Below are 57,671 nucleotides of genomic sequence, written 5' to 3'. Positions count from 1 at the left end.
GAAAGCGTGAGCCGTGACATGGGCAATCCCAAGTTTCATCACCGGCATTCCACCTCGTCCGGCAGCCCATATGCGTACAGATGGGGGAGTCCGTGCGAGTAAGATGACCGTCAGTGAAATCTTTTAAAAATAGTCCAGTACTTTTGATAGCCTGCAATAAAAATGAACCAAATCCGGTTCGATCAGGAGCATAAAGTCGGGAAGCGCGGTTTTCTTTTCTAACAATTAAATCACTGATAATCCGTGCGCCCGCCATTGAGTTCGATAATCCCCATTTTCGATAGCCCGTACTCAAATAGACGTATGGCATGCTAGAGGAAATAACCCCCGCGTAGGGAATCAAATCGGGTGTCTGCGGATCTTGTGCGGACCAGCCATGTGTCAGAGTAGAAAGGTTATAGATCTCTTGCAAATCGGTGTAAAGTCGGTTGTAATGTATCTGCGTATCGCTTTCTGTCCCTGCCCGATGATTTTCACCGGACAGCAGAAAAAATGTTTTTCCATCAATTTGTGCTGTCCGGATTGACCGATTTGGTTCATCGACTGCAATATATTGTCCGCGGAGTGGCATATCACCATCTGCTGCGACGATATAGGATCGATCGACGGACAGTTTTGCGATTTGTAGCCCGCGCAGTGCTTCAATTGGATAGTGTGTACATAATACTAGTTCAGTGAATTGGACTTCGTGTCCAGATTTCATGGAAAGCAGACGCTTTTTCAAGTCCATTAAGATAACATCCGATTGTTCGTAAATCCGTGCGCCGGCTTCAACCGCAAGCCGCGCAAGATGTTGTCCGAATCGCACAGGATGAATCTGACTTTCGTTATTCAAAGTAAGCGTTGCATCAATCTGAATCGGTAATTCAGAATTCAGTCCAAGTTCACCGGGGATGCCAAGTTCCTTGTATGCGTTCATTTCATAACGGAGTAAATCAGTACCAAGTTTAGATTGGGAATAAAGAATGGAATCTGCTGATCTTAATTCATCTTTTATTGCAATAGATTTCCCAAATTGAACGGCTTCTTCATTCACATCAAAATACATTTTTGCATTGTCTCGTCCAAACTGTTTCAGTAATTTTGCGTATACAAAATCATGTTGGGCAGTCAGTTTCCCAGTTGAGTTGCCCGTCGCACCTGCTAGGATAGTATCTTTCTCAAGAAGGATAACGTCTTTCCCTTCCTTTGCTAAAAAATAGGCATTGGCAATTCCGCTTAGGCCTCCCCCGATGATGCAAACGTCGCATCGGACATCGCCATCAAGTTGAGGAAACGGATCACGTGGATATGCAGTACTAAGCCATAATGAATTGGACATACAATAACCTCCGTCAAGTCTGCTTGAAATAGTAGTAAGCATATTCATTGTTCCCTTCTTTGATTAAATTTAAAATAAAGATACGGAAGGTGGTTGGAAATAGTGAAAATTGAAATTTGGTCAGATTATGTTTGTCCGTTTTGTTATATTGGAAAGCGTAGATTAGAAGAGGCGTTAGAGCAGACTGGCCTCGGAGAAAAGGCCGAAGTTGTTTTTAAAGCATTTGAGCTTGATCCGAATTCGCCCGCAGTGTCCGATACGCTGATAAAAGACAGTCTTGCGAAGAAATATGGCATGAGTGTGGAAGAAGCGAAAAAGATGACCGATAACGTAGTGGACCAGGCAAAAACTGTTGGACTGAACTATAATTTTGACGTTATGACACCAGCAAATACATTTAATGCACATCGTCTAGCGAAACTTGCTGAACAGGAAGGTTTCGATAAGACTGTATCGGAAAGTTTACTGAAAGCTTATTTCATTGACGGTGAAAAGATTGGTACAGAAGACGTGTTGCTTCGCATTGCCGAAGAAGCAGGGATTTCTCGTGACCGTGCGAAAGCAGTTCTCGATTCTGATGAGTTTGCAGATGATGTAAGAATGGATATCGCAGAAGCCCAGCAAATCGGTGTAAAAGGTGTTCCGTTTTTTGTTATTAATCGCAAATATGCGATTTCAGGAGCACAGCCGGCGGAAGCATTTGCAAATGCACTCCGACAAGCTGCGGAAGAAGAAGCTTAATCAAAAGAAATAAAAAATCGGCCACGTGATCATAATGATCGCGTAGCCGATTTTGTTATTCACTTATTACTGTCTATACTACAGTCACCAACCCCTTGGTCATAAGTGAATTGGCTATCGGGGGCCAGCAGGATGTAGGCTGCGTTCATTTGTAAACGGCGCCTTCCGCTTTTCTTTATTGTGCTGGGTTTGCTTGTAAGTCGATTGTAATTTTAATATCGTCGCCTACAAGAACGCCGCCTGCTTCAAGTGCTTGGTTCCATGTAAGACCAAATTCTTTTCTTGAAATTTTCCCTTCGACTTCGAAACCAGCTACGTCTACTCCCCAAGGGTTTTTACCTGTACCTTCGTACTCAGCATTGAATGTGATTTTTTTAGTTACGTCTTTCACTGTCATATCGCCAGTAACGTCATATTTAGTGCCGCCTTTTTTAGCAATATCCGTTGAAACGAATGTGATTGTCGGGAATGTTTCCGTATCGAAGAAATCAGCAGAACGAAGGTGGTTGTCACGATCTTCGCTGTTTGTATCAATTGTTGAAGCATCGATTGTGAAGTTAATGTTAGCGCCCGTCAAATCTTCAGGATTCCCTTCGATTGTACCTTCTACGCCTGTAAAACGTCCTCTTACTTTAGAAATCATCATATGCTTAACTGAAAACCCAACGCCTGTATGAGATGCATCTACTGTCCATTTTGTCATTAAAAAAACTTCCTCTCTGAATAAGTTATGTTCTTACTATATTCCGTAAGTATCTCGAAGTCAAGGTATTTAATTATATTTTATTTGAATAAAGGCAATAGTAAGACCTCTGTTCTAATAAGAATACCTTGTCAAAATAAAAGTTTGCAAGCATACTATTAAGATGAAAAGCTTTATCTTGATTCAGCAGAAGTCCCAAACTACTATAAGTGGTGGGATGAATGCAAAAATACGTTTAAATCAGTTGGGGTGCAAACCCACTGCTGATTGGGGAGGAATGAAGTTCAATTCCTCCTTGTTAAGCCTCCGGCGAATGTCACAAATTTTGAAAGGTTGCATACCTGCGTCCTGCAGGCACAAGCGAAATTCAAAATTTGGACGCAATTACGCCGAGATGTAATTGATTGTGAAAGGATTGAATGTTGATGTCGAAACATCAATGGTTTGAAGAACTTCAGAAAAAAATAACACAAGGTACATTATTAATAGACGAACCACTTTGTAAATATACGATGACAAAACTCGGAGGAGCTGCAGACCTTCTTGCTATTCCTGGAACTATAGATGAAACAGAAGCGACGGTTCGTTACGCATTTGAAAATGAAATTCCGCTACTATTACTTGGCAATGGATCGAATATGGTCGTCAGGGATGGCGGTGTGAGAGGGATTGTCCTTCATTTGTCACGACTCAATGCAATTAGGATCGAAGGATCACTTGTGCATGCCGAAGCGGGGGCACTAATCATTGATGTTTCAAAACGTGCGGTAGCGACTACACTGTCAGGTATCGAATTTGCCTGTGGAATTCCGGGCTCCATCGGGGGCGCAATGGCAATGAATGCCGGTGCGTATGGCGGAGAGATACAAGATATAATTGTGCAGGCTACAGTATTGACGAAAGCAGGCGAACGGTTAGTTCTTTCGAAAGAAGAACTAGAGCTTGGTTACAGGAAGAGTATTATATCGCAAGAGGGCTACTATGTTCTCTCAGCAGATTTTCAACTTGTGCCAGGCGATCAGGATGTCATTAATGAAAAAGTGGCGGACTTAACCTTCCAGCGCGAATCAAAGCAACCGCTTGAGTATCCTTCAGCAGGAAGTGTATTCAAACGACCGCCGGGTTATTTTGCAGGCAAACTTATTCAAGATTGTGGCCTTCAAGGAAAAGGGCATGGCGGTGCAGAAGTATCATTGAAGCATGCCGGTTTCATCATCAATAAAAACAATGCAACAGCATCGGATTACATTGAGACAATTAACATGGTGAAAACTGAAGTGAAAAAAAGATTTGATGTCGACTTAGAACTTGAAGTGAAAATAGTAGGCGAAGAAATAACAGATTAACAAAAAGCGGATGACCCATTTAATGGGCCTCCGCTTTTTGCTGTCTAGGAGATTATAAAATCTCGAACTGTGGATAAGTTATAACGTAGTGATTTTGCGTCCAGGCTCCAGCGCCTAGCCCCCCGAGTCGCTTCAGTCTTGCTGATAAAGGCAAAGAGCGCCTTTATCTTCAAGCCTTCCAGCGCTTATCGGGGCTGAACAGGCACTTGCGCTTTTGTTTTTCATTTATAATTAAGTAGTTTTACAAGTGAGCAGGGAAGGGTCGGTCACCTGGTCATCTGTAATATGAACTTGGCACATTTTGTTGTTGTTCATGAATTTGAAGATTCCGTTGTTGAAGTCAGTCCCAACTTCTTTAAAGAAAATACCTTCAAAGCGAACTTCTTTTGACAGCGTGAAGTTGACGTGGAAACCGTTATTGTCCTCGACTAAGTAGGCACGTACGCCTTTTTCGAAAAAGCCGTCAATCTCGTCTCTGATAGCACGATCGACAGAAACGACATGGAAGTCAACGAATGTGATTTCTCGTAACAATACGTTCATGAACGAGCCTTTCGTAATCTCTTCCCATCTACTTTGAGCAGTTTGCCCAAGAACGATTTGGGTAATGTTATGTGTATGAGCTACTTCCTTAATAACTTTGGCGGAAGACCGTTTTTCATTATCTCGGATTATAAAATCTTCTACTTCAAGCTCTTCAGCGAGTTCTTTCCAGCGATCGACATATTCGGATTTTTCTGCGTCGAATTCATCATAAGGAAGCGGATCTACTGTTAAAATATACATTGGACAATCCATGATTGTTGCAATTTTATGTCCGCGTCTAATGAGACGTTCACCATTTGGACCGTAGTAGACACAAACGAGAATACTCTCGTCCATACGACCTTTTACTTTGCCCATGACGGTAGTCACCTCTTAACTATATTTTGTTTAGTCGAATTCATGATAGAAGTTTAATACTGTTTGAAAACCAAGCAATTATATATGAAAACGCAACATATGACAAGGTGCGAATGCTTCAAAGTGCTAAGAGTATGGTAATAGTGTATAATTTACTGTATAAACTCATTGAGTTTCCCCTACTTCTTTTATCTACAGCTCCCTATTATCCCGTCAGTCACGATGAAGGTCAAGTTTGCCCTATATAATAATGAAGTTTTACAAACCTAACATAATATGGATTGTGTATGTTTGTATATTTTTAGGCGGTTTAATACGACTACTTTAATTGATTAGTATTGGAGGTTTGCATTTGTTGGCGATAACGATAGCTATTTTTATCCCGTTTTTGGCTGCTCTACTTGTCCCGTTCATTTATAAAAGGGTTCAGAGTCGCAGTATCGGGTGGTTTGTCATGTCCGTTCCACTCGCCCTATTCATCTATCTTGCCAGTTTCATTCCCGCCGTTGCAGGAGGTAAAACATATATACATACGATTAAATGGATTGATTCTGCCGGGATCAATTTTACGACTTATCTAGATGGTCTCAGTATGATTTTTGGACTTCTAATTACCGGAGTCGGGAGCCTCGTAATTCTCTATTCCATATACTATTTGTCTGAACGCGAAGCATTAGGGCGTTTTTATGTTTATCTTTTGATGTTCATGGGCTCGATGCTTGGTGTTATCTTGTCAGACAACATAATGGTGCTATATGTTTTTTGGGAATTGACGAGTATTTCATCGTTTCTGTTAATCGCATTTTGGTACCACCGGAAAAAGTCCAGATACGGTGCGCAAAAATCAATGCTCATCACTGTCTCTGGCGGCGTCGGGATGCTTGCTGGTTTCATCATGCTATATACAATGACAGGCTCATACAGTGTGCGCGAAATTATCGAGACGATTGGTCAATATACAAATGAAAGTTTGTTTTTGCCGGCGATGCTACTCGTTTTGCTTGGAGCATTTACGAAGTCAGCCCAGTTTCCATTTCATATCTGGCTGCCGGATGCCATGGAAGCGCCGACCCCGGTCAGTGCGTATTTACATTCCGCTACAATGGTTAAGGCGGGGATTTACCTTGTCGCACGCTTCACACCTGTATTTGGCGGCGAGGCGGTGTGGTTTTATACAGTCACTGGCGTGGGGATATTTACGTTGTTCTGGGGATCCGTCAATGCAGTACGGCAAACGGATCTGAAGGCGTTGCTCGCTTACTCGACAATCAGCCAACTTGGTCTAATCATGAGCCTCTTCGGCCTTGGTTCAGCGGCGCTTAACGAGGGCTACAGCGCGGACTCAGTTATTTATACACAGGCGACATTCGCCGCTTTGTTCCATCTAATTAACCATTCTACTTTCAAAGGTGCTCTCTTTATGGTTGTTGGGATTGTCGATCATCAAGTCGGAACGCGGGATATTCGAAGGCTAGGCGGACTGATGACACTGATGCCTGTGACGTTTACAATCGCTGTTATCGGCAGTTTTTCGATGGCCGGATTACCGCCGTTTAATGGTTTTCTTAGTAAGGAAATGTTTTTCGAATCCGTACTGAATGTACGTAATCTCGACATTTTCGCAATGGGGCCGCTGATGGGAAGCTTATTGCCTGTCGTTGCTTGGGTTGCGAGCGTGTTGACATTCGTTTATAGCATGATTATTGTTTTTCAAACATTTCTTGGGAAACATCAACCGGACCGTCTTGATCGAAAAGCATTTGAAGCTCCAGTTGGAATGCTTATTGCTCCGTCGATCCTTGCCCTGTTCGTCGTAGGTATTTTCTTCTTCCCGAATGTGGTCGGCACTTATTTGTTGGGCCCAGCAATGACTGCTGTTTATCCTCCGTTTGAAGGTGCGGAAGGTCTTGTTCCACATATAGCGGCTTGGCACGGTTTTAATGCACCTATCATGATGACAATTGGTGTTATCGCAGTGGGCGCATTGTTATACATCTACCTCCGTTATTGGCGCGGGATTTACTCGCTTGCACCGATGCGCTGGAATCTCGATTCCATGTATAACGGCTTGTTAACGCAGACCGAAAAAACTTCATCTTTCTTGACGCGGACTTATATGACGGGATATCTCAGGGATTATCTTGTCTATATATTTGTGTTTTTCATCCTAACTGTTGGTGGCGGTCTGTTATGGACTGGCGGTTTTTCAATCGACTTATCTAATGATGCTCCCATGACGATTAGCGAGTACATCATCATTTTCGTAATGATGGGCGCGAGTATTGCTATCATCTTTGCGAAATCTCGTATGACGGCGATCCTGCTCAATGGTGTTCTCGGTTATTCGATTGCTATTCTTTTTGTTGTGTTCCGAGCACCGGATTTGGCATTGACGCAAATTATCGTAGAAACTGTGACGACTGCGTTATTCCTATTATGCTTTTATTTCTTACCAGAATGGAGCAAGGAGAAATCGACTCGATCATTAAAAGTCTTCAAAGGTATCATTGCAATTTCAGTCGGAACGGTTGTCACAGTACTTGCACTTGTCGTACAAGGCAATAAGATGTTTGAGTCGATTTCTGTCTACTTTGAAAATGCTTATGAGTTGGCAGGAGGAAAGAATATCGTCAATACGATATTGGGTGACTTCCGTGCATTCGATACGATGCTTGAAGTAGTTGTCCTTTTCATCGCTGGTATCGGAGTGTTTACATTGATCAAGCTGAAGGCTGGAAAGGGGGACGAGGACGTTGAAGATTAATGATGTCATTTTACAGACAGTAACGAAGATTGTTGTCTTCATCATTTTGACGTTCGGCGTGGAATTGTTCCTTTCTGGTCACTATAATCCGGGAGGTGGATTCATTGGGGGACTCGTCCTTTCTTCGGCTTTCGTACTTCTCTATTTGGTGTTCGATATCGAAACGGTCCATAAGGGCATCCCGTTCGATTTCAAGAAGGTTGCTGCGTTTGGCGTATTGCTTGCAGTCGGAACAGGTTTAGGATCAGTCCTATTTGGAGCATCATTTCTTACACAGACGGCCAGTTATTTCAACCTGCCAGTGTTTGGGGCAACAGAATTATCAACGGTTATGCTGTTTGAGGCGGGGGTTGCACTGACTGTTGTCGGTGTTGTTGTAACGATTATTTTAAGTATTAGTGAGGATGTGTAGCTGATGGAAACGTTAATAACGATACTCGTTGGAGTGCTTGTAACGGTCGCTGTCTACTTGCTGCTATCTAAAAGCTTGGTTCGGGTTATTTTAGGGACGGCTATCCTGTCGCATGCTGTGCATTTGCTATTGATGACGATGGGCAGACTGAAAAAAGGGGCAGTTCCACTACTAGGCGAAAATGCAGAAAGTTATACGGATGCTCTTCCACAGGCACTTATATTGACTGCAATAGTGATCAGTTTCGCAGTGACATCCTTTTTACTGGTGCTCGCATATCGAACATACAAAGAGACGGGATCGGACAATCTCGATGCATTGAGAGGGTTCAAAGATGAATAATATACTAGTTATGCCAATGATTATTCCTTTATTGACAGGGATTTTACTTGTATTTCTCCGGCCTTATGTGCTGGTTCAGCGGGTGTTCAGTCTTGTTTCAATCGCAGCAACCGTAGCGGTCAGTGTTACTATTTTGAACCTGATTCAGTCGGACGGTATTTTACGGCTCGATTTTGGGGGCTGGTTGCCACCCTACGGAATATCATTTGTGGCGGATTCATTCTCTATGCTACTTGTATTGACGACAGCGATTGTAACAGGAATCCTCTTGATCTATGCGTTCTCGTCAATTGGCCGAGCGCATGAGAATATGTTCTTTTATCCGTTCGTCTTTTTCCTTATTGCGGGTGTTAATGGTTCGTTTCTAACGGGTGACTTATTCAACTTATTCGTTTGTTTTGAAGTGATGTTGTTATCTTCTTATGTGCTCATTACGCTTGGGGGCAGGAAGGTTCAACTCGTCGAATCAATTAAATACATAGCTATAAATGTACTGTCATCGTGGTTTTTCCTTGTTGGAATCGCGTACTTGTACGGTACGGTAGGGACGCTTAATATGGCGCATCTATCGGTACGTATTGCTGAAGTCGGGCAAGGGTCACTATTGACGGTGATTAGCATAATCTTTCTTATTGTATTTAGTTTGAAATCCGGACTTCTTCTATACTTCTGGTTGCCAGGGTCATACAGTGCACCACCGACAGTAGTTGCGGCTTTGTTCGGTGCGTTGCTTACGAAAGTCGGTATCTATGCAATGTTCCGCGTGTTCACGCTCATCTTTTATCACGAGCCGGGTGTTACGCATTTGATGATTGGCATTATGGCGGCAATCACGATGATTGGTGGAAGTATTGGTGCAATCGCCTACAATGATATCCGGAAGATTGTGTCCTATAACGTCGTCATTGCCGTCGGGTTTATACTCGTTGGTCTTGCTGTTTCAACAGAAGTTGCGATTCAAGGGTCTATTTATTATCTGATCCATGACATGATCATTAAAGCTTTGTTATTCCTTATCGCGGGGACGATGATCTACTTGACTGGAACGGCGAGGATTCAAAATATGAGTGGGTTGATTCGCAACTATCCATTGCTTGGTTGGCTGTTTTTTATCACTATGCTGTCGCTCGCCGGAATTCCACCGCTTAGTGGGTTCATAGGGAAGGTGTACGTTGGACAAGGAGCGATTGAGGCGGGTGCGTTTGTCTTGCTCGCAATTGCGTTCCTATCAAGTATTTTCGTTTTGTATTCACTTCTGCGTATTTTCCTGAATTGCTTTTGGGGTGAAACGATTATCAATGAAGATGACGATGTGCCACTTAAAAAAGGGATGCTTATTCCAATGGTCCTGTTTGGGATATTGACAATTGCACTGGGAGTTGGAGCAGAGGGGCTTGCGCCATATGTAACCGATGCTGCCCATACGCTGATGAATCCTAAAATCTATATAGACGCAGTTTTGAATAGTGATAGTTGATTGAAGAGAAGGTCCTCGTTCATTGGCCGGAAAGAAGAGGTGAAGGTTAATGCCAGCCCAATTACTGTTAAATTTATTTATAGCTTTTCTTTGGATGCTTTTGATGGATGAAGATGAGTTGAGATTTACGACTTTCTTTGCCGGCTTCCTGGTCGGGACTGGAATCATATTTTTCATGCACCGGTTCTTCGGAACACAGTTTTACTTGCGCCGTTTATACGCGACAATCAAGTTGCTGTTCATTTTCATATCAGAGCTGACTAAATCGAGCATCGTCGTGTTGAAACAAATTCTTAGCCCGAAATTAAAAATTAAACCAGGCATATTTAAATATGAAACCGTTTTGGAAAGCGATTCAGAAGTGACAATGCTATCGCTGCTACTGACATTGACTCCTGGATCTGTCGTCATGGAAGTGTCGCCTGAAGGAAATGTTCTTTATATCCACGCGATGGACGTTGAAAAGTCCCGCGATGGACTTTTGATGCAACTGCATAACTTTGAAAGAGCAATCATGGAGGTGACCCGCTGATGATTCAAGCAATGCTGACGACTTCGCTCGTATTATTCTCGATAACGATTGCAATAGCTGTCATACGAATCATTCTCGGTCCTTCGATGCCGGATCGTGTTATTGGGCTCGATATGATTGGTGTAAACTTGATCGCTATGATAGCCGTCATTTCAGTGGTGATGAACACAAAAGCATTTTTAGAAGTCATTCTGATACTAGGGATTCTATCGTTTATAGGTACAATCGCCTTCTCAAAATTCATCGAGAGGGGTGTTATCGTTGAACGTAAGCACGATAGGTGAATTCGTAGGCGCATTTCTGATATTGACAGGCGGAGTTGCGAGCGTAATAAGTGTCTTTGGATTGCTTCGGCTGCCTGATGTTTACACAAGATCGCATGCAGCGACGAAAAGTTCGACGCTTGCCGTCTTGTTAACTTTGTCAGGCGCTTTTATTTACTTTTTGTTCAGTCAACATTTCGTAAGTGTACGCCTTCTTTTGGGAATTGTTTTCGTCTTTCTAACGGCACCTGTTGCCGGGCATTTGATTGTCCGAGCGGCTTATCGGTCGAATGTGAAGCTAGCGGATATTTCTACTGAGGATGAATTGTATGAGGTTTTGCATAAAGATAAAATAAAAGAGGATGGGACCGGCCAGTAGTGGCTGGTCCGTCCTTTTTTGTTGGAACAATTAGCTAATTAGTATACTTATTGCAGTGGTGCCAGACGACGCCTATAAGCTTCTACCGGCGAAAGGGGCAACTACCGACAAAATGTTGCGCGACGCTTAAGCGGGTGAACCGGGTGGCTTGGTGACAGGGAATTACCATGAAACTATTTTGGATGGGGACACTAAAGATGGATATGCGTTGAAATTAAAAGCGAAGCGCTAATGCGCCCCGCTTTTTACGTGTTGAAACTTTGAAAACACGGGTAAATTTCTGAAGTCTCTAGTAAACCCGAGCATTATTTTTACCACTGCAACAAGCTTCTTTACTTAACGATCAAAACCGGTGCTGTCACGCGCTTTGCGACTTTATGACTGACACTTCCGAGCACCATTTCCTGAAATGTATTTAGACCCCGGCTACCAAGAACGACTAGGTCGAATTCACCGCTATTGGCGAAATGAACGATGATGGGGCCAGGGTCACCGTGTTTGATGACTAGCTTATGGGGAACTTTGAACTGCTCGAAAGCCTCTTCAATAGGGATAAGTCGCTGCTTGCGATCGATATGGAGATCATCACTGCTGGCATTATCGACTACATCTGAACGTGTTCGGTCAAACTCAAGGATATAGAGAAGTTCAACGGCCACTTCTGGACATAACGAGGCAAGTTGAGCGGCGTGTTTGGCTGCGCGGTGCGAATTTACTGAGCCGTCGACCGCGACTAATATTCGTTTATACATCGGAATCCCTTCTTTCATGTGGCTGATTTATGTAAAGTTAAGTTGTTAGTAAGTATAAATGTTCTACATCTATCGGCTTAAACCCTTTATTTCAGCAATTAACAAAAAGGGGAAATACATATTCAAACCACTGTTTGATTAGCCTTGCAATTGCAAAAGGGATTGCATATACTAAAGTTAATCAAACGACCATTTGAATGAGGTGTGAATATGACGGTAAAAGAAGTTTGTGAAGTGACCACGGTTCATGAAGAAGTTGTAAGTCGTGTGCAAAAGGCGCTCCCTGATATGGGGGCGGCGGTCGCGATATTTAAGGCATTGGCAGATGAAACAAGATTAAAAATTGCTTTTTCGCTGACACTGGAGAAAGAGATGTGTGTATGCGATGTTGCGGCAGTGATTGGTTCTTCCGTCGCGACTGCTTCCCATCACTTACGTTATTTGCGCGAACAAGCACTTGCTAAATCAAGGAAAAAAGGAAAAATGGTCTACTATTCGCTCGCAGACGATCACGTCCATCAACTCGTGAAAGTCGCACATGAGCATACGATAGAGGGTGTTGGGCATGGCAACGGTTGAAAAGAAAGAATACAGGTTGGAGAATCTAACGTGTGCCAGTTGTGCGATGAAGTTTGAAAAAAACGTTAAAAGTCTGCCTTCTATTGAGGATGCACAAGTGAACTTCGGCGCATCAAAATTAGCGTTCAGCGGTAGCGCAACGATTGAAGATCTCGAAGCTGCAGGTGCATTTGATGGCATTAAAGTTGTCCCGCTTCAAAATAAGAAAATTGAGCCGAAAACGTCTTTCTTTAAACGGAAAGAAAATCTAGTCACGCTTTTTTCACTGCTGTTCTTACTAATAGGAATGGTTGTCTCGTTTCGCTATACAGAAACGCATCCGGCGGCTATAACTTTATTCGCAATCGCCATTGTAATTGGTGGAATGGGTATCTTTAAAACGGGACTGCGAAATCTGGTCCGTTTTGAATTCGATATGAAAACGCTGATGACGATTGCTATTATTGGCGCTGCGATCATTGGTGAATGGCGTGAAGGTGCGGTTGTCGTCTTCCTGTTTGCAGTTAGTGAAGCGTTGGAAGCCTATTCAATGAATAAAGCACGGCAGTCCATCCGTCAATTGATGGATATTGCACCGCCTTCCGCCCTCGTAAAACGTGGGAAAGCGTTTGTGGAGCTTCAGACAGAAGATATTATCGTCGGCGATATTCTAATCGTAAAACCAGGTCAGAAAATTGCTATGGATGGTGCTGTCCTAACGGGTTCATCTACGGTCAATCAAGCGGCGATTACAGGGGAATCCATCCCGGTCGTGAAAACATCCGGTGATAATGTATTCGCGGGTACGCTCAATGAAGAGGGTGCACTTGAAGTAACGGTTACGAAGCTCGTTGGTGATACGACAATCGCGAAGATCATCCATCTTGTTGAGGATGCGCAGGCAGAAAAAGCGCCATCGCAAAAGTTCGTTGATAAATTCGCGAAATACTACACACCTGCAATCATCGTGGTTGCCATTCTCGTAGCCATAATACCCCCATTGCTTGGTGGGGATTGGAATGCGTGGATCTATCAAGGTCTTGCAGTACTCGTTGTCGGTTGTCCGTGTGCACTAGTTGTTTCTACGCCGGTTGCGATTGTCACAGCGATAGGTAATGCGGCACGTCAAGGCGTGCTGATTAAAGGCGGTATCCATCTCGAAGAAACAGGAAGGCTTGACGTTATTGCGTTCGATAAAACCGGAACATTAACGAAAGGGTATCCTGAAGTAACAGATTTTATCGTAAGTGAAGAAGTTGCTCAAGAGCAATTGCTAAGCGCAATCGCAGCAGTCGAATCAATGTCACAGCATCCTCTTGCGAAAGCGGTCGTCGATTATGCGCATCAACATGGCGCACAGAAAGTCGATGTGTCCAATTTCCAATCGGTTACCGGAAAAGGCGCTTATGCTGAAATTGATGGCATGACGACCTATATTGGCAGCCTAAGCTGGGCACAGGAACTTTCTGCATTGCCAGAATCAATGTTAAAGCAAGCGGCAACTCTTCAACGTCAAGGAAAGTCTGTCATGGCGATTGTAACAGGTACTAAATTTAGCGGCCTGCTAGCCGTGGCGGATCCTATACGCGCGGAAAGTCGTGACGTCCTTAAACAACTGAAAAGTATAGGGATTCGTCATACAGTCATGCTGACAGGCGATCATCAGGTAACGGCTGAAGCGATTGCTACTGAGTTGGGCGTTACGGATGTACGCGCAGGGTTGATGCCAGAAGACAAGTTGAAAGCGATTAAGCAATTGAGTGACCAATATGGTCGTGTTGCCATGGTTGGAGACGGCATCAATGACGCACCTGCCTTAGCTGCAGCTTCCGTTGGGATAGCAATGGGGGGAGCGGGTACAGACGCTGCATTGGAAACAGCAGATATTGCCCTGATGGCAGATGATTTAGGGAAACTACCTTATACAATAAAATTAAGCCGAAAAACATTGCGCATCATCAAGGAAAACATTATGTTTGCATTAGGCTTAAAAATTATAGCATTGCTTCTTATCATTCCCGGCTGGCTGACATTATGGATTGCCATCTTCGCGGATATGGGTGCCACGCTACTCGTTGTGCTGAACTCGTTGCGATTGCTGCGCGTTCATAAGTAAGTAGGTTCTATACGGAGGCGAATTCTAATGTATTTACAAGAGTGGACAATGGAAGAGCAGGAGCAACTTATTCATTTCATGACAACTAATACGTGGCCTTACCACGGTAACTCTGATCCAGGACGTCATTTGATTGAAAAAACAATAGAAGAGGGCGGCTATGAGTCGGACGAAGTGAAAACGTTCTGGGTGGAAAATGACGCCGGAGAAAAAGTAGGAATCGTAAAAATTTACGACTTGCAAGATGATATTCCGTTGTTCGATTTACGTATTGCAGATATGTCGAGGGGATATGGCTACGGCCCGAAGGCTCTACGACTTGTCGCGGAATATGTATTCGGGTTGCAAGGTAAGAAAATACGTCTTGAAGGTCATACGAGACAAGATAATCTCGCGATGCGAAAAACGTTCGAACGTGCAGGTTTTGTCAAGGAAGCACATCTTCGGAAAGCTTGGTTTTCGCCTAAAGAGCATTCCTATTATGATGCAGTGACTTACGGTATTACGCGGGAAGATTTCATGGCGGGAACGACGACGCCTGTGATTTGGGAAGACGGAGAGAAATCACGAGATTATGCAGCTTCTCCTCGTATCCCGGATTTCACGGATTCATTTGAATCAGAGCGGCTTGTCATTCGGGCTCCTGAACTTGGTGATGCAACAGATGCTTGGAACGCGATTAGGAATTCGTTACCTGCGCTTCGCAAGTGGATGCCATGGGCGCAACCGGAACCTGAGCTGCATATGACAGAAGAAAGCTTGCGAAAGGCAGTTGCAAATTTCATCACAAGACAAGACCTGCGCTTCCATGTTTACCATAAAGAAACTGGGAAGTTTGTTGGTTCGTCGGGACTGCATCGAATCGATTGGTCGATTCCGAAATTCGAGATTGGCTACTGGCTCGCAACAGAATTTGAAGGTCAGGGCTATATGACAGAAGCTGTTAAACGTATTGAAAAATTCGCTTTCGAAAAACTTGGAGCGCGCAGAATAGAAATTCGTTGTGATGAAGAAAACATGAAAAGTCGAAGTGTCGCAGTACGTGCGGGGTTCAATCTCGAAGGGATTTTGAAACAAGATTCCTTATCACCCGATGGTAATGTTTTACGAAATACATGTATCTATGCGAAAATAGACTAATGAAATGCGGAAGGCGCCGTCCAGCCCCGACAAGCGCTGGAGGTCTTTAAGAAAAAGGCGCCCTTTGCCTTTATCTTAAAGACTGAAGCGACTCGAGGGGTTGGCGCCTGAAGCTAGACAAGATATGCGGAAGGCGCCGTCCAGCCCCGACAAGCGCTGGAGGTCTTTAAGGAAGGCAGTCTAAAGTCGCGACATCGTGTCGCAACGACTGCATGACCCACTTCGTGTGGGCCCAGCGTCTGGCGCCTGAAGCTAGACAGTGAAAGGAATGCAGTCTTAGTACGCCGCGTCCTGTGGCAACAGCTGCCTGACCTACATCGTGTAGGCCTAAAAAGGGATGCCGACTAATGTCGACATCCCTTTCGTTAGACGCTTCGTTTTCCGGTTATGAGGTTGAAGATAAATACAATAATCGCGATAACTAGAAGAATGTGAATGAGTCCTCCACCAATCTTGAATACAAGACCTAACACCCAAAACACGAATAATGCTACAATTAGTAACCATATAATTCGACCCATGTGAATCACCCCTTTTCTGATGTATTCAATATATACCCCTGCCAATTTAAAGTTAAACTTGGGGCGATTGAAAAGTAGTTATTGGGAAAGAGACTGGGTATACATACTGGAGGCGGTACAGTTGGCAACACCAGGTATGGAAGACTATCTTGAACAGATTTATTTGCATATCGAAGCAAAGGGCGTTGCGCGTGTATCGGACGTTGCTGAATCCTTGGCGGTTCTCCCTTCATCTGTTACAAAAATGGCCCAGCGTCTCGACAAGGAAGGCTATATTGTTTACGAGCGCTACAAAGGTCTTGAATTGACAGGGAAAGGGTTCTCATTCGGGAAAAAGCTTGTGCGTCGCCATGATCTTCTTGAACAGTTTCTTCGTATTATTGGAGTCGATGAAGAAAATATTTATGGAGACGTGGAAGGAATTGAACATCACCTGAGCTGGAATGCGATGGATCGAATAACCGATCTAGTTGAAGCGATGGGACAAGACGATGAATTTGTTAGGAAATTACGTGTAATGGATCAAAAGAAAGAGGTAGATAAATAATGGAACAACTTAAATCAGGCTATGCAGTGGAGTTAGAAGTATTAGAGCAGGACGGTTCAAGATGGATATTGCGTGGCGATGGCGAACAAGAACATATTATGTTGAACGCATCTGATGCAGACGAAAATATTCAAGAAGGGGATATTGTCAACGTTTTCCTTTACATGAACAGACGTGGAGAGCTTTCAGCGACGATGCAGATGCCACATATGACGGCTGAGACATTTGGCTGGGCGCGTGTAATACGTGTGGATGATCATGAAGGAGTCTTCGTAGATATCGGTTCTTCAATTGAAGTGCTTGTGAATAAAAATGACATGCCGAAAGTACGGGCTCTATGGCCGAAGGTAGACGATGCACTGTACATGACGCTTCGAATGGATTTGGGCGGTACTATTTTTGGCAGACTTGCTACAGAAGAACGCGTATTGGAACAAATTGCCGAAGCGCCAGCATCTGCATTTAACATGGACTTGAAGGCAAGAGCGTACCGCTTGTTGCCAGTTGGTTCGTTTATGCTCAGTATTCCAGAGAATTACCGTATCTTTATCCACAATACGGAGCAAGAACGGGAACCACGCTTAGGGCAGGAAATGACTGTGCGTATTATTGGCGTCCGTGAAGATGGGACAATGAACGGATCAATGTTGCCTCGTAAAGAGGAGCGTCAGGGAGACGATGCTGAAAAAGTTCTTCGTTATTTGAATGAAGTCAATGGACGCATGCCGTTCACGGATAAATCAACACCTGACGAAATAAAAGAAATGTTCAAAATGAGTAAAGCGTCGTTCAAACGCGCACTTGGTAAACTCATGAAAGAAGGCAGAATTGAACAGAGTGAAGGATGGACATTGTTGAAATAATACCGAAATTCGGGAACCTTTAGCAACCTCGAATCGTATTAATTCCTAGAAAGAAGGGGGAATCAACATGAAACGTCTACTTACAATGATAGTGGCAGCTGTACTGGCTATCGGAATCTTGGTTCCGACTGCTGTACATGCAGAAGATCCAGTCATCAATGAAAAGCTTGGTGTACCGATCGTCGTTTACGGCGCGGATTTATCGGATGCTGAGAAGGAAAGTGTGAAGATAAGTCTTGGTGTTGCAAAGGAAGCGGAGGTTGAAGAAATATCCGTTGACGGCAGTGACCTTGTGAAATATATTGAAAATGGCAATGGTAAAGCAAGAATGTATTCTTCTGCTAAAATCACAAGGCAAGAAAAAGGCAAAGGGCTTGTCATCACGATTGTTACGCCAGATAATATTACAGAAGTAACGTCAGAAATATATGCGACTGCTATGCTGACGGCTGGAATTGAAGACGCGGTTGTCGAAGTGGCAGCGCCGAAAAGAGTAACAGGTCATTCCGCACTCGTTGGTATATACAAAGCATATGAAGTGTCTGGTGAAAAACTTGATACGAAACGAACAGACGTCGCAAATGATGAATTGAATCTTGCAACAAAATTTGCAAAAGAATCCGGTGTAGAAAGTGAAAAAGTAGCCGAACTTTTGACGGAGATCAAAAAACAAATCTCAGAGAAAAACCCAGCGACAAAAGAAGAAGTAGCAAAAATTGTGACTGAGCAAATGACAAAGCTTAATATCAATTTAAGTGATGCCGATCGCCAACTGCTCATAGACTTAATGGATAGAATTCGGAATTTAGATATCGATTTCAATAAGTTATCCGAGCAATTATCGGATATGACATCGAAAATTAAAGAAACGCTCGGCGACATAGATCCTAGTTTTTGGGCGAGTGTTAAGGAGTTCTTTGCGAACCTATTCGAATCCGTTCAGTCTTGGTTTAAGTAAGTGGACAGCGAAGTACAGTGTTGTCTTGAAAAATAGAATTTATTGAAAAGGGGTAGTTTAGATGGAATTCGAATTTGTTGAATTGGGTGGGGACGCATTCGCGTTCCGTTATGAACAAGATGGAGCGATGCTTGCAGAAATTACATGGACGATTCTTGGGGATGTCATGGTGATGGATCATACATTCGTTTCACCGGACCTTCGAGGGCAAGGCGTTGCAAAAAAAATACTGGATCGTGCGGCTAGTTATGCGCGTGAACAGGAGTTAAAAATGGAGCCTGTCTGTTCGTATGTTGTAACAGCTTTTGAACGTTACAAAGAGTATGATGACGTAAAAGTGTGAAAAAAGAATAATAAAAGGCAATCCATTTAGTTATAAAACTAAGGATTGCCTTTTAAATTTCACAAGGTAAAGTTCGACTCATTCATATCCCTCACAGTAAAATAATGAAGTACACTATGCTGGTTAACACAGAAGCGCTGGCGACAGTATACATCATGTCGGCTTGACTGAAAATCAGTTTCTTCTCCATTTGTATCGTCCCCTTTCCTATTTCGGGCTATAATGCCTGCGTATATACAGAATACCCATTCACTTATTAATCAAACATTTTTGTACATCTGTTGATTAACCATTTATTTGCATAAAAAACTGGTGAGTAGGGCTTGATGACCTTCATTTTCACTGGACTATTTTCGGCCCGCTTACGGTTAACTATTTATGACAGGTTTACTGAGGTGTCCTAGTGTGGCTAGAAGTGCCTCCGTCACTTCTAGCCACACTCTTTTCAGTAATCCTGTTGCGAATAATTGCCTGTCGCATCCCTACATATCCAGACATCCCGGTAATCGTATAGAAGCCATTTAATCCAAAGCAATACAAAGTCATTTATATAAGTAGCACTCAGTGTGTGATCAAGCTATTTGCTGGTTACTTTTTGTTAATCAACAGACGTGACATTTTAGTCATGTATTTTTGGGGAAAGTGAAACCTATTCTACAGTTGAACGTATAATCATATATAGATTAAGAGAGAGGTGTATTTCATGAGTCGCACAGCAGAAAAGGTATTATCGATTATAAGCGTCGTATTGACGACAATAGGCGTATTTATCAGTTTCGCATTACTGGCTTTATTTAACTATTTGAAATCGGACCCGTTGATTCAGGATGAGTTCGAAGCGGAAATGCTGTTGATGGATCCAACATTAACACCTGAACATATAGAAGTAATGTATGGAGCGTTTGGAGTCATAGGTGGGTTTATGTGGTTAATCATTATCAGTTTAATCATTAGTTTGATCTTGACGATAATTGGAATCGTGAACATTTGGAAGAACAAAAATCCTAAGCTTGCCGGGACTATGTTCATTATTGCTGGATTGACTGCCGGAATTCTTTCGTTGACTTCAATTCTTCTTTATATCGTGGGTATCCTTTGTTTTACAAAGAAACCAGCGCTAACAGATGAATCGCAGCTCGTGGATGATAAATATGATGGAATGATGAGACCTTTATAATAATAAAAACACTTTCCTTCCAATTGGGGGAAAGTGTTTTTTAAAAAAGATAAGAAAGTATAAGTTTTTTTGACATAGAATAGCGTCTAGCTCCAGGTGCCTTTCGCTTTTGTTATTGTCTAGCTCCAGGCGCCAGCCGCTCTGAGGACCACAGGATGTGGGTCACGTAGCCATTGCCGCAGGACGCGGCGTACTTAGGCTAGGTTCCTTGAAAGCAATCCAGCTATGTGGAAAAAAGCGCCACGTCGCTGGCTCGACTTATGCCTGTCGCGTCTAAACGGCGCTTTCCGCTATTCTTATTGCAAGGCAAGTGCAGGGGAATGAATATAAAATACATATTGGGCCGTGACCACAGGATGGCCCTCGAAATATTCATCAAAGACATCAAGTAGTTCGAAGCCCTGTTTCTCATAAAAGGCTCGTCCAATTGCATTGCGTTCGTCCACATAAACAAATAATTGCTGTGCCTCCGAAAGTAGCGACAAAGCATACTTAACTAGCTTATTACCATAGCCCATTTTCTGGTGTGATGGTAAAATGTACATAGCAGTCAATTCAGAATCGCCATCTTCATCTTTTTTCGTGAAACTAGAAAAACCAATAGGAATACCTTCACATTCTGCTACTAACACATACGTTTTCTCCATACGTTTCAATAGCATCGCTTCTGAATAGGAGCGATTGATAAACTCTTTTTGGATTTCTGCTGGAATACTATCTTTATAGGTTTCGCTCCAAGTCTTAAAAACAATTTGTTGAACGTGCATACTATCCATGGCAGTCATTGGTCGGATCATTGCACTGTCACCTCTGCATTTCTTTTTGCTATCATAACAAATAACTAGGCTAAAAACTACCAATGTAATGTAAATGATATATATGGGAGAGAAGCTATATGAAGTGGACTTATCACGAGTTTAGGGAATTAAGTGGTCATGAAGTATATGAAATGTTGAAGTTGCGTGTTGATGTGTTCATCGTGGAGCAAAATTGTGCGTATCATGAAGTTGATGGTCATGATTACGATGCAATTCATATATTCTGTAGCGATGAGGAAGGACTGGCCGCCTATGCACGGCTTCTTCCGGCAAATGTTAAGTATATGGAGCCATCCATTGGCCGGGTCATCATCAGAGAGAATAGAAGGGGCACAGGGCTTGCGCACATTCTAATGGAGAAAAGTGTTGCCTTTACGAAGAACCATTGGAAACCTGAAAAGATTCGTCTGCAGGCCCAGCACCATCTAGTTGGGTTTTATGAAAAGCATGGATTTAATGCGATCTCGGAGCCATATGAAGATGGTGGAATTCCACACGTGGATATGATTTTATCAATCAAATAAAAATGAAAGTTTCTAAGCTGGCAGATGAGGGTATACTCTCTGTATAATGCATTTTCATTAAATCTGGGAGGAATGATTTTAATGGCTCGTAAACGAAATAATAATTTATTACTTGCAACGATGGCGGCGGGGGCTTATGCCTACTTCAGTAAAAAAGAAAATAGGGATAAGGCACAAGTGGCTTTTAACAACATGAAAACAAAAGTTGATTCATTTATTGGATCACAAAAATTGAATCGATGTCCTGAAACTAAAGTCGGTCATTCGGATCCATATGATCTTCAAGATAACAAGATGGTAAGTGAAGGTGCTCAAACGAGCGTCCATTATTATAACCAAGAAGTTGAAGATGATGTGAAGATGACCCCTGAAACAGATGGACTCTACCATAAAAAAGAAAAGAATGACCCGAGTTCGGAACAATCCAACAAATAAAGTTGAGGGATTGCACAAAACAAAAGGCGCTTCCAAACATGGAAGCGTTTTTTTATTCGATTCCACAGGAAGAAAAATAATTCTTGAATGGTCAATCGTTGTAATTAGAGAGCTAGGTAAGGTATAATTTTTAATAGTTTGAAATAGTGAAGGTGAATCTAATGAAGAAGAAAATTGGATTAGTCACGATGCTAATGACCACTGCTGTTTTTCTAAGCGGTTGTGCAGGCATCGAGAACAAAGAAGGCACATTTTATAATCTTTTTGTTAAGCCTATGGATTGGTTACTGCATTTCTTCAGTGATTTTTTCAATGGAAGTTACGGTCTGTCGATTATCCTCATCACGGTATTAATTCGGTTGATCCTTATGCCGCTAATGCTGAAGAATTATAAGTCGCAACAGAATATGAAAGTTAAAATGGATGGACTTCGCCCCGAGATGGAAGACATTCAAAAGCGTTTGAAAGAAGCGAAAGAAAAAGAACAAAAAGAGGAGCAAGCGAAGCTTCAGCAAGAAATGATGGGGCTCTATTCGAAGCATGGTGTCAATCCGCTTAATATGGGTTGTCTTCCGTTAGTCATCCAGATGCCAATCATCATGGGTCTGTACTTTGCAATCCTCAATTCTACAGAAGTACAAACACATGAGTTTCTTTGGTTCAATCTTGGAGAACCCGATATGATTATGATGGTACTTGCTGGTGCGGTCTACTTCGTACAAGCGCGTGTATCACTATGGACAATGCCGGAACAGCAGAAGAAACAGATGAAAGCATTTATTTACTTATCGCCGATTATGATCATGTTCATTTCATTCAAAGCGATGGCAGCATTACCTCTTTACTGGGCGGTTGGGGGACTACTCCTTATCTTCCAAACGTATTTGGGCCGCAAGTTCTATTACAAGCATCCTGAACCGGTTGTAGAAGGTGCTGAAGAAGTTATACCTGCAGATGAAAAGGAAAAAGTGACAGAAACAGTAATAGAAGAAGTGAAAAAAACAAACACTAAAGACAAAAAACGCAAGTAGGCTGAAGAGAAATCTTCGGCTTTTTTTCTAGCCGGATTAGAACAATCAGCTACTAGGCTCACTTGGTGTGGATTATACAGCCTTGGGAGGTTATCTATATGCAGACTAAATGGTTATTTGGAATCGGAATTGTGGCAGCCGCATTGGCATCAGTTTATTTCATCGTCAAACTCGACTTGAACAATGCTGTTTTGTCGATGGTGGCTTTGTTTTCATTGACGAATGGGGCTCGGGCAAAATCATTTCGTGAGCAGGGTATGTTACGTGAGTCGAAATGGATGTTATGGATGTCACTGTTTTTCGGATTCGCTTTTGTAGTGTTACTTATATTTAATGTAGTCAGGTAAGTTGAACACCTGAATAATTGTATAAACAGCGAAGCTGCTTTTCAGGGGGTAGCTGAAGCGGATTCAATGGAATTCTTTATTTCAACATATATTGGTAAAGAAAAGACGCTTACCGGGAACTGAAATTTCCGGTAAGCGTCTTTTATATTAATAAGCATATTTCTTTCTAGTCATTAGCACTATGATGATAGCTGGAACAGAACAAATAATCATGCCGAGAAATGCGAGCCGAGGGGAAATGTCATATAAGTAACCGCCCAAAAATGTCAGAATTGCAGTGCTAAGGCTCATCGCGAATGCCACATACATTCCTTGTGCTGTAGCAATTTGATCATGGGGTAGTTTTTCAGAAATGAATTTTATGAACGCGAAATGGGCTACGCCGAACGACAAGGCATGGAGTAGTTGAGTACCGATGAAAACAGATACATATGGAAATAAAGCAATAAGTATCCACCTCACCGTGGATCCGATTCCTGCAATCAGAAACATCGTAGAGACTTTCACATTTGCAAGCAATCGATCAGCGCGTGTGAAAAATAATATTTCAAATAACACTGCTATATTTAAGGTAATTCCGATATAAAGGCCATTAACACCAAGATTATCTAAGAAGATGAATCCAAAGTTGTAATAGGACGCATGCGCGCCTTGTAAAAGGATAGCGAGTATCATGACGATTGCGAACCCTTTGGAGGTGAAGAGTGATTTGAAATTGATGGCTCGTTTCGTAGTGTCGTCATTAACTGAATTTAATCGCAAAGCTTCTGGTGCTGGTCGCATGAAAAATAGCGTTGCGATGGCTAATCCAACAATCATTATGTATAGGATTGCTTGCTCAGTCCAGATAACCGTAGCCGCTCCGATTAACAACAAAGCGAGAGTGTAACCAATTGATCCGAACGAACGGCTCTTTCCGTAATGAATTCCTTCTGTCTGCATTAAAACAGATGCGCTGCTTTCGACGGCAGGCAATATCATCGGATAGACTGCACTAAATAAGATGGTAATAATAAGAAGTAGGATGAAAGGTGAATCTGGCAAGTAGAGGAGCGTTAAAATAAGTGCTGCAAGAGACATCCATTTCATCACACTTATCATGGACATTTTTCGTGTTAGGTATGGAAAGACCAGCAATGTCGACAATGATCGCGCAATCATTCCAGCGCCCATAATGAAACTTGCTGCTGTTACAGATAAACCTTTTTCAATTGTTAGCCAGCCGGTCCAATAGGGAAGAAATACGCCCCAAGTAAAGAAAAAAGCGAAAAAACTCATTGAAAGCCATCTTTGGTTATTCATCCTATCGCTCCCTTACAAACTCTTCAATAATCGTGAAATTAAATGATAGCATACGCAGACCACAAAGAAAAATGATGGTAGACTATAGATATATATTGAGAAGGTAGGCTTATTGATGAAACGGAAAAGCAACTATACTAATAAAAAAAATAAGAAAAAACAGGGCAAGACTTTAACGATTATTTTACTTATTTCTGGTGTTATCATGACAGGTCTGCTAATTGGGCTCGGAATGAATGATTGGGATGTAGAAAAAAGTATTAAAAAAGGGAAGGAAGCCATAGGTATGTCTGTTGCGAATGAGGATACAACCCCTGAAACGGAGCCAATCGAACTTCCAGGCCTTGTAGAACAACCGGATGAATCAGTAGTAGAACCGGACGCTGGGGTAACGACAGAAGAGGATGAACCCGGGAAAGTGCAGGAGGTCATGCCTGAACAGAAACCAACTGAGCAAAAAAATCCGCCATCCAAACCAACTAAAAACAACGGTGCAGGATCTAGCACCGAAGTGAAACCGACTCCAACGATTGATAACGGAGGATATATTGAAGGTCAGGTGCTTCCTAAAGAACCAAAGTTTGTAAACGGGATTTTACTTGCCAATAAAAAGTATCCTCTTCCGGCAACTTATGCACCTGGAGAAGACAAAAAAGCGCGTGAGGCATTTGAAAAAATGGCGGCAGAAGCGAAACTTGCAGATTTTAATCTCAATGCATTCAGCACCTATCGCGCGTTTGAATACCAGAAGACACTTTACGACAGATATGTTGCCCGTGATGGTAGAGAAGCGGCAGATACGTACAGTGCGCGCCCGGGCTATTCTGAACACCAAACAGGGCTCGCGTTCGACATAGGGGAAGTGAATTTCGAACAGCATTTTGCTTCATCATCATTTGGGGAAACAGAAGCGGGAAAATGGGTGGCAGCAAATGCTCACCGATTCGGTTTCGTTATGCGCTATCCAAAGGGAAAGGAACAGGTTACGGGGTATATGCATGAGTCTTGGCATTTTCGTTATGTTGGTATTGAAGTTGCAGATAAAATCTTCAAACGAAATCTAACGCTAGAAGAATATTTAGGGGTTCAATAAACGTATAGACGACTTGAATTTCCATAAACAAAAGGGACATACCGTATTAGCGGTGTGTCCCTTTTGTTTACATCAAGATTCCAGCGCCTAAAGGCTTGGAGGCCCGCGGGATGCGGCGTACTTTGGCTGTGGTCCTTAATTGGTCGGTCCGGCTGTGTGGCAAAGAACGCCACTCGGGCCTTCAGGATGCAGGTCAAGCAGTGGGGAGGGATTGAACTTCATCCCTCCTTGTTGCGACACGACGTCGCGAATTTAGACTGCATTCATTTGTAACAGGCGCTTGCGCTTTAGTTTTTCATAATATCGGCGAAAGCAATCGTGAAATCGATTCTTTTATTTTAATGGTTTGTGAACGTGCCAAGTACATTTCATAGGTTAATTCGGTCGATAATTGCATATCATGTTCGAACAGTTCCTTTAATTCGTGTGATTTTTCACGGTCATAAATGAAGGCATTGACTTCGAAATTTAATTTGAAGCTGCGCACATCGATATTGGCAGTTCCGACAGTTGACAGTTCATCATCGACAACAATTTGCTTTGTATGCAAGAAGCCGTTTTCATAAATATAAACCTTGGCACCTGCCTTTAACAATTTACCAACATTCGAGTACGTTGCCCAGTAAACAAACATGTGGTCAGGCTTGTTTGGAATCATTATTCGTACATCGACCCCTGAAAGGCAGGCGATGCGCAGAGCGTCCAGGAAACTAACGTCGGGGATAAAATAAGGCGTTTGAATATAAATATACTTTTTCGCAATGAAAATCATTTTCAAATAACCATCTTTAATCTGTTCCCATTCAGAGTCGGGTCCACTTGAAACGATTTGCATACCTACCGAACCTTTTCGTGGGATAGCTGGAAAATAGCGTTCTGCATATTCGATATCATTTTTTTCAGATGCCTGGTTCCAGTCCAATATAAACCTTGTCTGCAGTGGGTGCACTGCACTACCTTCAATCCGCAGATGTGTATCGCGCCAATAGCCAAACTTCTTGTTCAGTCCTAAATATTCATCGCCGACATTGAAACCGCCGACATAACCAATCCGACCGTCGATAACAACGATCTTCCGGTGATTCCGGAAATTCATACGGGGATTGATGAGTGGCATGGTAGCTGGAAAAAATGCTTCAACATCCCCTCCATTAGCGATTAGTTCTTTTAAATGCCTTTTGCGAAGTCCTCGTGAACCAATATCATCGAATAACAAACGTACTTTAACGCCTTGCTTCGCTTTTTGGATTAATACATTTAGTATCCTAGTTCCAAGGGTGTCCAATTTGAAAATGTAAGTCTGAAAATGTATATGATCTTTTGCTTGCTCAAGGTCATGAATAAGTGCGTCAAATTTAGCTGCGCCATCGTTGAAAACCTGAACATCATTGTCTTGCGTCAAGACAGCGTGGTTATTCCTGAGGTGAAGGTAAATCATGTCCTTGTAGTGGGCTGTATCATCTAGCCTGAATTCGAGGGTATCTTCTTCTATTGCTTCAATTTGATAATCAATCAATTGATCGATACCAATTTTACTGCGTCCTTCCCACCTGAAAAGATGTTTTTCTCTCAATTGTCTGCCGAGTAAAAGATAAATGAAGAAACCGAAAAATGGGATGAAAAATATGACGAGGAGCCATGCCCAAGTCGAGGTGGGATCTCTTCTTTCAAGAAAGATAAGGGCGATCGCAAGAAATATATTTAAGATAAAAACTGCCGTCACCGAAATACTGATTAGTTGAGTCATAAGCGGCCTCCTTTACATATAATGCTTATCTTACTAGTATAACGGAAGACTTAGAAAAAAGAAGGTAACAGTGGTAGTTAAGATAAAACCTACTTGACTGATAGACATTGATGGTTTAAAGTGTAATTAAAGCTATACACTTATCTAAAAACGTAGGAGGAAAAAAAGTGAATACATTATTACTTATTCTGAACATTGCCGGGTTGCTCTTGCTCGTCGGTATACTATATACTATGCATCGCAAAAAGGTTTCGTTTTCAAAACGTGTATTTACCGGGCTGGGGCTTGGGATTGCATACGGACTTATTTTACACTTTGCATATGGTACGGATTCGGCAGTGTTGAAGGAATCTATTCCGTGGTTTAACTTAATAGGAACAGGTTATGTAAAATTACTTCAAATGATAGTTATGCCACTCGTTTTCATTTCAATCCTTGGGGCATTCACGAAAATAACGATTGGCAAGAACTTTGGTAAGATGGCCGGATTGATATTAGGTCTCCTTATCGGAACAACAGCAATCGCTGCAGTTATCGGGATTTCTGTTACACTTCTCTTCGGTCTTGATGCATCTGAAATTGTGCAAGGCGAAGCTGAACTTGCACGTGGCGCTTCCATAGAAGAACGTTCGGCAGGAATTGCAGACCGTACGTTACCGGATCAGCTGATTGACTTGTTACCTGCGAACCCGTTCCTTGATTTCACCGGCGCACGTCCAACATCAACAATTGGTGTAGTTATCTTTGCTGCATTTCTTGGATTTGCCTATTTGACACTTACGAGAAAAGATGAAAAAAATGCAGCTACAGTGAAAAAAGGAATCGATGCGATTTATTCTTTAATCATGGGAGTTGTAAAGATTGTCTTGCGCTTGACTCCATACGGTATTTTAGCGATTATTGCTACCACCGTAGCGACGTCTGACTTTGCCGCTATCTATAGTTTAGGTAAGTTCGTACTTGCTTCCTATGTAGCTATCTTGGTCATGTTCGGTATTCATTTAATCATTATTACGCTGTCGGGATTAAACCCAATAACTTACGTGAAAAAAGCAGGGGAAGCTTTACTGTTCGCCTTCTCATCACGTTCAAGTGCAGGAACACTTCCGCTTAACATCGATACACAGACGAATCGTCTCGGTGTGCCTGATGGTATTGCCAACTTTGCAGGCTCATTCGGCTTATCAATCGGTCAAAATGGTTGCGCTGGAATCTACCCTGCGATGCTTGCAGTGATGATTGCACCTTCAGTAGGGCAGAACCCACTTGAGCCAACATTCCTTATTACATTGATTGCTATTGTGGCAATCAGCTCATTCGGAGTTGCTGGAGTTGGTGGAGGAGCAACATTCGCTGCCATCCTTGTTCTATCCGCACTTAACTTGCCGGTTGTATTAGCAGGACTTCTAATTTCAGTAGAACCGCTTATTGACATGGGTCGTACAGCATTGAATGTTAGCGGTTCGATGACGGCAGGCGTAACAACTGCACGTGTGACAGGTGAACTGGATAAAGATATGTACAATGCTCCTCTTGATAAACAGACGGCAGAAGTATAAGTCGTCGAGCGACCATAAAATGTGATGGAACGATTATATAGCTTGCTTGACCGATCATATTTCGCTACGACCAATCATATAATTAAAAAAATACCGTGGAAGACGTCTCAGTCTTCTGCGGTATTTTTATTTTGTAATCATTTTATATGTTTCCGTAATGAAATCTTTATAAGGGGTATGTGGCATAACAGAAATATTGGCTAATGCTTTTTCAGCATAACGTATAGCCTCTTCTTTATTCCCTAATTCTAAGTGGCAACGAGCGATATACGCATCAGCTTCATAGAAAATGGACAGATCAAGTGGGTGGTGAATATAGTTTGCAATCACTACTTTTTCAAGGGAGTCGAGAGCTTGATCGTATCGTTGTAATCCATGAAGGGCTTTGCCTTTTTCCAAACAAAGATATGGACTGTGACCCTTGGCCTTTTCATGCTCTTTGATATAAGGTTTTAGGAAACGCAAAGCTTCACCGTAAGCATGCTTGTAGGAATTCAGATGATGGACTTTCAGAAACTTTGTAAAGAAGAAAGCTTCTTCATCCTCAGCAAATTGGCCGTACAGCTCGAGTTTTTTTGAATAAAACCATGTCTTCTCTTCGTCAAATGACATCATCGCATGGATAGCGGCGAGTCGATATAGGCTATCGATATTATAAAAAACCCGCTGTACCTTGGAAAATTCGATAGCGCTTTCCATGACCCGTTTCGCCGATTCCGTATCCCCCACGGCATAATGAAGAATTGCTTCATGGTAGTCAAGGTCGATTCTTGTCATCGGATCAATGAATGCGTGATTCATTTCGATTTCAGAACGCTCCTGTAGCATAATTTTTAGCGAACCGGCATAATCATGTGCTGTAAATTTAACCATCGCTCGAAAAATCCCGATGTCGACGCGGCGTGGAATAATATTCATCTCTTCGTAGATACTGGCTGCCTTGTCAGAATTGGTTTGCCAACCTTCTTTTTTTACGCGAAATAGGCTACGACTGTACATTTCTAGTAAACGCGCCGCTTCATAGCCTTGCGACAGCTTGGGAACATACGGTTCAACTAAGGCAATGAGCTGTTCGTATTCATCCGTTACTTCGTCGAATTTGGTATGATACAGTTTTTCGGCCTGGTCCAACACTTCCCTTAATTCCTGTGTACTCACTTCTTCCAGTAACTCCACCACTTCCACACCAAGTCTTTCCGCTATATAAGATAGGCTTTCCATCGAAGGATTGGCCTTATTGTTCTCGATGAGGCTCAGCATGCCTTTCGTTAGCTCATTACCTGCTAACGTTTCTAACGTCAGTTTCTGTTGTTTTCGTAATTTACGTATTCGCTCACCTAACGTTTCGATGTGGCACACCTCCATGATTTTTAATAAAGTTTAATTATATTAAACTTTCGCTTGTAATGGAAGGGGGAAAGTGTTATTATTTGTTTAATGAAATTAAACATTACAGGACGGGGTGTTTGCGTGGAAGAGGTTTTAAAGCTTAAAAAAGCAACATATCACTTATGGACATTCACCATCAGCAAGCTTATTTCTTCATTCGGCTCACAAGTGTACGCTTTTGCAATTAGTTTTTACATTTTACAAGTGACTGGATCCGCGACAAGTTTTGCGATGAACCTCATATGTAGCCTGTTACCAAGGACGCTTATTGCGCCTTTCGCGGGCTATGCGGCAGATAAGTATTCAAGAAAGACAATCGTTATTACAGCACAAATCGCTTCTACTTTTGCGATAGGGGGGCTCTTGCTCGTCAGTCTGACTTCAGGTTTATCCCTAGTTGCAATCTATACGACAACAGTTGTTTTATCAATTACATCAACATTTTCGAGCGTGACGTTCAGTTCTTCTATTACGGGACTCGTTGATGACGGACGGATTCAAAAGGCGATGTCTTTGAATCAGATGTCTATTTCATTTGCGTCAATCGGAAGCCCCGCGGTAGGTGGTTTATTGTACGGAACAGTCTCGATGCCAGTGTTTCTCATAATGTATATGATTGCTTCAATTATTGGTGTCTTCCTTGAATCAACGATGAATTTCAAGTTATTTGCGAAACGTAAAGAAGTAATAGTCGGGGAACCGAAGGAATCGATGTTACAAAGTATGAAAGCCGGGTTAGCCTATTTAAAACTACAACCGATTCTCATTACGCTCATCTGGATTGCCTTGTTCATCAACTTCCTATTTGGTGCATTCCTAGTTGGTTATTCCTTCATACTTATTGAAAAAATGAAGATGGTTTCTACGCATTTTGGATTAACAGAAGGTGCATTCGCGGTGGGAATGCTGCTGTTATCCATCTATTTATCGATGCGAAAAGAAGTAAAGTATCCACTGCTCGTGTCAAAGCGAGGCATTCTTGGAATGGGTGTCATTATGGGAAGCGTTGCGCTGCCACTTTTAATACCTATGCAATATGGCTTTATGTTTGGCTTATACGTGTTCATCATGTTTAGCTTTGGAGCAACAATGATCATAGTTAATACACCAATGCAAGTAATGATGCAGAAAATGATTGATGATGATTATAAAGGTCGTGTTTTTGCGATACTCGAGACGATGGCAATGGCACTTATGCCGCTTGGAGTAGTTATCTACGGATTCTTATACGATATATTCCCAGCGGAGTGGATTCTTATCGGTTCAAGTCTATTGTTGATTGGCGCGGTTTTATACCTGGCAAGACCATCTGTCGTGCGAAAAGCGCATCCGGAATTAGGGGAATTAAAAGTGATGAAGTCAGAGGTTGTTTCAGAATAATTATTTGCATCGTTTCTTGAGGTGAAATAGTAAAGGCAACCTCTCATCAACTTTAGAGAGGTTGCCTTTTATGTTCTTGCTAGTTATTCAGCAGCAGCCTCCAAAGTTCGCAACGATTTAGCAGACTTCCTAAACGCAAAGATTAGCGCAATGGATAGAACTGCAAGAATCGCGGAAATGAAATACATATTGCCGGCTTCTTGCGTGAAAATCCAAGTGAATAATAGTGGACCGATAATGCGTCCCATATTGTCCATGGAATACGTCATTCCGGCAGCCGTACCGTATTTTCCACCAGATTCTTTTGTTGTTAATGAAACGAGTACTGTTCGTGAAAGTGCATTACCAGCAGTGAAGACGCTTAACGAAAAGCCAGCCCAGAAGAGACTTGATGAAAATGGAATAAGGAAAAGTCCGAGTGCTGTAACAATCTGTGCCCCGATAATCCATTTCGTTTCCGTTCCATTTTTCACACGACGGACGACACCGCCTTGAATCGCAGCATCGACAAAGCCACTAGCCATAAACAAGTAACCGAGCTGAAGTGGTGTGATCTCAATTTTTGAGATTTGGAACAGCTGGAACGTCGATTCAAGCCCAGCAAGAAGAAATGTCACCATGAACGAGAATAGAAATAGATAGCGAATACGATATTGCCAAAGCATAGCTCCGCCTTTTGGAAGGAGTGCACGTTTATTCGCCTCACCCCGTCGCTCCGGTTCTTTCAAAATAATTCCCGCATAAATCATAAGAAGTACTGTTAAAGTACCAGAAGCAATGAATGGTAATTGAAGACTGACATTACCAAGTACACCGCCGATTGCTGGTCCGAAAATAAAACCAAGTCCAATCGACATACCAAGCAGTCCCATATATTTATTGCGGTTTTCTTCATCCGTCATATCTGCAACGAATCCAGTAACGGCGGTATATAGTGCACCGGAGAATACTCCCCCCACAACGCGTGACGCATATAAGAGCGGTAAGTTCTCGATGAACAAAGCAAATAGGAAGAAACTAAGACTGAAACCAATAAGTCCTATTAAAATGAGTTTTTTTCTTCCGGTTCGGTCTGACAAAGCCCCCCACAGCGGCGCAGTAAAGAAGGATGCAAGTGCATAAACAGTCAACAATCCACCAACATGCACCTCGGATAATCCTTGCTGCAAGATAACTTCAGGAAGAATCGGAATTATGATACCGAATCCAAGATAAACGAAAAATTGTACGGACATAAGTAGAAGGATTGCTCTTTTCATATTCAAACCCACTTTCGACTAAATCAATATACTCATTCTACCCCCCCGCGTGCTAATCAGACAATGAAAAGGGGGGAGGTGGTAAGTTCACAACGTATCGCACAAAGTAAACGACGCTACTACGAGTTCACGACGTATTGCTCGAAGTAGACAACTACAAGCGGAAAGAAAACAACAATCTCCCTAAAGTAAACAACACCACCAAAAAAGATCGACATTCTTCCCAAAAACTCACCCCAAAATAGATTTTTTATCAAATTACCTCTACTGATGTATGAAACATTTACAAAAAGTTAACAACTGTAACAATAATGAAAGATTAAAAAGTGGACAGGAGTGGTATGATTGTAGTATGAGCAAAATAGAACAACATTTATCCCGCATTAACGGGCAGTAAGACCCCCACTTCAATTCTTTAAGGACACGAGAAGAAAAAGTGGGGGATCAACTGCCCGTAAAAGCCCGAATGGTTAAACTAACAATCAGTGGGGGATAAAGACTCCCCCTCTGATTGAAGATTAACTTTATCCGTGGAACGAAACTTTACTGATGCGTATTCGTCTAGAACTAATAGAAAGGTCGAGGTGGAAACGATGGCTAAAGAAGTTGATTTGAAAACGATCATCTCCAACTTGGCGAAGTTGGGTGTTTCGGCTACGATGACGAAATCCCGTCTGGAAATGCTGAAAGCCCTTGCGCCACTTGCACAAGCCCCACAAATTCAATCTCAATAAAGAAAGTAATAGTATGTAGACAAAAAAAGCTTCGACGGATTTTCCCGTCAAAGCTTTTTTGTCTTGTGTTGGTGTCGAAACTCCAAGCACCAGCCGTATTTCTTTATTTATCATCATCTGAACTAAACATATACGTCCTATGATGGTACTTCATACTGAATACCAATCCAATCGCGAGCATATTTCCCATCAGTGAACTACCGCCATAACTGATGAATGGCAGTGGGATGCCTGTAATCGGGAGTAGTTGAATCGTCATTCCAATGTTTTCAAAGACGTGGAACGTAATCATTGCAATAATACCTGCGCATATATACGTACTAAATGGATCTTTCAATTCAAGCGTGATTTTCGTTAAATGATAGATGAGGAAAAAGTACAAGCAAATAACCAAACTCGCGCCAATGAAACCCCAGTCTTCTGAAATTGTCGTAAAAATGAAATCGGTATGGCTTTCTGCGACGTACACTTCGCGACCTTTATATCCTTTCCCGAAAACTTCGCCCGAACCAATCGCATTGAGTGACGTAATAAGATGACGCCCTTCATTCGAAGAATAAGAATAAGGGTCAAGCCATGAATAGATACGTTCAAACATGTATGGTCTTAAACCGAGTTTGTTTTGAAGGAAGTCCTGCGCATAGAGTGTCATCCACAGTAAAGTCGCTCCAATCGTCGCAGTCCCGATAAATACTGGAAAAATTATTCGCCATGTAATTCCTGCTACAACGACGAACGCTGCGGTAATTGCTATGAAGACAAGTCCAGTACCAAGATCGGTCTGCATCATGATGAAAAGCAACGGCAAGAACAGAACAACAATTATTTTCCCGAGTAAAAAAAAGTCGGTCTTCAATGTTTTCTTAGCAAACTTTTCGTGATGTACCGTAATCATACGTGCCATACCGATGATGAAAAATGTCTTCATGAACTCAGCGGGCTGGATGCTTCCTACCCCAGGAAGGTGAAACCAACTTTTTGCACCATTTCTTTTTGACACAAGATCCATGCTATCCGGAAGAATGATTAGCAAGGCTAAAATAAATACACCGCCACCGTAGATAACCCACGCTGCTTTTTTATATTGATCTGGTTCTAAAAACATCGTGATGGCGATAATGACACATCCGATAAAGTACCATTGAATTTGCGAAGGTACGAAGTTTTTCGGGATAGAGTCTATCTTGTATTGGCCGGTCGTCTGGGCAGAAGCAATTGCAAATAGGCTGACGAGGAAAAATAGCAGCAGGATAAATGCGAGTGTCCAGTCAAAACGATCTGCGGGTTTATTAGGTATTTTCATAATATAGTCACCTTAATTCCACTAAAATAGGATTACTTTCTACACTTAATAGTATAACGGAGTAAGAGTTCCGATGTTTTCTTTTTTTATTATTATCCAATGAACTTAGCTAATCAATTTTCATCTAATCTAGCATTCTTAAGTATAGCTCATCCGAGTCAAGGATGCATTTCCTCATATTGGACGCATTGACTGCTGTGAAGTTGCCCCTAGAAAGATGAACGTGCTAAAATTATGGGCTATTAACATTGTTATGAGAGAGGATTTTCTTTGTGGCGTGGGTTTATTTACTGATCGCAGGCATGACTGAAATCATTTGGGCGATTGGATTAAAAGAAGCGCAGGGCTTCACGGTCCTTCTCCCTTCAATAGTAACGCTGGTTTTCATCATAGTTAGCTTTTTCCTGTTCGCGAAAGCAATGGAGACAATACCCATTGGCACTGCATATGCTATTTTTACGGGGATAGGTGCGGCTGGAACAGCAATTGTTGGTATTGTCCTATTCAATGAAGGAGTCAGTGTTGGCAAACTGTTTTTTCTAGTCCTTCTGCTAGTTGGTATCATTGGACTAAAACTTGCTGATGGACAGGGGGAGACTGAATAATGTCTTGGATAATCTTAATCATTGCGGGGCTTTTCGAAGTGGCATTTGTCATTATGATGAAATTATCGGAAGGATTTCGAAATAAAAAATATACTGCATTGACTGTTTTAACAGCAGCACTTAGTTTCTTTTTATTGTCAGTTGCTATGAAAGAATTACCCGTCGGAACAGGGTATGCCGTTTGGGCAGGAATCGGTGCGGCGGGCAGTGTCCTAATTGGCATGGTTTTTTTTCGTGAAAAGCGAAGTGCGCTAAAGTTCCTGTTTTTATCCTTCATCATTGCGGGAGTTACGGGACTTAAGTTGTTTGGTTGAATAACTTACATAAAATCATCATGAATGTGAGCTGTTCATGTTAAACTGAAGGAATGAAACTAATAGATAGCGAGGGGAAAATATGAAGAAAAAACTAGGATTGGTCTACGGCGGAAAGTCAGCGGAACATGAAGTATCGTTGTCGACTGCACGGGCAGTAACACAAGCGGTCGACTTTGATAAATACGAAGTAGTTCCAGTTTATATAACGTATGATGGTGAGTGGCGAAAAGGGGAATCACTTGAATGCCCTGCGAAAACGATTGAAGAACTTCGTCTTGATGGAGATGGCAGCAATAAGCCGGATAGTATCCATGATTTCTTGAACGGAGAAACAGGCGATTTGGACGTTGTTTTCCCGCTTCTACATGGAACGAATGGTGAAGATGGAACGGTTCAAGGGCTCTTTGAAGTAATGAATGTTCCGTACGTTGGTAACGGTGTCCTTGCATCGTCCGCAGGAATGGACAAAGTCGTGATGAAGCAATTATTTGCGCAAGCCGGATTGAAACAAGTACCTTATGTCCATTTTATCCGTACTGGATGGGTTAAAGGTAAACAACAGTTAATCGACAAAATGGAAGCTGAGCTCGGCTGGCCGATGTTCGTAAAACCTGCGAATCTTGGTTCCAGTGTGGGCATCAGCATGGCGACGGACCGTGAAGGTTTAATCGAAGCAGTGGATCTAGCGCTGAAGTTCGACCGGAAAATCATCGTTGAACAAGGCGTAACTGCACGTGAAATCGAAATGAGTGTCATGGGCAACGATGAACCGTTATGCTCAGTGTCGGGGGAAATCAAACCTGTCGCCGCATTTTACGATTATGAAGCGAAATATACAGATGGCAACACAACGCTAGCCATTCCTGCAGCCGTAACTGAGGAAGTTAAAAAGACAATGGAAGACATGGCTGTCCGTGCGTTTAAAGTGCTCGACTGTTCGGGTCTTGTCCGTGCAGACTTCTTTGTTACGGCGGACAACGAAGTGCTGATCAATGAAGTGAATACAATGCCAGGTTTCACGCCTACAAGCATGTTCCCGCTATTGTGGCAAAAAACAGGTGTAGCGTATCCTGAATTAATCAACAGGCTAATCGAACTTGCGCTAGAACGACATGCAGAAAAGCAAACATTACAATATACGATGGATTGAGTGTGATTTGAAGTGAAACGGAAGTTAACCGAAATCGCTGATTGGATACAAGCGGCCGGCCAAAATTTAGAAGACATATTCGCAACGGGTGTGTCCATTGATTCGCGAACTGCATCAGCTGGAGATTTATTTATTCCTTTTCGTGGAGAACAAGTGAACGGTCACGCTTATGTGGAACAAGCGATTAAACAGGGCGCGGTCGCATCTTTATGGATGAAAGATGAACCGAATCCACCTGCAAATTTGCCGCTAATTTTTGTCGAGGATCCCGAGTTGGCGCTCCAGGAAATGGCACGTGTTTACCGAGGGATGCTTCATTGTAAAGTCGTTGGAATAACAGGCTCGAATGGCAAAACATCAACAAAGGATTTAATTGCAAGTGTTTTGGCGCCATATTTTAACGTGCGAAAAACGGAAGGCAATTATAATAACGAACTTGGATTACCGCTCACGATATTGTCACTTGAAGAAGACACCGAGTTTGCAATCTTGGAAATGGGTATGAGCGGGTTCGGAGAAATTTCCTTTTTATCGAAATTAGCGAAACCGCACTTTGCTGTTATTACGAATATCGGGGAAGCGCATATGCAGGATCTTGGATCACGTGCAGGTATCGCCAAAGCAAAATTCGAAATAATCGACGGACTGCAAGAGGGTGGAAAACTGTTTTATGACGGCGATGAACCGCTTCTGCAAGGACTTGTGGATCAGCTATCTGCTGTTCAAGCTGTTTCATTTGGCTACGAAAAAGAAACGCTGTTGTCACTCGAAAAGATTGAATCTGGCGATGAAGGAAGTCGCTTTACAGTCACGGGCTTACTAGACGGAGAATTCACAATCCCTGTATACGGCGCACATCAAGTGAAAAACGCATTGGCTGCGATTCTTATTGCGAATGAAGCAGCTATCAGTGACGATGACATCCGTGGATCACTTCGCCAAGCGTCCTTAACGGATATGCGTATGCAGCCGGTTAGTGTCGATACTGGTGCCCTGTTCATTAATGACGCATATAATGCAGCACCGACATCAATGCGTGCAGCGCTTGCTTTCATGGAGGACACAGGATTACGTAAAGAAAAATGGGTTGTACTTGCTGATATGTTAGAACTGGGTGACGAAGAACAGGTTTATCATGAAAATCTAGCCGATGAACTTTCTAATATGAAGCTAGAAGGCATTCTGCTATATGGGCCGCGAATGAAATGGCTACATGATAAATTGGAAAATGGCGGCATGGAAATGCGGCTTTTATGGTCAGAAAAAGATTATACGCCAATTGTGGACACACTCAGGGAATATACAAGTAAAGATTCAATTGTCTTATTAAAAGGGTCGCGCGGAATGGCACTGGAACATATTCTAGAAGATCTGATGGGCAAAGGAGCCGGGAAATGAAAACTGGCGTGCTATTCATACACGGCTTTACAGGCGGTCCACTAGAAGTACGACCGCTTGTGAATTTCCTGAAAGTGAGAACGAACTGGCAGTTAGCTATACCGACATTGCCGGGCCATGGCATCACGCTCAATCTTGAAAAAGGGTCCGCTGATTCTTGGCTGATGGAAGCTGAACTTGCACTTAAAAGGCTACAGAAAGAAGTCGACCGTGTAATCGTGGTCGGCTTTTCGATGGGTGGACTGATTGCGATGTATCTTTCGCTGCGGTATAAAATCGATAAACTTGTCCTGTTAAGTGCGGCTGCAAAATATATAAGTCCGCGCATTCTTCTGAAAGAAATGAGAATCATGTTGGCAAAACCGCTTCTGACAAAATATCCACCAAATTCATTTTATCATCTGTACGAGTACAAGATGACGCACACGCCGCTGCGGGCCGTGTTCGAGTTTTTACGCATTGTGAGCATCGTCAAACCTTATTATGGTTTGATTAAAACACCTGTATGTATTGTTCAGGGCGAGAAAGACGGAATTGTTCCAATTACTACCGCAGAACACTTACTAAAAAAACTTGGCTCCGAAAAAAAGGAATTCATAAAATCACCTGTTGGGAAGCATCATATCTGTTACAGCGATGACTGTGACAATTGGTTCAATGAAGTGCTGCGGTTTATGAGAGAGGACTGACCACGGGTACGTGAAGCTTCCACTTTTCGTCGATGTCTAGCTCCAACGGCCAGGCGCTCGGGTCATAAGTGTAACCAGCTATGCGGCAAAGAACGCCGCTTCGCAGGTCCAGCTTATGCCGGGCCTACAGGATGTAGGTCATGCAGCCATTGCCGCAGGAAGCGGCGTACTTTGGTTGCGTTCCCTAGTCAGTCCGCTTCCGCTTTTCCTTGATGTCTAGCTCCAGCGGCCAGACGCTCGGGTCATAAGTGGAACCAGCTATGCGGCAAAGAACGCCGCTTCGCAGGTCCAACTTATGCCTGTCGCGTCTAGGCGGCCGCTTCCGCTTTCCCTTGAGTAATCTGATTATTACTACTTAAGCGGATTGATTGCGAAGTGCTTTTTCCCGTGGTATACTATGATGAACATTGGATACATTTACGTAGCACTCTTCAATAAGTGAAGGGTACTTTTTTTTGAATATAACGGTTTGCTCATATAAGTTGGACGATTAGTCCGTTGATCGAACCGCTCGGCAAAGACCGGGCTTTCCTTTTCAACCATAACCTCTACTTATACTATAGAGAATGCAAAATATCGGAAACGTTCCCTTTTAACAGGCTCGAATTTGCCGTGCCTTCATTTGCAAATGTAACCAATTGTCAAATGAAAAAACAAAGGAGATTGATAAGTTTGACTAATTTTTCAGAATTAAACATCAGTGAATCAACACAACGCGCACTATCTAAAATGGGGTTTGAAGAAGCAACACCAATCCAAGAAGGTACTGTCCGTTTTGGTATGGAAGGTCGCGACGTTATCGGCCAGGCACAAACTGGTACTGGTAAAACAGCTGCATTTGGTATTCCAATCATCGAAAAGGTTGATGTCAGAAACACTGCAGTACAAGCACTTGTAATTGCTCCAACACGCGAATTGGCTATTCAGGTTTCTGAAGAAATCTACAGAATTGGTGCTGACAAACGTGTACGCATTCTTTCTGTTTACGGTGGACAGGAAATCGGACGTCAGATCCGTGCATTGCGCAATAACCCACAAATTATCGTTGGTACGCCAGGACGTATTCTTGACCATATCAAACGTAAAACATTGAAATTAGACGGTGTACAAACACTTGTACTTGACGAAGCAGATGAAATGTTGAACATGGGCTTCATCGAAGACATCAACACAATTCTTGCAAGTGTACCGTCTGAGCGTCAAACACTTCTATTCTCGGCTACAATGCCTGGACCAATCCGCAAAATTGCAGAAACGTTCATGAAAAATCCGGAAATGGTTAAAATCAAGTCTAAAGAAATGACTGTTGAAAATATCGAACAGTTCTTCGTGAAATCACAAGAACGCGAGAAATTCGACATCCTTTCACGTTTGCTAAACGTTCAACAACCTGAACTTGCAATTATCTTCGGACGTACGAAACGTCGCGTAGATGAACTTTCACATGCACTAAGTATCCGCGGATACATTGCTGAAGGAATTCACGGCGACTTGACGCAAGCTAAACGAATGTCAGTCCTTAAGCAGTTCAAAGAAGGTAAAGTTGATATCCTAGTTGCAACTGACGTTGCGGCACGTGGACTCGATATTTCTGGAGTAACGCATGTTTATAACTTCGACATTCCACAAGATCCTGAAAGCTATGTTCACCGTATCGGTCGTACAGGACGCGCAGGGAAAAGTGGCGTAGCAGTTACGTTTGTAACACCACGTGAAATGGGTTACCTACGGATCGTTGAAGAAACAACTAAAAAACAAATGACGCCTTTAAATCCACCGTCTTCTGACGAAGCAATTGTTGGTCAGCAACGTGTGGCTGTAGAACAACTTACAGAAATTGTTAACAAAAACGGATTAAGTGATTATAAGCAACTTGCAGCTGAAATGCTTGAGAAGTATGACGCTACAGAATTAGTTGCAGCAGCAATTCGTTCATTAACGCGCGAACCGAATGATGTACCTGTATCGATTTCGGAAGAGCGTCCATTGCCATCACGCGGAAATTCTCGCGGCGGCGGTGGCGGTGGCTATAAAGGCAACCGTAGTGGCGGTCGTCCATCAAGCGGTGGCGGCGGTCGTGGTTATGGCGGCGGCGGAGCTCGTCGTAGTGGTGGAAGTGGCGGAAACGCACCAAGTGGTAGCCGTGACGGAGCTAGAAGAGAAAGCAGCAGCCGTTCACGTACTACTAAATCAGACCGTTAATAACGAATTCTTACAAAATCCGGGTAGCGCAATTAGCGCTTACCCGGATTTTTTTTATTCCATAAAATCTTAAGGGAATTTGAGGACTAGACAACGTAGAGCTGATAGTATGCAACATAATCTCTAAACAAAACAACACCATACGAAAAGTAAACAGCGTACTCTCAGCTACGTTAATAACAATCCATAAAAATGAAACATTTCACGTTCTTAATCGTATAGAATAAGTAGAAGGGAAGAGGTGTTCATATGAGGGAACAACCGATGAATCGTATATCAGAAAAAGGATTAAAGGTTTGGAGATTATACGGCATTATGGAAACAGGATTCCTTTTACTTGTAGCAATTGGCGCGGGGGTATTGGCTTATATATTTGAAGGTCAATGGTGGATATACGCGGTGGCTGCGGTTGTCGTCATCCTATTTGCGTACTTTTTCATATATTTATTTCCGAAAGTTAGATGGATGCGATGGCGCTATGAAGTGCGTGAATCAGAAATTGAGCTACAACATGGAATTTTTATTGTCAAACGGACATTGATTCCAATGGTGCGTGTTCAGCACGTAGACACTGCGCAAGGGCCGATTTTACGGAAATATAACTTGGCGGAAATCACGATTTCAACGGCAGCGACGAATCATACTATTCCTGCTCTTGTGATGGAAGAGGCGGATGAACTACGGAGCAGGATATCAGCGCTTGCAAGGGTGGCGGAAGAAGATGTCTAATATGCGCTATAAATTACACTGGATTACAGCGATTATTGAAGTGTTGAAAACAGCGAAAGAAGCGATACTACCGATCATTGTCCTCGTGTTTGCGAATGGACTGAATGATGTGGGATCTGGGAAATGGTATTTGGATTATTTATCCTTCATCATTTTTAGTGTACTCATTATCGCTTTTTTCATCACGGGTATTATTAAGTGGAAACGTTTCGAATACTGGTTCGAGGACAATGAACTCAGAATTGAGTATGGGTTGTTTGTGAAAAAGAAACGCTATATTTCGTTCGACCGAATTCAAAGTCTCGATTATACGGAAGGGATTTTGCACCGGCCTTTCAAGCTTGTCAAAGTGAAAGTGGAGACAGCAGGAAGCTCCTCTTCGAAGAAGTCGGAAGCGGAATTGACCGCTATTACGAAAGAAGCGGCAAGTAGAATTGAAATGGAAATAGCGCAAGCGAAAAGTGGTAAGAAGGCAATTTTGCAGGGAAATGAAGAGCTGACAGAAATAATTCAAGCAGTGGAAGAACCGCTAAGGAAATCAGTCTTTACAATGTCGTCGAAAGGTCTGCTTATCTTGGCTACTACATCGGGCGGAATTGGGATTATTTTTTCGGGCGTAGGTATCTTCTTATCGCAATTTGCTGAAATGATCCCGTTTGAATGGATGTATGAAGAGATTTCGGGATTCATCAAATTTGGCCTACTTATCGTTACGATTGCTGTATTTTTAGGGTTTGTTCTCGTTTGGGGTATATCGGTCGCTATGACATTCCTGGCGTATTACGGATTTAATGTATCGCTTGAAAAAGAAGACATCGTCATTACGCGTGGTCTACTTGAGAAAAAACGGATGACGGTACCATTGAACAGGGTTCAAAGTGTACGTATTATTGAGAATCCTTTTAGACAACTATTTGGTTATGCGGCCGTCGCAATTGATAGTGCGGGGGGAGGCGGGGTTGAAGGAGCGAAAATAAATTTATTTCCTTTGGTAAAAAAAGCGGATATCTATGGACCGTTGAAAGAGATATTCCCGGAACTTATTCTTGAAGAGCCGTCTAAAAAACTGCCGGCACGGGGCAAGCACTTTTTCTATCGAATCGATTTTCTATGGATGATTCCTGCAATTGGCGCATTGATATACTTTTTCTTTCCATACGGATTATTGTCACTCCTTATCGTACCGATCATCATCCTCTTCGGATTATGGCAACACCGCTCAGCTGCGTACGGAATTTCAGGTAATCAGCTGACAATGCGATTTAGGAACTTTAGCCTTCAGACCGCATTCTTAATGAAAAAAAGAATTCAATCGATGGAAATGAAACAAAGTTACTTCCATAAACGCAAAAATGTAGCAACAATAGCGACGAACATCAAATCGGGTATGAGTACTTTTAGTGCACAAGTACATCATATGGAAGAGTCGGAAGCCGAGAAGTTACTTTCATGGTATGAGAAGGATGCTTGAATCACCTCTAGTGGTAGAACAAAAGCGCAAGCAACAGAGGGGCTAGGCACAGGGGTCTAGACGACAAAAAGAGCAGGTATAACCTGCTCTATAACTAAAGATAAGAAAGTATAAGTTTATTGACTTAGAATTGTGTCTAGCTTCAGGCACCAGCCGCTCGGAGGCCCACAGGATGTGGGTTATGTAGCCGTTGCCGCAGGACGCGGCGTACTTAGGTTGGGTTCCTTGAAAGCAATCCAGCTATGTGGCAAAGAGCGCCCCGTCGTTGGGTCGACTTATGCCTGTCGCGGGCCTACAGGATGTAGGTCATGCAGCTGTTGCCACAGGAAGTGGCGCACTTAAGCTGCGTTCCTTATAGGCGCCTTCCGCTTTTCTTACCTTCTTTTCTTGCTTTTCCAACTGACAATCCGTTTCGGGTGAAAATAGCTAAGTCCTATTAAAAATCCAACGACTAACCCCGCGATATGGGCGGTTGTGTTAATGTTGGGCTGGATATAGGTCATAATTACACTGATAACAATAATGGGTAGGATAATCTGTCTTAGCTGCGGTAACATATGCTTTGTATAATAGACAAGTGCTCCGAATGCTCCAAGAATCCCGAAAACTGCACCACTTGCACCGAGACTTGTATAATCAGGGGCTTGCAGGAAAAACGTTGCAACATTAGCGAAAATACCCGCTAGCATATATATTGTAAGGAAGCGTGCCTTACCCGCGATTTTCTCAAGTTCAGGTCCGAAGATGAAAAGGGAGAACATATTAAACAGTAGGTGCATGATACCGCCGTGAAGGAACATCGGTGTTAGAAGTCTCCACCATTCTCCATCTGAGATAAGAAAGTTGACCCCGATACCATAGTATAATACTTGTTGCCCGATAAACGGGATAAGCGTAACTAGATAAATAAGGATATTCAAAGTAAGGAAAAACGTAACCACCGGATAGAGGCGGATGTATTGCGAGAAGCTTTCTGTACGGCTAAACATGTATTCACCTCAATCTATGACTTCATTATACATATTTTATCGTCTATGCTCCAGCACTTGGTCAAGGTGATTACGATTTTTTCGATAACTTGGGAAGGAGGAATTATTTTGATTGCAGGAATTGGACTTGATATCGTCGAATTGGATAGAATAGCCAAGTTGGATGCTAGGTCTTCGAAATTCCGTATGCGCATTTTAACAGCGGAAGAGCTGGAAATTTACGCATCTCACACGACTAGTCGGAAAATAGAATTCCTTGCAGGCCGTTTTGCTGGAAAAGAAGCGTTTGCTAAAGCAAAAGGAACGGGAATTGGAACACACTGTAGTTTCTTAGATATCAGTATATTGCCTGAACTAAGTGGTAAACCAACTGTGTTTTTTAAGGGGGATTCAATCGCTGGCTTCATTTCTATCACTCATACACGAACTGTAGCAGCAGCTCAAGTTATCCTTCTTGCATAATTGTTCGTCCCTCCTCATAAGATGACTTACCCGATTGAAATGAGAAAGGATGAACTGTATGCGTAGCCGACTATTTGCTCTTTTGTTAGTTGTAGTCATGGTAATTCTTGCGGCATGTGGATCGCCGTCGAAAGAGGATGTCATGAAGAAACTCAGTGGAAAGTGGAACGAAGCGAAAGGGTATGACTTGCAAGCGACCATGGAAATTAAGACTGGAGCTGAGCCGCGTTCTTATGAAGTCGCAGTTTGGCATACGAAGCCGGCTTTCTATCGTGTTAATGTAACGCAGGCAGGTAGTAAGGATTCCCAGATGATTGTTCGTAATAAAGAAGGTGTGTTTGTTGTTACGCCATCACTTGGTAAGACCTACAAGTTCCAAAGTGACTGGCCTGCACAAAATAGCCAGGCGTATTTAATAGGTGCCTTGTCAGAAGATATTAAAGCCGATAAAAATGCAACGATGACGGAAAAAGAGAAAACGTACGTCTTTGAAACAGCTACGAGAAATAACCATAAGAAGGTTCTGCCAACACAGCAGATCCATATTGACAAAAAGACACTGCTGCCAACGTATGTCTCCGTTCTGGATGAAAACAAAGTGGAAAAGATTCGCATTACATTCAATAAGATTACACTTGGCGTCGAGCGAAAAGCTACCGATTACGCCGTAGAAATGGATGATACGAATACAGGTAAAGAAACTGAACCAGCCGCGGATGGTGAAGCAACAGGACTTTCAACGTACTATCCATCAGTAGCTTGGGCGGATGGCACTCTTGTTGATGAAGAAGTTGTGAAAATGGATAGCGGTACACGATCATTTATGACTTTTGGTGGGGAGAAAGAGTTCATTATCGTTCAGGAGCCAGCGGTTAGAGCGGATAACAAAATACCGGTCTCCGTTGAAGGCGATCCCGTCGATCTTGGATTTACTGTTGCTGCCCTTACGGAAAATTCAATACGTTGGGAAAGTGAAGGCATTTCATTCTTCATCGCATCCGATAAGTTGACGCAAGATGAACTGATTGAGGTAGCTGGATCGATGAAAGCGGAGGGAATGAAATAATATAACTAAGGTTGACGGAGAAAGGGCAGGGGATGGATAATAGAGAGTACTACAATACAAATGAGGGATTGTTATGGAAGACTCTATTCTTTATCGTCCAACGCAAGCCGTCGTCAATCTTGCAGCTATTCGTGCCAATGTTCGGAATTTGAAAGAGTATTTGGGCAGTGAAACCGCAGTTATTGCAGTTGTAAAAGCAGACGGTTACGGCCATGGTGAAGTGGAAGTGGCTCAAGCTACTTTTGAAGCGGGCGCGGAAATGGTATCGGTGGCAACGCCTGACGAGGCGGTACGACTCCGAATGGCGGGTATTAGTGGGGACATTCTTGTCATGGGGCCATCTCCGCTTTTATTTGCTGAAAAAGCAGCTGAATTAGGGATTATACTAACAGTTTCGAGTGCTGAGTGGTTGCAATCGGCATTAGACGTCAGCAAAAACTTCATGCAACAATTGAGGATTCATGTAAAGATTGACAGTGGAATGGGTAGAATCGGATTGAGGGATGAGGATGCTCTGCGGTCCCTTATGTCGGTCGTTAATCGTTCTAAACTAGTGTTACTGGACGGTATCTTCACACACTTTGCTTGTGCAGATGGGGAAAATCCTGAAAGTACTAAGGAGCAATTTACTAAGTTCATGAGGCTAGTGCAGACGTTGTCGGAAAAACCGCGACTTGTTCACGTATCGAATAGCGCGGCAACCCTCCTCTATCCCGAATATGCGCTTGACGCAGTCCGTTTCGGAATCGGACTTTATGGCATAGCGCCTTCGGAATATGTAGGAGGGAAATTGCCGTTTCGTCTTGAAAAATCATTGCGAATCGAAAGCGAACTTGCTTATGTGAAGTTGTTGGAGGTGGGCAATCGAATTAGCTATGGCGGTACCTATGTAACAGCGAGTGCAGAATGGATTGGCACAATCCCGATTGGTTATGCCGATGGTTTGAGACGTGGTCTACGCGGGCAGGAAGTACTCATCGGTGGCGAACGGATGCCCATCGTTGGAACTATCTGCATGGATCAATGCATGGTGAAGCTTCCGCGGGAAATGCTGGTTGGCGAAAAAGTTGTTCTAATAGGTCGTCAAGGTAAAGAAGAAGTTACTGTGGAAGAGTGGGCGGAACGACTAGGTACGATTCCATATGAAATTGCTGTATCCATTGCGAAGCGAGTACCGAGAATATACACAGGGAAAGATGGACAGAATATATAATATTCGTACATTCGACAAAAAACCTAGCAGTTTTGCAGAATCCTGTCAATAAAATTCCTTTCGTGTCTTCTCATTGTCGGTATACAATGGTAAGATGGACTTGTATTGAAATGAGGGAACGGGTTTGTCGGAGGTGCTAACGTTGCGTGCAAATAAAAACATTAAAGAAATTATTGTTAAAATTCCGAAACGGATGCTGAATGAAAATGAACATACGGTCGTCCATCAGGAACTGGACCGTGGTGATTTCGTTTATATTTCGACAAAGCGATATGTAACTGACTATGAATCGGATACGATCAGAGAAGAGATGATGAACGGTTATCTCGAAATGTCGCAAATCAACCTTAGAATCGCCACGGAATGCTTGCATGTGGAATTTGAAGCCCAGCATACGGTGGAACGTCTCGTAAGCGGAGGATGAAAAGTTGGCAATAAAACGTGGAGACGTCTTTTTTGCAGATCTGTCGCCTGTTGTTGGTTCTGAACAGGGAGGAACGAGGCCAGTCCTAGTCATCCAAAATGATATAGGCAATCGGTTTAGTCCGACGGTTATTATTGCGGCAATCACTGCGCAAATTCAAAAAGCAAAATTGCCTACACATGTTGAAATTGATGCGGTACGATACGGCTTCGAGCGGGATTCAGTTATTCTGCTCGAGCAGGTCCGCACAATCGACAAGTCGAGGCTTACCGATAAGATTACGCATCTAGATGAATTTTTGATGGAACAGGTCGATGAAGCGCTCGAAGTAAGTTTCGGCCTCATCAAATTCTGAGCATACATATAAAAGAAGCACCACGGGATTCATTTCTGTGGTGTTTTTTGATTTTTCGAGTTTCTGAAAGTATCTTGTATTCCTATTTGCGTGACAAAAATAGTGTGTTGTATAACTATTTTCGTTACAATGAAATTACAGATATTTTTAATTCATAAGGAGGCTTATCGAGACAATTATGAATAAGCGAATGGTAGAGGGCATCAATCAATATATGGATGAAATTATTGAACGCTGGCAAACAAGCATGAAAGAAGAAAAAGGAGAACGCTTTTTTTATTTCATGCCTGCTAACCTTATCGAAAAGACAAGTAGGGAATTTGCAGAACTGATGACATCGAATATCTCGGAAAGTAATACCGTAAACTCAGAAAAATTGAATGATTTTACTGAGAAAGTAGTCCGTTTTGGTTGGTCTATAATGTTTGTGAACAAGGCAATCGAAAACTTTTCGCAAATCACTTTCAGGTTATTGGAGGAAAAAGGGGTTATTGAAGAAAGCAATCTACGATCTATTCTGCGTGTTTTTACTAACTGGATTACGCCTCTTCGTGAAAGCATCATAGAAGCCTATTCGCTGGAATGGGACCGAACTGTTAGTTTGCAGCGAATTGCTTTGCAGGAACTATCCGCATCATTGATCCCAGTTTTCGAAAAGATTTCAGTCATGCCGCTTGTTGGTACTATTGATACAGAACGGGCTAAATTGATTATGGAAAATTTGCTTGAGGGTGTAGTAAAACAACGTGCTGAAGTAGTCCTTCTTGATATAACTGGTGTACCAGTGGTGGATACGATGGTTGCCCATCACATTATTCAAGCTGCCGATGCCGTTCGGCTTGTTGGAGCGAAGTGTATGCTCGTTGGAATCCGACCGGAAATTGCTCAAACAATTGTTACGCTAGGTATTAATCTGAACGATTTCACAACGACGAGCACGTTGCAACGTGGGATGCAAGAGGCCTTGAGGCTTACGAATCGCACAATCGTGGAGGTTGAACAATCATGAATATGCGGATTCCAATTTTGAAACTAAATGATACGTTAATCGTCTCTGTACAGTGGGAGCTCGACGATCAGACGGCAATTCAGTTCCAGGAGGATTTATTGAAAAAAATGCATAAAACGTCTGCGAGAGGTGTCGTTATCGATTTGACACCGATAGATTTCATCGATTCTTTTATTGCAAAAGTGCTTGGGGACGTTATAAGCATGTCGGGTTTGATGGGAGCGAAAGTCGTCATTACAGGAATCCAACCAGCCGTTGCGATTACACTTATTGAACTCGGGATCCGTTTGGAGTATGTTTTGACAGCGTTAGATCTCGAAAATGGGTTGGATAAACTTCGTAAAGAATTGGAGGTCTAACCATGGAGTACCGGTCTTCTGTAGATATATACACGGAATGGGACATTGTTGCCGCTCGACAGCTTGGCCGGAATGAAGCAAAAAAGTCAGGCTTCGGAACGGTCGATCAGGCGCGTATTACGACGGCTATTAGTGAGTTAGCCCGCAATATATACTTATACGCTGGAAAAGGGAAAATCGAAATCATGCGGCTTTCTGAAAATGATTTATACGGGATTACAATTATAGCTTCTGATGATGGCCCGGGGATTCCGGATATGCGTAAGGTAATGGAAGACGGCTTTTCAACATCGGGAGGACTTGGTGCAGGAATGCCGGGAGTAAAGAGACTTATGGATGAATTCAAAGTGGACACTGAACCAGGGAAGGGTACAACGATTACCACCACAAAATGGCTACGGTGAGGAGGTGACGATGGATGCCCGACGAAGTTGTAGAGCAGTATAAAGAAATACTGCAGCAATATGTTGATGGACAACATGAAGAAGATCTTTATTTAGGACAACAGTTTAGCAGGCGATTCATTGAAAATGAAATTTCTCCTGAAGAAGTTATCAGTATTCATAAAACGGCGCTTGCAGAGGTCTTACCTGAAATGCCGGAAAAGCTATGGCACTCGTTTGATTTTTTGATTGAAATGATGATTCATTATGGGCTTGCGCTTAGAGAACATCAGAGTCTCATTCGAAAACAGGAAGAAATTCAAATCGAAATGAATGTAGCGGCAAAAGTACAAGATACGCTTCTGAAAACGAGGAAGCCGGATTTCAAAGAGCTTGATATTGGATTTGTAACGGAGCCAGCTAAGCAAATGAGCGGGGACTATATTTATTTTCTGAATGATAATAGTTACGAAGCGGGTGTGGCAGTAGCTGATGTTATAGGAAAAGGGATTCCGGCGGCACTATGCATGTCAATGATCAAGTTTGGAATGGATGGTTTGCAGGATGAAAATACAAGCCCGAGTAATGTCCTTGATATTGTTAACAGGATTGTAGAAAAAAGTGTGGATGATTCGATGTTCATTTCGATGTTTTATGGAAAGTATGATGCAAGAGACTCCAGTTTTTCATATGCTACTGCGGGACATGAACCTGCCCTCTTGTATAAGGCGTCGACGGGGAAATTTACAGAGCTTCATGCAAAAGGACTTCTCCTCGGTGTTCATCCGAATGTCGTATATGAAGAGAAATCAGTCCTTCTGGAAGAAGGCGACTTTATTGCGATGATGACGGACGGAGTTACTGAGGTGCGAACGGATACTGGTTTCATAGATGATCAAGTGATTAGGTCGATTTTGGTGGAAGTGAAAGACGAATCTGCCCAAGTAATTGCTGACACAGTATATCAAAGACTTGCATACCTCCAAAACTTTCATTTACGTGATGATTTCACGATTGTTATCTTTAAAAAAGAGAACGGTAAGGTTTAAGACTTTAAGCGAAGGGTATATGTATCTATAATATGCTTTTTAAAAAAATGGAAATTCGGGGTGTAATTATGAACTTGCAAGTCGACTTAGTGGAAGAGGACAGTGTTCAACGATTTAAAATTGTTGGCGAAATTGATGCATTTACAGCGCCGAAACTAAAAGAATGTCTTGCATCGGCAGAAAACGTGGAAAACATGCAAGCGGAGTTAGACTTATCTGAAGTTGGATACATGGATAGCACTGGGCTTGGCGTTTTCGTCGGTTTTTATAAAGTTGTTAAAGCTAATGGTGGGCATGTGAAGATTGTTGGCGTAAACACCCGCCTAAAAAGATTATTTGAAATAACTGGTTTAGCTGAAATTATGGATATCGTAATGGAAGAAAGTAGGGACGAAGATGCAACCGTATGATTACATTGAAATCAAGGTTCCCGCGAAAGCACAATATGTTGGAGTTGCCCGGCTCGCGATTTCAGGATTGGCAAGTCGGCTTGGTTTTACTTACGATGAAATCGAAGACTTAAAGATTGCCTCAAGTGAAGCGATTACAAATGCAGTCCAGCACGCATATAAGGAAGATTATGATGGAGAAGTTGTAGTTGGTTGTGCTTTGTTTGTGGATAAATTAGAAATAATGGTCGCGGATCACGGGAAAAGTTTTGATTTTGAAGAAACGAAGAAACGCGTAGGACCATACAACGAACAGGAGGAAGTTCAATTTCTTCGCGAAGGCGGACTAGGTCTTTATTTAATGGAAACACTTATGGATGATGTAAAAGTTCTTCATGAGGAGGGTGTGACTGTATTTATGACTAAATATCTCGGTGGAGAGCGGGGGGATGAGGATGTCGAAAGAACCATCACCTCGTGAATCTAAAACAGAAGAACCATCTCCTCCTGAAGTAGAAAAAAGCGAACTGTCTCCCCGCGAAAACGGAACGAAGATAGAAGTCCTTGAATGGATTAAACGCTACCAGGAGACCAATGACGATGAGGCACAGACAAACCTGGTTCTTCACTATGAACGCCTTATTCAATCAATCGCCCGGAAATATTCCAATGGAAAGTCCTTTCATGAAGATATTGTCCAAGTAGGCATGCTAGGACTTCTCGGAGCGATACGTAGGTATAATCCAGAATTCGGAAGAAGCTTTGAAGCATTCGCGGTGCCAACAGTAATCGGTGAAATTAAACGTTTTCTCCGTGATAAGACATGGGCCATACATGTTCCGCGTCGCATAAAAGAACTAGGGCCCAAAATAAAGGCAGCTGTTGAAACGTTAACGATAGAGATGCAACGTTCCCCACTTGTTAGTGAAATTGCAGAGTACCTTGATGTTGAAGAAGAATTGGTCCTCGAAGCGATGGAGATGGGGAGAAGTTATCAAGCACTTTCAATGGATCACACCCTTGAGGCTGATTCTGAGGGAGGTACGATAACGCTTTTCGACATTATAGGTGAAACTGACGGTGGCTTTGAGAAAACAGATCAGCGTATGGTTGTTGCGAATGCTCTAGATGTTTTATCGGAACGTGAAAAACAAATCATCCAGTATACATATATTGAGCAGCTGAGCCAAAAAGAAGCGGGAGAACGACTTGGTATCTCTCAAATGCATGTTTCAAGACTGCAGCGCAAAGCGATTAAGAAGTTACAGGAAGCGATATTGTCGGCTGGTGGTGTGTTATAGTGGACTCGATAATAACAGAGCACGTTGAAGCGTACGTTTATCAGGAAGCGAAGTTTGGAAATCGAGAATGTGGAGATACCTACTTTATCCATACAGGGGAAGACTATTTCGTCTTCGCAATTGCGGATGGTTTAGGTAGTGGACCGATTGCACGCCAATCTTCTCAGATACTTCCTAAAGTGTTGAAAGAATATCATCATGAAACAATAGACGAATTACTTAGCCGTTGTAATGAACATATGGTGCAAAAACGCGGAGCGGCAGTAGCTATTGTCAAAGCAGATTACAAGAAAAAAACAATACAGTATAGTTGTGTTGGTAATGTCCGTTTTTATATGCTTAATGATTGCGGTAAGATGATCTATCCCTTGCCGGTAATGGGCTATCTTTCAGGGAGACCCCAAAAATTAAAGACGCAGCAATACAACTATGAAAAGGGTGACCTATTCTTCCTCCATTCAGACGGCGTCACACTTAGAAGCCCAAAAGCTTCAATGAAGGAAAGTTCAGGGCCTTATGAGTTATATCGAAAAGTGCTGGATTCAATTGAACACGGCGACGATGCAACATTTATAACTGGAAGCCTACTTCTGTAAGTTGGAGGTGGGCTTTTTTCTCGGGTAAGAAATAATAAAAACCTCTGCCGTGGAAAACCTGCGAAAGGGGCTATTCCGCGTCCAGTCTCCAGCGCCTATGAGCTCGGGTTATAAGTCGGTCCTGCTGTGCGGAAAAGTACGCCGCTTCGCCAGCCCGTCTTATGCCTGTCGCGGGCCTACAGGATGTAGGTCATGGAGCTGTTGCCACAGGAAGTGGCGCACTTAAGCTGCGTTCCTTTTAAGGCGCCTTGCGCTTTTCTTATTGTCTAGCTCCAGGCGCCAGCCGCTTGGTCATAAGCAATCCAGCTATGTGGCAAAGAGCGCCACGTCGCTGGATCGACTTATGCCTGTCGCGCCTAGAAGGCGCCTTGCGCTTTTCTTATGTTAAAATGAATATATAGAAGGAAGGGTGGTTTTATTGATGAAGCATATTGTTGAGGCTACAGCTGGGAAAGCGGCCGTCAGTATACATCAAGCTGAAAAGGTAATCGCATTACTTGACCAAGGAAACACAGTCCCATTCATCGCGCGGTACCGAAAAGAAGAAACTGGTTCGTTGGACGAAGTGCAAATTAAAGCGGTTGAAGATGCCTATAGTTATGTTAAAGGTCTTGAACAGCGTAAAGAAGAGGTAATCCGTCTTATCGACGAACAAGGTAAACTGGATGACGATTTGAGGAAATCGATTGAAAGCGCTACAGTGTTGCAAAGAATTGAGGACTTGTACAGGCCTTTCAAACAAAAAAGACGGACACGTGCCATGATTGCGATTGAAAGTGGTCTTGAGGCACTTGCGAAAAAACTGATGGAGTTTTCTGGGAGTTCGCCTGAAGATCTTGCCACGCCTTTCCTGAATGAAGAAATTGGAGTAAATACGGCTGAAGATGCACTGGCCGGAGCTCGAGATATTGTAGCCGAACAATTTGCGGATGATGCCGCGATACGGGAAAACATACGAAAGTTAGCATGGTCAGATGGGATGATTGTATCTGCGGTCCGCAAGGGGGCAGAGGATAAGCGTAACGTTTTCGAAAACTACTATGAATATGAAGAGCCTTTGAAAAAAATCGTACCACACCGTGTTCTTGCGTTAAATCGTGGTGAAAAAGAAGATGTTTTACGTGTGGGTATTTCTTTTCCAAGTGAACGAATTATCGGAGGACTTGAGCGTGAGTTGATCCGTAAATCACATTCGCCCTCTGCGCCGCATGTAAAAGAAGCGATTGAAGATGCATTTAAACGCTTGATTGCCCCTTCGATTGAGCGGGAAATTAGGGCGGCGCTTACTGAAAAGGCCGAAGAGCAAGCAATCCACGTGTTTTCGGAAAACTTGAAGAGTCTACTCCTACAACCACCATTGAAAGGGAAAGTAGTATTAGGTCTTGATCCGGCATTCCGGACAGGGTGTAAACTTGCCATAGTGGATGAAACAGGGAAATTGCTTGAGATATCCGTGATTTATCCGCATCAACCCAAAATGGAAAAGGAAAAATCGAAACATGCTATTTTGGAGTTACTGAAAAAGTATCCGATCACAATTATTGCAATTGGTAACGGAACAGCTTCGCGTGAATCAGAGTTGTTCATAGTCGAATGTATTAAAGAGGCACAAGCAGGTGTTTCGTATGTGATTGTTAATGAAGCGGGGGCTAGTGTTTATTCAGCGTCGGCTCAAGCTCGGGATGAGTTCCCTGATCTTCAAGTTGAGCAGCGGAGTGCAGTTTCAATAGCAAGGCGTTTACAAGATCCGTTATCTGAACTTGTGAAAATTGATCCGGGCTCGGTAGGTGTTGGGCAATACCAGCATGACGTAGCAAAAAAACGTCTTTCCGAATCATTGTCTTTCGTAGTTGAAACAGCTGTTAACCGGGTAGGGGTAGATGTTAACACTGCATCCTCATCGCTACTTCAATATGTGGCAGGTCTGTCCAAGACCGTCGCGGAAAACATTGTGAAATCGCGTGAAGAGAATGGATTGTTTACAAAGCGTAATCAATTGAAGAAAGTACCTCGCCTCGGAGCGAAGACTTATGAACAAGCGATAGGTTTCTTGCGGGTGCCTGATGCAAAGGATCCGTTTGATTCGACAGGGATTCATCCCGAAAGTTATCAATTGGCGGAGCGAGTATTAGAAGAAGCGGATGCAAGCAAGAAATCGCTCGGTAAGAAAGAAACTGCAGATGCATTGTCTGCTCTCGATATCAAAGCTTTAGCGATTAAGTTAGATGTTGGGGAAGTGACATTGAAAGATATTATTGAAACGCTACAAAGACCAAATCGGGACCCGCGTGATGATTATCCGCAACCACTTTTAAAAGCAGACGTACTCGATATGAAGGATCTATACGAAGGCCTTGAAATGCAAGGAACTGTTCGGAATGTTGTGGACTTCGGTGCCTTTGTTGATATCGGCGTAACGGAAGATGGTCTTGTTCATATCTCGAAATTGAAAAAAGGTTTTGTAAAACACCCTCTTGATGTTGTCGCTTCAGGTGATATCGTTACTGTGTGGGTGGAAGGTGTAGATAAAGGAAAAGGACGTATTTCTTTGACGATGTTACCGCCGTCAGCAAAATAACGACTAAAAAGGAGGGGATGGCTATGACGGATGAAGAATTGAAGGAGCTTATTGAAAGTGTTTCCTTAAATGCATTCGGAAAGCCATTCATCCATATGGCCAGGTTTAATAAAAGGTTAAGGACAACGGGTGGGCGCTATATGCTCACAAATCATTCCATCGAAATTAATCCGTTGGTTTTGGAAGTGCATGGGACTGAAGAGTTGGTTGGTGTAATCAAACATGAACTCTGTCATTACCATCTTCATATAGAAGGAAGAGGTTATCGTCATCGCGATGCAGATTTTAAAAGTTTGCTAAAGCACACATCTTCCCCAAGGTTTTGCCGGCCCCTTTCAAAAGGAAACAAGAAGCTGCATTCAATGTATGTATATGAGTGTCTATCATGTAAGCTGCTTTATAACCGGCGAAGAAGAATGGACGTTAGGAAATATAGATGTGGGAAGTGCGCTGGGCAAATTGTGGCAATACAAGCTGGAAAGTGATTCTTGAGGATGCGATAAGGGCGCGAAAACCGCATACCAATCGTGTTCTCAATAATACTTAAAACTAATTGGTGAAAAAGTGTTGACGAAATGAGAAACACTGTCTATAATAAGAAAAGTCGGTTGGGAACGGCGCGCACGACATTAACATAAGCGTTTCCCGAACAGAAGACAACCATTATATATGGCCCCTTGGTCAAGCGGTTAAGACACCGCCCTTTCACGGCGGTATCACGGGTTCGAATCCCGTAGGGGTCACCATTACTTTTTCAAAACGAAGTTTTGGAAAGAGTATTCCGTATAGAACTTTATACAGCATCTTCAATTGGCTGAATATGGTATCGTTGGGGTATAGCCAAGCGGTAAGGCAACGGACTTTGACTCCGTCACTCGTTGGTTCGAATCCAGCTACCCCAGCCAAACTTTTAGAATGCTAAAGCATTTGAAAAGTTTTGCGACAAACACCGAAGGTGATTGGAGCAATTGTTTTAACTGCACGAAGTACTTGGATCTTGAAGTGAGTATTCCAGTTCTAAGAACAAACGAAGTACTTCTTCTATATAATAGAGAGCCATTAGCTCAGTTGGTAGAGCATCTGACTTTTAATCAGAGGGTCGCAGGTTCGAATCCTGCATGGCTCATCATTTACTTTAAATAAAGTATTGACAAAGGAATTGTATGGTGTATAATAAAGTTTGTCGCTAAAGCAATGCGGTAGTGGCGGAATGGCAGACGCGCTAGGTTGAGGGCCTAGTGGGGGTTAACCCCGTGGAGGTTCAAGTCCTCTTTACCGCACCAAAAAAACTTGTTTTAATTAAAAGGTCCTTTTACCTCGGTGGACAGAGTGATACAATAAGAATAACTGGTTAACATTCAACTAACGTCGGATGTACCAATATTATGCGGGTGTAGTTTAGTGGTAAAACCTCAGCCTTCCAAGCTGATGATGAGAGTTCGATTCTCTTCACCCGCTCCATACTATTTTATGAAACACATAAGCAATTATTACTTCGAAAGTTAATTAGAAATAACTGTTGACTTCACGAAAAGGGTATGCTAAACTTAAGAAGTTGTCGTTTGGATGGCAACTAATTTAAAAAAGGTGTTGGACTTCAATTTTAATCCGATGCGAATGAACCTTGAAAACTGAACAGCAAAACATCAATGAAATACAGCAAGAGTGCTAACGCACTTGAGCAAAACGTTTCTAACTAAGCCAGCTTCGGTTGGTTGAAAAGAAACACATACAAGAATCTTCGGATTCGAGTCAGCAAGAAATGAGCTATTCATTTTCTTCTATTATGGAGAGTTTGATCCTGGCTCAGGACGAACGCTGGCGGCATGCCTAATACATGCAAGTCGAGCGGAATGAC

General features: G+C 42.7%; 60 protein-coding genes, 5 tRNA genes and 1 rRNA gene (1 of these 66 running past the window's edge). 54 read left to right on the top strand and 12 right to left on the bottom strand.

All coding sequences use genetic code 11. The features are described from left to right. Positions 1–1,321 carry the 5' portion of an FAD-dependent oxidoreductase gene (locus H2672_RS13785; RefSeq protein WP_186672286.1) on the bottom strand. It extends 56 nt beyond the left edge of the window, so only the first 1,321 of its 1,377 coding nucleotides appear in the window; its start codon is at positions 1,319–1,321; its stop codon lies off the left edge, out of view. A gap of 102 nt (positions 1,322–1,423) precedes the next feature. On the opposite strand from H2672_RS13785, the gene H2672_RS13780 reads away from it, so the two are divergent. Continuing rightward, positions 1,424–2,062, top strand: a complete 639-nt coding sequence (locus H2672_RS13780) for a DsbA family oxidoreductase (protein ID WP_186672284.1) — start codon at positions 1,424–1,426, stop codon at positions 2,060–2,062. 175 nt (positions 2,063–2,237) lie between these two features. On the opposite strand, the gene H2672_RS13775 is transcribed toward H2672_RS13780, so the two are convergent. Further along, the gene (locus H2672_RS13775; RefSeq protein ID WP_186672283.1) at positions 2,238–2,765 is read right to left on the bottom strand and encodes a YceI family protein; all 528 of its coding nucleotides are present in this window, start codon (positions 2,763–2,765) and stop codon (positions 2,238–2,240) included. A gap of 425 nt (positions 2,766–3,190) precedes the next feature. On the opposite strand from H2672_RS13775, the gene murB reads away from it, so the two are divergent. After that, positions 3,191–4,111: a UDP-N-acetylmuramate dehydrogenase gene (murB, locus tag H2672_RS13770; RefSeq protein WP_186672282.1), complete on the top strand. Its 921-nt coding sequence runs from the start codon at positions 3,191–3,193 to the stop codon at positions 4,109–4,111. Between the two features lie 231 nt (positions 4,112–4,342). Here murB and H2672_RS13765 read toward each other — a convergent pair whose 3' ends face one another. After that, positions 4,343–5,014 (bottom strand): adenine nucleotide alpha hydrolase family protein, encoded by a 672-nt coding sequence (locus H2672_RS13765; protein WP_186672281.1) that lies wholly within the window; start codon positions 5,012–5,014, stop codon positions 4,343–4,345. A gap of 352 nt (positions 5,015–5,366) precedes the next feature. Between H2672_RS13765 and H2672_RS13760 the strand changes: the two genes are divergently transcribed. From H2672_RS13760 to H2672_RS13730, 7 genes are read left to right on the top strand one after another with little or no spacing between them, the layout of a single operon-like run. Further along, positions 5,367–7,778 (top strand): Na+/H+ antiporter subunit A, encoded by a 2,412-nt coding sequence (locus H2672_RS13760; protein WP_186672280.1) that lies wholly within the window; start codon positions 5,367–5,369, stop codon positions 7,776–7,778. Then, entirely contained in the window at positions 7,768–8,190 is a 423-nt protein-coding gene (locus H2672_RS13755; RefSeq protein WP_186672279.1) for a Na(+)/H(+) antiporter subunit B, read from the top strand. Before H2672_RS13760 ends, H2672_RS13755 begins: the two co-directional genes overlap by 11 nt. A 3-nt stretch (positions 8,191–8,193) precedes the next feature. Next, the gene (locus H2672_RS13750; protein WP_186672278.1) at positions 8,194–8,532 is read left to right on the top strand and encodes a Na(+)/H(+) antiporter subunit C; all 339 of its coding nucleotides are present in this window, start codon (positions 8,194–8,196) and stop codon (positions 8,530–8,532) included. Further along, entirely contained in the window at positions 8,525–10,009 is a 1,485-nt protein-coding gene (locus H2672_RS13745; protein ID WP_186672275.1) for a Na+/H+ antiporter subunit D, read from the top strand. The genes H2672_RS13750 and H2672_RS13745 overlap by 8 nt, the downstream gene beginning before the upstream one ends. A 49-nt stretch (positions 10,010–10,058) precedes the next feature. Further along, entirely contained in the window at positions 10,059–10,541 is a 483-nt protein-coding gene (locus H2672_RS13740; protein ID WP_186672273.1) for a Na+/H+ antiporter subunit E, read from the top strand. Next, positions 10,541–10,825, top strand: a complete 285-nt coding sequence (locus H2672_RS13735; protein WP_067205211.1) for a Na(+)/H(+) antiporter subunit F1 — start codon at positions 10,541–10,543, stop codon at positions 10,823–10,825. The genes H2672_RS13740 and H2672_RS13735 overlap by 1 nt, the downstream gene beginning before the upstream one ends. Then, complete coding sequence (locus H2672_RS13730; protein ID WP_186672271.1) at positions 10,803–11,183, top strand: Na+/H+ antiporter subunit G; 381 nt, start codon at positions 10,803–10,805, stop codon at positions 11,181–11,183. Before H2672_RS13735 ends, H2672_RS13730 begins: the two co-directional genes overlap by 23 nt. A 332-nt stretch (positions 11,184–11,515) precedes the next feature. Here the strand turns inward: H2672_RS13730 and H2672_RS13725 are convergent, their stop codons facing one another. Further along, positions 11,516–11,935, bottom strand: coding sequence for a universal stress protein (locus H2672_RS13725; protein ID WP_186672269.1), 420 nt, complete (start codon positions 11,933–11,935; stop codon positions 11,516–11,518). Positions 11,936–12,145: 210 nt separating this feature from the next. Between H2672_RS13725 and H2672_RS13720 the strand changes: the two genes are divergently transcribed. From H2672_RS13720 to H2672_RS13710, 3 genes are read left to right on the top strand one after another with little or no spacing between them, the layout of a single operon-like run. After that, the gene (locus H2672_RS13720; protein WP_186672268.1) at positions 12,146–12,514 is read left to right on the top strand and encodes an ArsR/SmtB family transcription factor; all 369 of its coding nucleotides are present in this window, start codon (positions 12,146–12,148) and stop codon (positions 12,512–12,514) included. Next, positions 12,501–14,609, top strand: a complete 2,109-nt coding sequence (locus tag H2672_RS13715; RefSeq protein ID WP_186672267.1) for a heavy metal translocating P-type ATPase — start codon at positions 12,501–12,503, stop codon at positions 14,607–14,609. Before H2672_RS13720 ends, H2672_RS13715 begins: the two co-directional genes overlap by 14 nt. Positions 14,610–14,636: 27 nt before the next feature. Further along, positions 14,637–15,749, top strand: coding sequence for a GNAT family N-acetyltransferase (locus H2672_RS13710; RefSeq protein ID WP_186672266.1), 1,113 nt, complete (start codon positions 14,637–14,639; stop codon positions 15,747–15,749). A gap of 365 nt (positions 15,750–16,114) precedes the next feature. Here H2672_RS13710 and H2672_RS13705 read toward each other — a convergent pair whose 3' ends face one another. Continuing rightward, on the bottom strand, positions 16,115–16,270 hold the full coding sequence (locus H2672_RS13705) for a lmo0937 family membrane protein (protein ID WP_186672265.1): 156 nt from the start codon (positions 16,268–16,270) through the stop codon (positions 16,115–16,117). A 121-nt stretch (positions 16,271–16,391) separates the two neighbouring features. Here H2672_RS13705 and mntR point away from each other — a divergent pair, with 121 nt between their 5' ends. From mntR to H2672_RS13680, 5 genes are all read left to right on the top strand, one after another. Further along, positions 16,392–16,817, top strand: a complete 426-nt coding sequence (gene mntR / locus H2672_RS13700; protein WP_186672264.1) for a transcriptional regulator MntR — start codon at positions 16,392–16,394, stop codon at positions 16,815–16,817. Further along, positions 16,817–17,680 (top strand): CvfB family protein, encoded by an 864-nt coding sequence (locus H2672_RS13695; RefSeq protein ID WP_186672263.1) that lies wholly within the window; start codon positions 16,817–16,819, stop codon positions 17,678–17,680. Before mntR ends, H2672_RS13695 begins: the two co-directional genes overlap by 1 nt. Positions 17,681–17,747: 67 nt before the next feature. Further along, positions 17,748–18,638 (top strand): DUF1002 domain-containing protein, encoded by an 891-nt coding sequence (locus H2672_RS13690; RefSeq protein ID WP_186672260.1) that lies wholly within the window; start codon positions 17,748–17,750, stop codon positions 18,636–18,638. Between the two features lie 61 nt (positions 18,639–18,699). After that, entirely contained in the window at positions 18,700–18,981 is a 282-nt protein-coding gene (locus H2672_RS13685; protein WP_186672258.1) for a GNAT family N-acetyltransferase, read from the top strand. Positions 18,982–19,684: 703 nt separating this feature from the next. Continuing rightward, positions 19,685–20,158, top strand: a complete 474-nt coding sequence (locus H2672_RS13680) for a DUF4064 domain-containing protein (protein ID WP_186672256.1) — start codon at positions 19,685–19,687, stop codon at positions 20,156–20,158. 296 nt (positions 20,159–20,454) lie between these two features. On the opposite strand, the gene H2672_RS13675 is transcribed toward H2672_RS13680, so the two are convergent. Then, entirely contained in the window at positions 20,455–20,955 is a 501-nt protein-coding gene (locus tag H2672_RS13675) for a GNAT family N-acetyltransferase (protein ID WP_186672254.1), read from the bottom strand. A gap of 98 nt (positions 20,956–21,053) precedes the next feature. Here H2672_RS13675 and H2672_RS13670 point away from each other — a divergent pair, with 98 nt between their 5' ends. The 4 genes from H2672_RS13670 (at position 21,054) to H2672_RS13655 (ending at position 23,313) form a co-directional block, all read left to right on the top strand. Next, entirely contained in the window at positions 21,054–21,500 is a 447-nt protein-coding gene (locus H2672_RS13670; protein ID WP_186672253.1) for a GNAT family N-acetyltransferase, read from the top strand. 81 nt (positions 21,501–21,581) lie between these two features. Continuing rightward, positions 21,582–21,935 carry a hypothetical protein gene (locus H2672_RS13665; RefSeq protein ID WP_186672252.1) on the top strand — a complete coding sequence of 118 codons (354 nt, stop codon included), beginning with the start codon at positions 21,582–21,584 and terminating at the stop codon, positions 21,933–21,935. 161 nt (positions 21,936–22,096) lie between these two features. Continuing rightward, a complete protein-coding gene (gene yidC, locus H2672_RS13660; protein WP_186672251.1) occupies positions 22,097–22,966 on the top strand; it encodes a membrane protein insertase YidC in 870 nt (289 codons plus the stop codon). A 98-nt stretch (positions 22,967–23,064) separates the two neighbouring features. Beyond that, positions 23,065–23,313 carry a hypothetical protein gene (locus H2672_RS13655; RefSeq protein WP_186672250.1) on the top strand — a complete coding sequence of 83 codons (249 nt, stop codon included), beginning with the start codon at positions 23,065–23,067 and terminating at the stop codon, positions 23,311–23,313. 147 nt (positions 23,314–23,460) lie between these two features. On the opposite strand, the gene H2672_RS13650 is transcribed toward H2672_RS13655, so the two are convergent. Then, on the bottom strand, positions 23,461–24,615 hold the full coding sequence (locus H2672_RS13650) for an MFS transporter (RefSeq protein WP_186672249.1): 1,155 nt from the start codon (positions 24,613–24,615) through the stop codon (positions 23,461–23,463). A 115-nt stretch (positions 24,616–24,730) separates the two neighbouring features. On the opposite strand from H2672_RS13650, the gene H2672_RS13645 reads away from it, so the two are divergent. Next, positions 24,731–25,708, top strand: coding sequence for a M15 family metallopeptidase (locus H2672_RS13645; protein ID WP_186672248.1), 978 nt, complete (start codon positions 24,731–24,733; stop codon positions 25,706–25,708). Positions 25,709–26,003: 295 nt separating this feature from the next. Here the strand turns inward: H2672_RS13645 and cls are convergent, their stop codons facing one another. Continuing rightward, a complete protein-coding gene (gene cls / locus H2672_RS13640; protein WP_186672246.1) occupies positions 26,004–27,455 on the bottom strand; it encodes a cardiolipin synthase in 1,452 nt (483 codons plus the stop codon). A gap of 233 nt (positions 27,456–27,688) precedes the next feature. Between cls and H2672_RS13635 the strand changes: the two genes are divergently transcribed. Continuing rightward, positions 27,689–29,014 carry an L-cystine transporter gene (locus H2672_RS13635; RefSeq protein ID WP_186672350.1) on the top strand — a complete coding sequence of 442 codons (1,326 nt, stop codon included), beginning with the start codon at positions 27,689–27,691 and terminating at the stop codon, positions 29,012–29,014. 126 nt (positions 29,015–29,140) lie between these two features. Here the strand turns inward: H2672_RS13635 and H2672_RS13630 are convergent, their stop codons facing one another. Further along, positions 29,141–30,379 (bottom strand): helix-turn-helix transcriptional regulator, encoded by a 1,239-nt coding sequence (locus H2672_RS13630; protein WP_186672244.1) that lies wholly within the window; start codon positions 30,377–30,379, stop codon positions 29,141–29,143. Positions 30,380–30,484: 105 nt separating this feature from the next. On the opposite strand from H2672_RS13630, the gene H2672_RS13625 reads away from it, so the two are divergent. Then, positions 30,485–31,783 carry an MFS transporter gene (locus tag H2672_RS13625; RefSeq protein ID WP_186672242.1) on the top strand — a complete coding sequence of 433 codons (1,299 nt, stop codon included), beginning with the start codon at positions 30,485–30,487 and terminating at the stop codon, positions 31,781–31,783. Positions 31,784–31,866: 83 nt separating this feature from the next. Here H2672_RS13625 and H2672_RS13620 read toward each other — a convergent pair whose 3' ends face one another. Continuing rightward, on the bottom strand, positions 31,867–33,042 hold the full coding sequence (locus tag H2672_RS13620) for an MFS transporter (RefSeq protein ID WP_186672240.1): 1,176 nt from the start codon (positions 33,040–33,042) through the stop codon (positions 31,867–31,869). Positions 33,043–33,635: 593 nt separating this feature from the next. On the opposite strand from H2672_RS13620, the gene H2672_RS13615 reads away from it, so the two are divergent. After that, positions 33,636–33,776: an Lmo0850 family protein gene (locus H2672_RS13615; protein WP_186672238.1), complete on the top strand. Its 141-nt coding sequence runs from the start codon at positions 33,636–33,638 to the stop codon at positions 33,774–33,776. Positions 33,777–33,879: 103 nt separating this feature from the next. On the opposite strand, the gene H2672_RS13610 is transcribed toward H2672_RS13615, so the two are convergent. After that, positions 33,880–35,079: an FtsW/RodA/SpoVE family cell cycle protein gene (locus H2672_RS13610; protein WP_186672236.1), complete on the bottom strand. Its 1,200-nt coding sequence runs from the start codon at positions 35,077–35,079 to the stop codon at positions 33,880–33,882. Between the two features lie 272 nt (positions 35,080–35,351). On the opposite strand from H2672_RS13610, the gene H2672_RS13605 reads away from it, so the two are divergent. The 8 genes from H2672_RS13605 to H2672_RS13570 all read left to right on the top strand — a co-directional run bounded on the left by H2672_RS13605 (position 35,352) and on the right by H2672_RS13570 (position 43,640). After that, complete coding sequence (locus H2672_RS13605) at positions 35,352–35,684, top strand: DMT family transporter (RefSeq protein ID WP_186672234.1); 333 nt, start codon at positions 35,352–35,354, stop codon at positions 35,682–35,684. Beyond that, positions 35,684–35,998, top strand: coding sequence for a DMT family transporter (locus H2672_RS13600; protein WP_186672232.1), 315 nt, complete (start codon positions 35,684–35,686; stop codon positions 35,996–35,998). Before H2672_RS13605 ends, H2672_RS13600 begins: the two co-directional genes overlap by 1 nt. 82 nt (positions 35,999–36,080) lie before the next feature. Then, on the top strand, positions 36,081–37,151 hold the full coding sequence (locus tag H2672_RS13595) for a D-alanine--D-alanine ligase (protein WP_186672230.1): 1,071 nt from the start codon (positions 36,081–36,083) through the stop codon (positions 37,149–37,151). A gap of 12 nt (positions 37,152–37,163) precedes the next feature. Then, positions 37,164–38,549 (top strand): UDP-N-acetylmuramoyl-tripeptide--D-alanyl-D-alanine ligase, encoded by a 1,386-nt coding sequence (locus tag H2672_RS13590; protein WP_186672228.1) that lies wholly within the window; start codon positions 37,164–37,166, stop codon positions 38,547–38,549. Continuing rightward, on the top strand, positions 38,546–39,238 hold the full coding sequence (locus H2672_RS13585; protein ID WP_186672227.1) for an alpha/beta hydrolase: 693 nt from the start codon (positions 38,546–38,548) through the stop codon (positions 39,236–39,238). Before H2672_RS13590 ends, H2672_RS13585 begins: the two co-directional genes overlap by 4 nt. A 672-nt stretch (positions 39,239–39,910) precedes the next feature. Then, the gene (cshA, locus tag H2672_RS13580) at positions 39,911–41,440 is read left to right on the top strand and encodes a degradosome RNA helicase CshA (RefSeq protein ID WP_304626093.1); all 1,530 of its coding nucleotides are present in this window, start codon (positions 39,911–39,913) and stop codon (positions 41,438–41,440) included. A gap of 249 nt (positions 41,441–41,689) precedes the next feature. Beyond that, entirely contained in the window at positions 41,690–42,169 is a 480-nt protein-coding gene (locus tag H2672_RS13575) for a PH domain-containing protein (protein ID WP_186672225.1), read from the top strand. Next, a complete protein-coding gene (locus tag H2672_RS13570) occupies positions 42,162–43,640 on the top strand; it encodes a PH domain-containing protein (protein ID WP_186672224.1) in 1,479 nt (492 codons plus the stop codon). Before H2672_RS13575 ends, H2672_RS13570 begins: the two co-directional genes overlap by 8 nt. Before the next feature lie 374 nt (positions 43,641–44,014). On the opposite strand, the gene H2672_RS13565 is transcribed toward H2672_RS13570, so the two are convergent. After that, a complete protein-coding gene (locus tag H2672_RS13565; RefSeq protein ID WP_186672218.1) occupies positions 44,015–44,629 on the bottom strand; it encodes a rhomboid family intramembrane serine protease in 615 nt (204 codons plus the stop codon). Between the two features lie 108 nt (positions 44,630–44,737). Here H2672_RS13565 and acpS point away from each other — a divergent pair, with 108 nt between their 5' ends. From acpS to H2672_RS13460, 21 genes are all read left to right on the top strand, one after another. Continuing rightward, positions 44,738–45,091 carry a holo-ACP synthase gene (acpS, locus tag H2672_RS13560; RefSeq protein ID WP_186672216.1) on the top strand — a complete coding sequence of 118 codons (354 nt, stop codon included), beginning with the start codon at positions 44,738–44,740 and terminating at the stop codon, positions 45,089–45,091. A gap of 58 nt (positions 45,092–45,149) precedes the next feature. Then, complete coding sequence (locus H2672_RS13555) at positions 45,150–46,157, top strand: LolA family protein (protein ID WP_186672214.1); 1,008 nt, start codon at positions 45,150–45,152, stop codon at positions 46,155–46,157. 73 nt (positions 46,158–46,230) lie between these two features. Further along, positions 46,231–47,370, top strand: coding sequence for an alanine racemase (gene alr, locus H2672_RS13550; RefSeq protein ID WP_186672212.1), 1,140 nt, complete (start codon positions 46,231–46,233; stop codon positions 47,368–47,370). Between the two features lie 133 nt (positions 47,371–47,503). After that, on the top strand, positions 47,504–47,794 hold the full coding sequence (locus tag H2672_RS13545; RefSeq protein WP_255452426.1) for a transcriptional regulator: 291 nt from the start codon (positions 47,504–47,506) through the stop codon (positions 47,792–47,794). A gap of 4 nt (positions 47,795–47,798) precedes the next feature. Further along, a complete protein-coding gene (locus H2672_RS13540; RefSeq protein ID WP_067205315.1) occupies positions 47,799–48,149 on the top strand; it encodes a type II toxin-antitoxin system PemK/MazF family toxin in 351 nt (116 codons plus the stop codon). A 178-nt stretch (positions 48,150–48,327) separates the two neighbouring features. After that, the gene (locus H2672_RS13535) at positions 48,328–49,158 is read left to right on the top strand and encodes an STAS domain-containing protein (protein WP_186672210.1); all 831 of its coding nucleotides are present in this window, start codon (positions 48,328–48,330) and stop codon (positions 49,156–49,158) included. Beyond that, positions 49,155–49,517, top strand: a complete 363-nt coding sequence (locus H2672_RS13530) for an STAS domain-containing protein (RefSeq protein ID WP_222439403.1) — start codon at positions 49,155–49,157, stop codon at positions 49,515–49,517. Before H2672_RS13535 ends, H2672_RS13530 begins: the two co-directional genes overlap by 4 nt. A 2-nt stretch (positions 49,518–49,519) precedes the next feature. Continuing rightward, positions 49,520–49,921: an anti-sigma regulatory factor gene (locus H2672_RS13525; RefSeq protein ID WP_186672209.1), complete on the top strand. Its 402-nt coding sequence runs from the start codon at positions 49,520–49,522 to the stop codon at positions 49,919–49,921. Positions 49,922–49,935: 14 nt separating this feature from the next. Next, positions 49,936–50,949 (top strand): PP2C family protein-serine/threonine phosphatase, encoded by a 1,014-nt coding sequence (locus H2672_RS13520; RefSeq protein ID WP_186672208.1) that lies wholly within the window; start codon positions 49,936–49,938, stop codon positions 50,947–50,949. A 68-nt stretch (positions 50,950–51,017) separates the two neighbouring features. Beyond that, positions 51,018–51,359 carry an STAS domain-containing protein gene (locus H2672_RS13515; RefSeq protein WP_186672207.1) on the top strand — a complete coding sequence of 114 codons (342 nt, stop codon included), beginning with the start codon at positions 51,018–51,020 and terminating at the stop codon, positions 51,357–51,359. Beyond that, positions 51,346–51,819, top strand: a complete 474-nt coding sequence (rsbW, locus tag H2672_RS13510) for an anti-sigma B factor RsbW (protein ID WP_186672206.1) — start codon at positions 51,346–51,348, stop codon at positions 51,817–51,819. The genes H2672_RS13515 and rsbW overlap by 14 nt, the downstream gene beginning before the upstream one ends. Continuing rightward, positions 51,794–52,639, top strand: a complete 846-nt coding sequence (gene sigB, locus H2672_RS13505) for an RNA polymerase sigma factor SigB (RefSeq protein ID WP_186672204.1) — start codon at positions 51,794–51,796, stop codon at positions 52,637–52,639. Before rsbW ends, sigB begins: the two co-directional genes overlap by 26 nt. Next, positions 52,639–53,235, top strand: coding sequence for a PP2C family serine/threonine-protein phosphatase (locus H2672_RS13500; protein WP_186672201.1), 597 nt, complete (start codon positions 52,639–52,641; stop codon positions 53,233–53,235). The genes sigB and H2672_RS13500 overlap by 1 nt, the downstream gene beginning before the upstream one ends. 421 nt (positions 53,236–53,656) lie before the next feature. Continuing rightward, positions 53,657–55,813, top strand: a complete 2,157-nt coding sequence (locus H2672_RS13495) for a Tex family protein (protein ID WP_186672199.1) — start codon at positions 53,657–53,659, stop codon at positions 55,811–55,813. Positions 55,814–55,836: 23 nt separating this feature from the next. Beyond that, a complete protein-coding gene (locus tag H2672_RS13490; RefSeq protein WP_186672196.1) occupies positions 55,837–56,298 on the top strand; it encodes a SprT family protein in 462 nt (153 codons plus the stop codon). A gap of 186 nt (positions 56,299–56,484) precedes the next feature. After that, positions 56,485–56,559: transfer RNA gene (locus tag H2672_RS13485), tRNA-Glu, on the top strand. Between the two features lie 84 nt (positions 56,560–56,643). Next, positions 56,644–56,718 (top strand) — tRNA-Gln (locus H2672_RS13480). A 148-nt stretch (positions 56,719–56,866) separates the two neighbouring features. Next, positions 56,867–56,939: transfer RNA gene (locus H2672_RS13475), tRNA-Lys, on the top strand. A 70-nt stretch (positions 56,940–57,009) separates the two neighbouring features. Next, positions 57,010–57,096: transfer RNA gene (locus H2672_RS13470), tRNA-Leu, on the top strand. A 104-nt stretch (positions 57,097–57,200) separates the two neighbouring features. Then, positions 57,201–57,274: transfer RNA gene (locus H2672_RS13465), tRNA-Gly, on the top strand. A gap of 322 nt (positions 57,275–57,596) precedes the next feature. Further along, positions 57,597–57,671, top strand: a 16S ribosomal RNA gene (locus H2672_RS13460); the annotation flags it as partial.

Origin of the sequence: Sporosarcina sp. BP05 (assembly GCF_014282005.1) — a bacterium.
Lineage (GTDB): Bacteria > Bacillota > Bacilli > Bacillales_A > Planococcaceae > Sporosarcina.
This window is presented reverse-complemented; position numbering and strand designations above follow the sequence as displayed.

Coding starts and splice junctions, on each gene's coding strand:
- H2672_RS13745 (WP_186672275.1), top strand. CDS start 8,525: ATGAATAATATACTAGTTATGCCAATGATTATTCCTTTATTGACAGGG.
- H2672_RS13715 (WP_186672267.1), top strand. CDS start 12,501: ATGGCAACGGTTGAAAAGAAAGAATACAGGTTGGAGAATCTAACGTGT.
- H2672_RS13670 (WP_186672253.1), top strand. CDS start 21,054: ATGAAGTGGACTTATCACGAGTTTAGGGAATTAAGTGGTCATGAAGTA.
- H2672_RS13725 (WP_186672269.1), bottom strand. CDS start 11,935: ATGTATAAACGAATATTAGTCGCGGTCGACGGCTCAGTAAATTCGCAC.
- H2672_RS13750 (WP_186672278.1), top strand. CDS start 8,194: ATGGAAACGTTAATAACGATACTCGTTGGAGTGCTTGTAACGGTCGCT.
- H2672_RS13610 (WP_186672236.1), bottom strand. CDS start 35,079: ATGAAAATACCTAATAAACCCGCAGATCGTTTTGACTGGACACTCGCA.
- H2672_RS13520 (WP_186672208.1), top strand. CDS start 49,936: ATGCCCGACGAAGTTGTAGAGCAGTATAAAGAAATACTGCAGCAATAT.
- H2672_RS13570 (WP_186672224.1), top strand. CDS start 42,162: ATGTCTAATATGCGCTATAAATTACACTGGATTACAGCGATTATTGAA.
- H2672_RS13705 (WP_186672265.1), bottom strand. CDS start 16,270: ATGGGTCGAATTATATGGTTACTAATTGTAGCATTATTCGTGTTTTGG.
- rsbW (WP_186672206.1), top strand. CDS start 51,346: ATGCAACCGTATGATTACATTGAAATCAAGGTTCCCGCGAAAGCACAA.
- H2672_RS13665 (WP_186672252.1), top strand. CDS start 21,582: ATGGCTCGTAAACGAAATAATAATTTATTACTTGCAACGATGGCGGCG.
- cls (WP_186672246.1), bottom strand. CDS start 27,455: ATGACTCAACTAATCAGTATTTCGGTGACGGCAGTTTTTATCTTAAAT.
- sigB (WP_186672204.1), top strand. CDS start 51,794: ATGTCGAAAGAACCATCACCTCGTGAATCTAAAACAGAAGAACCATCT.
- H2672_RS13585 (WP_186672227.1), top strand. CDS start 38,546: ATGAAAACTGGCGTGCTATTCATACACGGCTTTACAGGCGGTCCACTA.
- H2672_RS13575 (WP_186672225.1), top strand. CDS start 41,690: ATGAGGGAACAACCGATGAATCGTATATCAGAAAAAGGATTAAAGGTT.
- H2672_RS13565 (WP_186672218.1), bottom strand. CDS start 44,629: ATGTTTAGCCGTACAGAAAGCTTCTCGCAATACATCCGCCTCTATCCG.
- H2672_RS13555 (WP_186672214.1), top strand. CDS start 45,150: ATGCGTAGCCGACTATTTGCTCTTTTGTTAGTTGTAGTCATGGTAATT.
- H2672_RS13630 (WP_186672244.1), bottom strand. CDS start 30,379: ATGGAGGTGTGCCACATCGAAACGTTAGGTGAGCGAATACGTAAATTA.
- H2672_RS13655 (WP_186672250.1), top strand. CDS start 23,065: ATGCAGACTAAATGGTTATTTGGAATCGGAATTGTGGCAGCCGCATTG.
- yidC (WP_186672251.1), top strand. CDS start 22,097: ATGAAGAAGAAAATTGGATTAGTCACGATGCTAATGACCACTGCTGTT.
- H2672_RS13710 (WP_186672266.1), top strand. CDS start 14,637: ATGTATTTACAAGAGTGGACAATGGAAGAGCAGGAGCAACTTATTCAT.
- H2672_RS13675 (WP_186672254.1), bottom strand. CDS start 20,955: ATGATCCGACCAATGACTGCCATGGATAGTATGCACGTTCAACAAATT.
- H2672_RS13775 (WP_186672283.1), bottom strand. CDS start 2,765: ATGACAAAATGGACAGTAGATGCATCTCATACAGGCGTTGGGTTTTCA.
- H2672_RS13600 (WP_186672232.1), top strand. CDS start 35,684: ATGTCTTGGATAATCTTAATCATTGCGGGGCTTTTCGAAGTGGCATTT.
- H2672_RS13685 (WP_186672258.1), top strand. CDS start 18,700: ATGGAATTCGAATTTGTTGAATTGGGTGGGGACGCATTCGCGTTCCGT.
- murB (WP_186672282.1), top strand. CDS start 3,191: ATGTCGAAACATCAATGGTTTGAAGAACTTCAGAAAAAAATAACACAA.
- H2672_RS13720 (WP_186672268.1), top strand. CDS start 12,146: ATGACGGTAAAAGAAGTTTGTGAAGTGACCACGGTTCATGAAGAAGTT.
- H2672_RS13515 (WP_186672207.1), top strand. CDS start 51,018: ATGAACTTGCAAGTCGACTTAGTGGAAGAGGACAGTGTTCAACGATTT.
- H2672_RS13595 (WP_186672230.1), top strand. CDS start 36,081: ATGAAGAAAAAACTAGGATTGGTCTACGGCGGAAAGTCAGCGGAACAT.
- H2672_RS13615 (WP_186672238.1), top strand. CDS start 33,636: ATGGCTAAAGAAGTTGATTTGAAAACGATCATCTCCAACTTGGCGAAG.
- H2672_RS13735 (WP_067205211.1), top strand. CDS start 10,541: ATGATTCAAGCAATGCTGACGACTTCGCTCGTATTATTCTCGATAACG.
- H2672_RS13690 (WP_186672260.1), top strand. CDS start 17,748: ATGAAACGTCTACTTACAATGATAGTGGCAGCTGTACTGGCTATCGGA.
- H2672_RS13530 (WP_222439403.1), top strand. CDS start 49,155: ATGAATATGCGGATTCCAATTTTGAAACTAAATGATACGTTAATCGTC.
- H2672_RS13650 (WP_186672249.1), bottom strand. CDS start 24,615: ATGAATAACCAAAGATGGCTTTCAATGAGTTTTTTCGCTTTTTTCTTT.
- H2672_RS13490 (WP_186672196.1), top strand. CDS start 55,837: ATGACGGATGAAGAATTGAAGGAGCTTATTGAAAGTGTTTCCTTAAAT.
- alr (WP_186672212.1), top strand. CDS start 46,231: ATGGAAGACTCTATTCTTTATCGTCCAACGCAAGCCGTCGTCAATCTT.
- H2672_RS13680 (WP_186672256.1), top strand. CDS start 19,685: ATGAGTCGCACAGCAGAAAAGGTATTATCGATTATAAGCGTCGTATTG.
- H2672_RS13495 (WP_186672199.1), top strand. CDS start 53,657: ATGAAGCATATTGTTGAGGCTACAGCTGGGAAAGCGGCCGTCAGTATA.
- H2672_RS13740 (WP_186672273.1), top strand. CDS start 10,059: ATGCCAGCCCAATTACTGTTAAATTTATTTATAGCTTTTCTTTGGATG.
- H2672_RS13525 (WP_186672209.1), top strand. CDS start 49,520: ATGGAGTACCGGTCTTCTGTAGATATATACACGGAATGGGACATTGTT.
- H2672_RS13620 (WP_186672240.1), bottom strand. CDS start 33,042: ATGAAAAGAGCAATCCTTCTACTTATGTCCGTACAATTTTTCGTTTAT.
- H2672_RS13535 (WP_186672210.1), top strand. CDS start 48,328: ATGAATAAGCGAATGGTAGAGGGCATCAATCAATATATGGATGAAATT.
- H2672_RS13645 (WP_186672248.1), top strand. CDS start 24,731: ATGAAACGGAAAAGCAACTATACTAATAAAAAAAATAAGAAAAAACAG.
- H2672_RS13765 (WP_186672281.1), bottom strand. CDS start 5,014: ATGGGCAAAGTAAAAGGTCGTATGGACGAGAGTATTCTCGTTTGTGTC.
- H2672_RS13635 (WP_186672350.1), top strand. CDS start 27,689: ATGCATCGCAAAAAGGTTTCGTTTTCAAAACGTGTATTTACCGGGCTG.
- H2672_RS13695 (WP_186672263.1), top strand. CDS start 16,817: ATGGAACAACTTAAATCAGGCTATGCAGTGGAGTTAGAAGTATTAGAG.